Raw genomic sequence first — 57,324 nt, forward strand, 5'->3', positions numbered from 1 at the left:
TCAACGCTTTTGGCAGAGCACTTCTGATTGACGATCTGGATGGGGCGACCCATTTGGGACTGACGCGGGTTTATATCCAGACAGGTCGTCGGGATCTGGGGCTTGAACATCTTGAAATCGCGATCAGTTTGCGACCCGATGCCAGGGAACTGCGCATTCTTGCTGCTGATCTTTTGGGATGTCGTGACAAGATGCGTGCTCTTGATCAGCTTGGCAGTGTATTGGCTGCTGAACCCGATCATGCCGGTGCGCGTAAGGGGCTTGCCAACCTTGTTCGCACAGTCATTGCCAACCGGATACATGCCTCGTCAGACAATGCTGCGTCTGATCATTTAAAGATGCGTGAAAAGGATGATCACCAAACTCAGGTCGTTTGGGGCGATTGTGAGCCGTTCGGTGAGTTGGTGCAGTCCAGCATCGCGCAGGCGCGATACGTGTCGTAGGGTGTATTGACCGTCAGCCCTTTGACAGCAGGCCCGGTATCATGGCCGATTGCAGCGAAACAATCGTAAAATCATCATCAAGTTTTGCCGGCGCACGGTCCATGAATTGATCGGCAATCTGTGCGGCAAGGTCAATGTCTGCTGCGCTATCACGAACAGTATCCTTGCAGACCGAAAGCAATTCTTGCTCGCTTAGGAACTTGCCGTGATCAAGGGTGGTTTCAATCAATGCGTCACTGTAAAGCAGCAGGAAGCTGTCCTTGTCAAAGGGGACTTCGCGGGTTTCATACTTTGCCTCGCGGATCACGCCAAGCGGGACCCCTGATCCATCAAGGAACTGTGCTTCGCCCGTTACGCTGTTGCCCAGTACAGGGGATGTGCAGGCGGCGCTTGCATATGAAAATATGCCTTTTGACCGGTCAACAATGCCATACAGCATCGTTGCATACTGCCCGATCGGCAGAAGTCTTTTAAGGTGCCGGTTGAGAACCTGCAAATACACGTCCGGGGACTGATCGTGCGATTGTTCCGACCAGATCAGGGAATGCAGCCGGAACGTGTTTAAGGCAGCACCCAGTCCATGACCGGCAAAATCAACGATATAGACGCCCAGTCGATGGGCATCGATTGGCACCAGTCCCCACATGTCGCCCCCAAGTTCCGAGGACATCTGGAATGTTGCACTGATACGCAAGCCATAATCGGCACCAATACCGCGATAGCTTTCAGGTGCAGGGTTGAGGTTTTCCTGCATGTCGCGTGCAAGTTCAAGCTCGGACTGGGTACGTTCCTGATAGGCTTGCAACTTCTGCACAAGAAGCCGGTTTTCGATGTGGATCGTGGTGCGCGCGATTAACTCCGCCTTGTTAAGCGGTTTGAGAATAAGGTCGGTTGCACCGTCTTCAAAAATCCGCGTGCGGCCTTCATGTTCTTCTAGAGCTGTTTGGGCGATGATGGGGGTTTCTGCATATGCCGGGTCGGCGCGAACGGCCTTGCAGACCCCATAGCCATCGATTTTGGGCATGATGATGTCAAGAATGATCAAGTCCGGATTGTGGGCCTTGATCTGGGCGATGGCATCTTCGCCGTCTTTGGCAAAAACAAGGTTTGTAAAGCCGTCAGCACGCAAATAGGACGCGATGATTTCACGTGACAACATCGTATCATCGGCGATCAGAATGGTTGCGTTTCGTGCAGTACGCAACTCGTCCTCTGCGGTCGTCGTCAAAGGATGGCCAAGGTCGCCAAAAAGTCCTGTATTTGCGTTGTCGCCGCTGGTGTCATTGGTAAACGTCAGCTCAATTGTACGGCCATCCCGGGTAAAGTTCACCGTTTGGCAAAGACTTTTGATCAGGGGCAGCCCCCGGCCAAACGTTGTGTCTTTTCGACTGATTTCCGCCGTTGCATTTTCTTCGGGTGGCGTAAAACCGTCGCCTTGATCATTGATCGCGATGACCAGCTGGCCATTCTTTCTGCGCCGTGCGGTCAGAATAATTGCCCGTCCGCCATGGTGAGATGAGGCAAGACGTCGTTCGGTTTCGTCCCCGAGCTCCATAAAGCTGTCCATCGAAAGATGGCCGCTGGTATCAAGTTCGAGGTTGCCGTGCACCAGTGAGTTTGCAAACGCTTCCTGAACAGCCATTTCAACTGCAGGCGCGATGCTGTCACCGATCAGGCAACGATGGCGCAGGCTGGTCACAAATTTTCGCGCAACGGGCAGGTGATAAGCGCTGCGTGTCGAAAGACAGACCAAAAGGTCATATCTCGGATGCGATTTTTTGCCCGCCAGAGGTGCGAGATCGTCAAGATCAAGTTCGGGAAAATACTCGATAAAATGCGTGCAGTTCAGGCGGGTCAGGCTGCCCAGCCAGTCGCGCCCGATCTGCGGAGGCAAAATGCAAAATGAATACTGTCGCTGATTTGGGAAATCTTCAGGCGTTTGACCTGTCGTAATTTTGACCGAAATGTTCTCGGGCTGCTCCCAAAGGGCGGAGCTGCTGACAATCTTTGTGATGTCCTCTTGCGCAAGGGATTGCGCAACGGCAATCGTTTGCTCAATGTGGGGTTTCTTGCCAGCAGGCATAGGGCTAGTCTTCCAGCTTGAACAGGGTGTCAAACCGGGCAACTTCAAGCATACGCTTTACTTGCCCTTGTGCGCCACGCAGGACCACTGTCGTACTGCTTTTTTCACCTTCATCCCGGGCGAGCAACAACATGCCAAGTCCGGCAGAGTCGATGAATTCGACCCCTGCAATATCAAGAACCATTGTTGTCGAGTCATGGTCGCGAACTTCTTCGATCAGTTTGCGGAAACTCGAGTGATCCCCAAATGTGAAGCGACCCGTCATTTCAACTGTGGTTATATTGTCTGAAAGCTTTGTTTTGTAGTTCAAGTAGAGGCACTCCTGAAAAAGCGTGTATCCAACGGTGAAGCCCCGACTAAGGCCATGTTTTTTAATTTTGACCTGATTGTGTATTGTTTGGGCAATGACTTCAACAATCTTAATCATTGTGAGATGAGCAATACTGTCGGTATGCTTATCTTCAAAGATATATCGGGACACGAACAAGAAAATGCCAGATCAGGCACGCATCGTCATTGTCGAAGATACACTTTCGCTCGCGCGTGTGTATCAGGACTACCTGCGCGCCGATAGCCACCTTGTTGACCATGTCGTAAGCGGCACCGATGCGATTGATCGTTTGCGCCAGGACCCGCCGGATGTGCTGGTTCTTGATCTGGTCTTGCCTGACATGGATGGCCGCGAAGTTCTCAGAACCGCTTCTCACATCGCACCGGATTGCAAGATCGTTGTTATTACTGCTCATGGGTCGGTCAATATCGCGGTGGAGGCAATGCGAGAAGGTGCGTGGGACTTTTTGCTGAAGCCCTTTACTGCTGAAAAGTTGCGCGAGACTGTCGCCACGGCGGTCGCCGGTGCCGCGCCCACGCTGGCATCTGCATCGGCACCCGCACCCAAAACCACACTCATATCCGATGGGGATGATGTTGCCGCGGAAGGTGGCGAAACCGACGAGGTGTATTTTGACATCATCGGCGGTTCGGAAAATATGCGCGATATATATCGCATTATTGAAAACGCAGCCCCCAGTCGTGCGACCGTCTTTATCACCGGTGAGTCAGGGACAGGCAAGGAACTTGCGGCAGAGGCCATCCATCGCCGGTCTGAACGGACCAAGGAACCGTTCATTCCGCTAAACTGCGGCGCCATTCCCAAGGACCTGATGGAAAGCGAGATCTTCGGTCACGTCAAAGGGGCCTTTACAGGTGCAGTATCTGATCGCGAAGGGGCAGCACACCGTGCCGAGGGTGGCACATTATTCCTTGATGAAATCTGCGAGATGGACCTTGATCTGCAGACCAAGCTGCTGCGTTTCATTCAGACCGGAACGTTTCAGAAGGTTGGTGGCAGTTCAATTGAAACGGTGAATGTGCGTTTTGTCTGCGCGACCAATCGTGACCCGCTTGAAGAAGTTCGATCGGGGCGGTTCCGGGAAGATTTGTATTACCGCCTGCATGTTATCCCGCTTCATATGCCGCCCTTGCGTGAACGTGATAACGATATCCTTCAGATTGCCAATTTCTATCTTGACCGCTTTACCCGTGAAGAGGGCCGTGATTTTGAACGGTTCAGTCCGGAAGTTTCGGCGCTGTTTGCACGTTATTCCTGGCCGGGCAATATTCGCCAGTTACAAAACATCATCCGCAATATCGTGGTCCTCAACAATGGGCCGGAAGTGACGCTGTCGATGGTGCCGCGCCCGGTTAACAGCGGCAGTGATGGCGATCATTTCGGGTCAAGCACGATTGAAGCGCCGCCGCCCCATCCGGTTGTCTCAAACGGGCCGGGAATCCCGGGGCGACTATGGGAAGGGGACCCCGAAGCACTTGCCTTTTTGGCCGGTGCGCGTCAGATGCGCAAAGTGGTTGAAAACCATCAGTCGGAACGCAGCAATCAACTGATTGGTGCCGGTGTGGCGGGAAACGACAGTAGTGCGGTTTCAAGCCAGACCTTGGGAAGATCTTCCCTTGGGTTTGGCGAGATTAAGCCGCTTTGGCTTGTTGAAAAGCAGGCCATTGAAGAGGCCATTGAACGGTGCGGAGGATCAATACCGCGTGCGGCTGACGCGCTTGGGGTCAGTCCGTCGACGATTTATCGAAAAAAGCAGTCGTGGGAAGACAACGATCTTTAAAGAAACTGCATTTAACTGATCGTACCAGTCATCAAGTCACTATTCCTGCCATGGCCTTTTCCAGACGATCCCATTGCGATGCAGTTCCGGGAAAACCAAACCGTGCCTTGTTCTGGTCATGGTCAAATAGTCTGATCAATATACCCTGTTGCGCCAGGTGGTCGGCCACCCGCACACAGTCCGTACCATCGTAATAGCGAAACAAATCTGTGCCACCGGCTGGCTCAAGCTTGCTGTGGCGCGCGATCAGATGGTCAAGACGCAAACCATCAGATGTCAGCCGGGCACGGGTTTCCTGCTGCCAATGGGTATCTTGCAGGGCTTGTGTTCCAACGGCGATGGTGGGGCCGGGAACTGCCCAAGGACCGATGCGACGGCCAAGGTCGCCGGCCAATTCCGAGGCCATCACGGCAAAGCCAAGCCGCACACCGGCCAGACCAAAGAACTTGCCAACGGATCGCAGGATAATGGTGTTGGGCATCTGATCGATCCGCGAACATACCGAATGATCTGGTCGGCAATCCATAAAGGCCTCGTCGATCAGAAGCCAACATCCTCGCGAAAGGGCAAGCTGCGCAAGGTTTGCGACATCATCTGGCGCAAGCAGTCCACCATCCGGGTTATTCGGATTTACCAGAACGATCACGCTGCCCGGCTTTGATGTGCTGAGAATGTCCTGAAGCTGTGTATAACGCCGTTTGGGGGCGGTTTCATGAACATGACAGTGATGTCCGGCACGCGTCCAGCATCGTTCATGTTCGCCATAGGTCGGTCCGGTGATATGGACATCGGCAATTGCATGATCATCTGTCTGGTCCCTGAACCAAAAGGGAATGTTTTGGATCAGTGCCTGAGTACCCGGTGCGCAAACCAGTTGCGTTACGCTCGGTACATCGTAATAGGTTTTTGCCGCGACCTTTAGCTGTTCAAGTTCAGTCGCAAGCGGAAGCCGCTGCCAATAAACGTCATCAATGGGACTGACCGGATAGGCGACGGGATTTATCCCGGTGGAAAGGTCGAGCCATTCATTTGCAGGAATTCCGTATCGTTGGGCGGCAGCGTCTATCGCGCCACCATGATTGATCGGTTCTTCCTGCGTGCGATGAATGTCTTTGGTCGCCATTACATGCCAGTTGCTGTTGATCGGTTTGAAGGTGCCCGTTCAAGGGACGTTTCCAGACTTGCCATCAATCGAGGGGCTGCGTATCGTCCGGCTACATTCAATACCGGACATTTTCCAATGATCACACCCCAAAATACCACTGACGTTAAGGTTTGGCAGGACCTCAACCCCGAGCTTTCGATTACAGATGGATTGACCGCAGCGCTTCGCGATGACTGGGGTGATGGTGGGAAAGCCGAGTTTGACGGGACAAGTCTGTCAGACAGGTTCTGGACTGAGGGCTACTTTCTGATCGAAGATATATTGCCGGTCAACGAACTCATAAAACTGCGCAGTGGCATTGAAAACCTGATTGGTCGTGGTCTCTCGCCAGCGCTGATTTACCTGTATGACGAGGCATGGGATATCTTTCGACGCCTGCGCCCGCTGCTTAGTCATTTTTTGGGGGATCGCATTGGGCTTCTGCCGCACTTTTGGGCGTGGCATGTTAACCCGGCCGATGACGGGCGTGGTTGGCCACCGCATCGTGACTATCAAGGTGACAGTGTCATTGGAGATGACATGCTGATTAGCTTGTCACTTTGGGTGCCGCTGAGCAACGCCACGCCTGAAAATGGCTGTATGCATGTTTTGCCACGGAACTTTGAAAAGCAATACCCTGCACCGGTTGCCAAACCGCAAGATGTTCGTTTGCAAGATGTCCGCGCGCTTCCAGCCGCACCCGGGGCTGTGATGGGGTGGCGACAGGATCTGTATCATTGGGGTGGACGCAGCAGTCCTTACTGTCGTGTGCCGCGGGTCAGTCTGTCTCTTGAATTCCAGAATGCCGCATTTGATCCGCTTGCCGAGCAGCTGCTTTGTCTTGAGCGTCCACCAGAATTTTTGCGCCGATTGAAATTGATAGCTGCACAATTCGCAAAGTATCGCCATATGCAGTCTATGGACGATCAGACTTTGCGTTGGGCGGAAGATGTTCTGCACGCCTGTGACAGGTTGAAAGATATGCAAGGTTCCTGATTATGGGAACAAAGTATTAGAGGGAATTGAAAAGCTTGAGGGCTATTATAGTAAAATTGATAATGATCACTCATTGCGGAGATAAGGGTAGCCGATGGACTTGATTGATCACGCCCGGTTTGACGAGCTTCATCAGGCGCTTGGCAAGGACCAGACGAAAATGTTGGTGGAACTTCTGCCTGCGTCTTATGAAGAAGAACGTGCGCGGTTGCTTGAAGCAATCTCCGCCAAGGATATTGAAGCGTTGCGACGAGCTGCACATGCGATCAAGGGTATGGCAGGGAATATGGCGGCGCAAAAACTTGCCGAGGATGCGCGTACATTGGAAATTTTTGACGGGGCGTTTGATGATGCACTTGATGATCAGATCAATCGCCTTGATCAGCTGGTATCGGAAACTGTTTCTGCAATGCAGGCGGCTCTGACCTAAAGCATTTTCAATCTGAACAAAACTGCTCCAAAGGCGGTAATCAACGAAAAATGGCAAGCTCGGGTGGCTTGCCATTTTTGTATTTGGGCCTGCCTAGCGGGTCACAAGATCAAGGCCATGGCGTGATACGGCCTCGTTACCATTGTCGGTGACAATCACGGAATGACCCGGACACATGGCAGTTCCGGTTTCGCTGTCCATCAGGATCATATGCAGGAAGAACACCATGCCCGGTTCGGCGATGACCGGATTGTCATGATAGAACATCGGCCAATCCATCCAGTTCGGGGCAAAGGTTGTGCCCATGGAATAACCGCAGGCATTTAGCCGGTGCGCGCGCATCCCGCCTTTGTCGCAGGTACTGGCATAGGCATCAAACACCTTGCCAATCGGTTCACCGGGGCGCAGCGTTTCGCGACAGGCAGCCATGGCATCTGTCGCGACCTTATGCATTTCAATATGACGGGGCAGGGCGTCTCCAACCGGGATCGTGCGCATCATTGCCGCATGGTAGTGGCGATAGGCACCGGCCCATTCAAGCGTGATCTGATCTTTTGGCGCGATATGTTTGCGTCCGGTAAAATATCGGCACAACAGGGCATCGCGACCAGCCCCGATAATGAACTCATTGCCCGGATAGTCCCCGCCGCCAGCAAAGATCGCACTTTGCATGGCGGCGAGAATGTCTCCTTCGAACGCGTCTGCCTTGACCGTATCAAGGGCCGCATCCCAAGCATCATCTGCAAGTTCTGCAGCCTTGCGGATATAATTCAGTTCGGCAGCACTTTTGACAACACGCAGTTCGGATACAAGGTTGGATGCATCTTCAAGTGTGCAGAAACCATCCAGCGCGGCTTCAAGTTTTTTGCCATTGGCGGCTGTCAGGCCATAGGCCTCATATTCGACCCCAAGTTTCTTGCCGTTACATCCGAATTCAGCCAGCATGTCACGCAGTTGAAATGCCGGGTTTACATCCGGGCCGTCGACCCAGATGCGAATGTCATCAATGTCGGAGGTGTGTTGTGCCTGACGTAAATCAGGTGCACGGGTAATCAGCGCAACACGGCCGTCTGCGCCAAGATACAAACACTGGAAAAACACATAGCCAAAGGTGTCATAGCCGGTCAGGTAAAACATGCTTTCCTGACGGAACATCAGGATGCCATCCAAGCCGGACTTTTCGAGTTTATCGATTGTGCGTGCGCGGCGGGTTGCCAATTCCTGACGGTCAAAATGCAGTGCCATGTGACACTCCTCTTTGTTGATTTTTTCCAAGCTATCAGAGATGCCGTACCGCCAATAGCTCAAACAGTCATTTCAAAAGCAAAATGTTGGCAAATTGTAATTGATGCATTTTTTAAGTGGAAATTTTCTGTTTCCAGTCAATTCGTTACCTCTTCTTGCGGGCGAAACGTCACACAGGGGAATAGAAAAAGCGTCAGCAGCGCCTACATGCAGTAATAGGGCACTTAAACCCGAAAGGTATGAATGTTGCCAAAGTTGCTTGTGACCGTCCCAAAAGGAGGCAAGAGTGGCGAGTTTTAATAAATTCCCGAGGGATTCGAAAAAGACCCTCTCTGGGCGTCGTATGCACGGTGCGCCCGCTTATGACAAATGGCGTCGAGATGACCTGTATCATCTGGCTGCGCAAAAGGGCATTGAGGATCGCGCCAAGATGACCAACGAGGAACTGGCCCATGCGCTCCGTCAGGCGCAGTCCGGTGGGGAATAACGAAACTGGCCTGTTTACCCGGAAATTCCAGAAGTCATGGTTTTCTTCTGGTAGGGCAATCTGTATACAATTGCGTGTCGACGGCTAATCATAGCTGTCTGCCTGATCGCTTAATCTGGCCTTGTTGGCCTGCTTTCGACGGCCAAACGTCCAAGCGTGTCGCGTATCCGATCATCTTGGTTGATGAAATAAATGACAGGAAGTTGTTTTGAAATCCCGCGTAATTTTTTGGTTGGTCAGCATACTGCTGTGGTCTGGGGGGGCGGCTCATGCGCAAAGCCCTTTGGCCGAAGCGGGAAATGATTCCGTTCGTGTTGCGTTTATCAATCCGGGTTACGGTGACCGGGGCTTTTGGAAAGATGTCCGTAATACCATGCAGGCCGCGGCTGATCAGTTTGGTTACGAGCTGATTGTCTTTGATAGCGACCGCGACAGCAAAAAGATGGCGGAGAGTGCCCAAAAGGCCTTCGCGCTTGAACCGGCCCCCGATTACATCATTGCCGTGAATGAGTATCAGCAAGGCACCCGCATTGTTCTGGAGGCAGAAGAACGCGGAATTCCGGTGATCATGCTGCTTAATGATCTTACCGAAGAGCAGAAGAATACGTATGGAAGGCCGGGCAAGGAGCTGAAAAGCTGGAAGTTTTCGCTGACACCCGACAACGAGCGTGCCGGTTACGACATTGCCAAGTCGTTGATAAATGCCGCGCGCCTTCGGTTTGAAAAACATCAACCCACGTCGCTTTGTCTTGTTTCGATCGCCGGTGACCGCAGCACACCGGCGTCATTGCAACGTCTTGACGGGCTTGATCACGCCCTGAGCCGTTTTCCAATCCTGCGCGAACAACGCAGACTTGTTGCCAATTGGTCCCATGATAAAGCGTATCGCCAGATGGAAAACTGGTTGGGGCGTAACGGCTGCGTAGATGCGGTGTGGGCGGCCAACGACGATATTGCTCTTGGCGCGATCAAGGCACTTAGGGAAGCAGACCGTACACCTGGAAGAGACGTTTTTGTTGGCGGTTTGAACTGGTCCGAAAAAGGTCTGGAAAAAGTTCAAAACGGACAAATGACCATGACCCACGGTGGGCACTTCTTTGCGGGCGCGTGGGTTATGGTTTTGCTTCATGATTACATTGCAGGTGTTGAGCTGTTTGCCACGCATCCCGAAATCACTTTCAGGATGGAAGCGATTACACCGGGAAATGTTGCGTACTTTTCCCAAATTCTCGGCGAAAGGGATTGGGGGGCAATCGACTTTTCCCGGTTTAGTCTTGCGAATACCCCGGTTGCCACGGAGTATGACTTTACGCTGCAACGGGCAGACGACCAATAAGCCGTGTTTGATCCGACAGCCCCATCGCAGTTCGTTAACGGAAATAGTCGCTTGTCCTTGCCGTTTCGTCTGGGCGGATCATTGGTGCCATGCGTGGGACAGGATTGCTTTGAGTTTGGTCTGTGTGCGGAAAAAGCTTTAAGTTCGTCCGTCGTCATTTCCCTGACGGGAAATGCGGATGTCGCGGTGGATTGAAACGCTCATCAAAAGGCCAAAGCTGACCAAAATGGTCATCATGACGGTGCCGCCATAAGACACCAGTGGCAAGGGCACGCCCACAACCGGAATCAGGCCCATCACCATCGCGATATTGATAAAGACATACAGGAAAAAGGTCGAGGTTACACCAATGGCCACCAAGCGCCCGAACTGGTTCTGACACCGCAGGGCAATGACATAGCCATAGGCGATGACCAATACATAAAGTGCAAGCAGCGCCATCCCGCCAACAAGTCCGAACTCCTCCCCCAGCATTGTGAAGATGAAGTCGGTTTGTTTTTCCGGCAGAAAGTTCAAATGGCTTTGTGAACCCAGCATGAAGCCCTTGCCAAACAATCCACCAGAACCAAGCGCGATCTTTGATTGCGTAATGTGGTAGCCAGCGCCAAGCGGATCGTTTTCCGGGTTCAGGAAGGTCAGAACACGGTTCTTCTGATATTCACGCAGGAACTGCCAGCCAATCGGGATTGCCGCCAAGGCGCCGCCCAGAACAAGCGCAAATTTCCAAACGCGCACCCCCGCCAACCAGAAGATCACACCGCCCCCGGCAATCAACAATAGCGTTGTGCCTAGGTCCGGTTGGCGCAGCACAAGTGCGGATGGCGCGGCAACCATCAGGATCGGCGGGATCAGTAATGTAATGCGCCCGGTATCTTCAACCGTCAAACCATGGAAATACCGTGCAAGTGCCAACACCAACGAGATTTTCATCAGTTCTGAAGGTTGTAGCTGGAAGAAACCCAGATTAATCCAGCGCTGTGCCCCCATACCGATGTCGCCTTTGATCTCGACCGCGATTAGAAGGATCAGGGCCACAAAATACGAAAAATAGGCCAGTTTCAGCCATATGCGTATGTCGGTTACGGCGATGACGATCATCAATGCTGCCCCAACCGCAAAACGCATCATCTGGCGTTCCGCCCAAGGTTGGAGCGATCCGTTGGCTGCGGAATACAACATGGCAAAGCCAATGCCTGAAAGCGCTGCGATCAGGAGTACCAGCGTCCAGTTCAACAACAACAAACGCCGCCCGATGGGCACGTAATCCGGATCTTCACCAATGCGATATTTGCTAGCTGCCATTGATCAGCCCTCGTCCTGATTGTTTGAGGCCGGGGTAGAGTGCAGGTTTGCACTGTTGGGCTGGTTGGCGGCCGAAATCCCCTGACGCGCGGATTGAAGTTCCTGCGCTTTTAAAAGCAGGTCGCGGACAATTGGTCCGGCAACACTGGAACCGCCACCACCGTGTTCGACGACCACCGCACAGGCGTAGCGCGGGTTGTCAACCGGTGCAAATGCAACGAACAATGCATGATCGCGGTACTTCCACGGCAAGGCATCGTTTTCAAGCACGCCGGTTGTCTGGCGTTCACGCATCGTAATACGCCGGACCTGACTGGTGCCGCTTTTGCCAGCCATTTCCATGCCTTTGGCCGAAATTCGGGCGCGATAGCCGGTGCCGCGCAATTCGTTGGTAACCCCGTTCATGGAATCTCGTATCCGCGCAAGGTTGGCGCGGCTGACCTGCAGTTCGGGGAATTCTTCTGCCTGTCGGCTGGTCACACCTTCGGGGGTGACTTTGTCACGTGTCAGATGCGGGCGGACGGCCTTGCCCGATGCAAGGCGTGCGGTCATGGTGCAAAGTTGCAGCGGGGTGGTCAGTACATACCCTTGCCCAATGGATGCAATCAGCGTTTCACCACCTTGCCAGCGTTTGCCAAGCTGGATTTCCTTCCAGTCTTTGGTCGGAATCAGGCCACTGCGTTCGTTGGGAAGGTCAATGCCGGTATCTTCACCAAGGCCGAGCTTTCTGGCCATCGCAGCAATGCGGTCAATGCCGATCTTTTGCGAAATTTCATAGTAATAGACGTCACAGGAATGCTTGATCGAATCATGCAGGTTCATCCAGCCATGCCCGCCACGTTTCCAGCAATGGAACCGCGAGTTGCCAAGATCAAGATGCCCGTTGCAGAAGAACTTCTGGTTCGGTGTGATGATCCCGGCTTCAAGCCCGGCAAGGGCAACACACATCTTGAATGTCGATCCCGGTGCATAGGTGCCGTTAACCGCCTTGTTTGAAAGCGGTGCGTAGGGATTGTTGACCAGACTGTTCCAAAGCTTGTGCGAAATGCCGTTGGTAAAGGCGTTCGGGTCATAGGTCGGATGTGATGCCAGTGCGAGAACCTCGCCGTTATGTATGTCCATAACGACGGCTGATGCGCTTTCCTTGTCTGACAAACGCTGATTGGCATAGCGCTGAAGATCAAGATCAAGCGTCATGACAACGGTGTTGCCGCTGTCGCCTTCTTCGCGTTCCAGTTCGCGAATGACCCGGCCCAGCGCGTTGACTTCGACCTGACTGGTGCCTGCTGTTCCGCGCAACGCAAGGTCATAGACCTTTTCAACACCGCTTTTGCCGATTGTAAAACCGGGCAATTCCAAAAGCGGATCACCGTTGAGCTCTTTTTCTGACACTGCCGCGACATAGCCCAGCGAGTGCGCAAGGTGCGGACCTTCGGGATAATCACGGGATCGACCGGCATCAATGATCAGGCCCGGAAGGTCCGGGGCGTTGATGCCGACACGTGCAACTTCGTCCCATGTCAGATTGTCACGCACTGTTACCGGTACGAAGGATCTGCGGCGCAGGACATCGCGTTCAACCCGCTCGATCGTATCAGGGCCGAGGTCGATGATCTGATCAAGGATTTCAAGTGTGCGGCGAACATCGGGTGTCTGTTCTCGCACGATCATGATGTGATAGTTCTGGCGGTTAACCGCGAGCGGCGCGCCGAACCGGTCTGTGACCAATCCGCGTGGTGGCGGCAACAAGCGGTGTGAAATGCGGTTTTCATCCGCCAGTGTTTGATATCGGTCGCTTTCAAGGACCTGCAGATAGTACATCCGGGCGGCCAAACCGGTCAGCAAGATGCCCTTGCCCGCACCCAGCATCAGGGCGCGTCGGGTAAATAATCTGAACCGGTCTGAGTCACGATGCCACATGGGCGAAGAATACCTGCTTTTCGTCAGTAGCCGTTGAGATGGGGCGTCACGATTTCGCCCGTTCTACTGGGGATGAACGGGGATGAAAACCATCTTGTTACAGCATATGTGATAGCCGTTGCCAAAACATCAATATTGCCGGGTTTCTTGCCAATGCAAGTCCCCCTAAACATAGCGCAGAAGACCGTTTTGCGCACGCGCGAGAACCCAGGCAACAATCGGGAACAACAAGGCGGTTAAAACATAGCTGATCATGGTTGCCTTAATCGGCAGCAAGGCCCCAATCAAGGCTGAGCTCAGCAACCATTGCACCAGAAGGGCCGGGATCGCAACAAGCGCAAAACCCCACCACATGACGCTAAAGGGTTTGTTGTGGAAAAAACGCCCCTGGCTTGCCGATCCGGTTTGCACCAGCAGCAAAACCAGTGAGCTTACCCCAAGAGGCAAACCCATCAACAGATCCTGTATCAATCCCAAAAGGAAGGCAGCAACCGCCGTTAGCAGATCAGGCCGGTTTACCGACCAATAAAACACCGCCATCAATGCCAGCGCCGGGGAAGCGGTTGAAAGCAGCGGAACACTGATCGGCAGAAGGTTGACCAGCAGAAGGACAAATACACTAAAGGCGGGCAATAGGCCACGCGCGACAAGATCCAGTCGTTGCCAGACGCCGGGTTTCACTGGGCGTTCCCTGCCGGTTCAACCGGCACAATGCCAACGCCAACAGGAATCTCAGGAGACAGCCCGGTGCTGTTCGCATTGTCGGCAGGGCGGCTTTGGCGGATGCGTGTTTCGCTAAGAATGCCGTGAAGGCCATAATTGGCAACACGCAGATATTCCAGTTGATGGCGACGGAACATCGGCGATACCCGCACAGCGTTTTCTGAAACCGATGACACGATGCCAATCGGAATACCTGATGGGAATGCCCCACCGTCACCAGATGTCAGGACACGGTCACCGGGGGCTACTGACGCATCAGCGGTCAGGAACGTCAAAAGCGGGCGGTTGGTGTTGTCACCGGAAAGGAATGCACGGTCGCGCGAGGATTCAATAACGACGGGTACGCGTGAGTTGATGTCGGTAATCAACAAAACCCGTGATGCCTGATAGCCGGCCTCAGCCACGCGTCCAACCAGACCTTCATCCGATAACACCGCCTGACCTTTGGAAACGCCATCTCGTGACCCGGCAGAGATCATCACATTGTGGGCATAAGCCCCGCCCATATCTGCAATGACACGTGATGTCACCAGATTAAGCGCCGGGGGGGAGGTGTAGCTTGCAAGGTCGCGCAGACGTTCATTTTCGTATGACAAATTGCGTGCAGCCTGCTGCCAGGCCAGCAGTTGCTGATTTTCGCGGCGTAGGCGCTCATTTTCCTCGTACAGATTTGCGAGGTTGTAAATCTTGTCGGTTATTTCGTTGATGCTGGCGGCGGGCCGCGAGACGATGTTCATCACCGGGGATACAAGATCAGCCGATGCGGCGCGGATACGTTCGATCAAAACGGTATCGGCCTTGCCCAAAAGCATCAGGCCAAAGGCTGATAAAATCAGTAATATAAAAGCGAAGCGGTGAAGGGCCGTGCGTAACGGCGAAAAGATACGCTGCTGCGGACCACCATGCTGTGCCAATGTATTCCCCGCCAATTCCCAAAAGGTTGATCTTCATCCCGCACAGGATATTCAACCATAACGAAATCACCGAGTCGCGTCCAGTACGGATACGACCCGGTGATGATAATTCAAGTCGATCCTGATTAGTATGCTGTGTGCAGAACGTTGCGCAGCATCTTCTTTTCTTCCAGCGCGCGACCGGTACCCAGTGCAACGCAGGAAAGTGGATCGTCTGCAATCGAAACCGGAAGGCCGGTTGCGTGACGCAGAACAAAATCAAGGTTGCCAAGCATTGCGCCGCCACCGGTCAGGACAATGCCTTTGTCCACGATGTCAGCAGCCAGTTCCGGCGGGGTCTGCTCAAGAGCAACTTTTACCGCTTCGATAATGGCTGAAACAGGCTCTGCAAGGCTTTCGGCGATCTGACGTTCAGAGATCAGCAGTTCTTTCGGAACGCCGTTCATCAGATCACGGCCACGGATCTCAACCGTTGCGCCATCCCCGTCATCAGGTGCGCAAGCCGAACCGATTTCCTTTTTGATGCGTTCGGCAGTGCTTTCACCGACCAGAAGGTTATGGGTACGGCGAATGTAAGCAATGATTGCTTCATCCATTTTATCGCCACCAACGCGGACTGATCGTGCATAGACAATGCCGCCCAGTGACAGAACGGCGACTTCGGTCGTGCCGCCACCAATGTCAACAACCATGGAACCGGTCGGCTCGGTCACCGGAAGGCCGGCACCGATTGCCGCAGCCATCGGTTCGTCGATCAGCCAGACCTTGCGGGCGCCGGCACTTTCTGCACTTTCCTGAATGGCGCGGCGCTCAACAGCGGTCGAACCGGACGGAACGCAAATGATGACTTCCGGGCTCGCAAAGTTGCGGCGGTTGTGGACCTTGCGGATGAAGTGCTTGATCATTTCTTCAGCGATGTGGAATTCCGCAATAACGCCGTCACGCAGCGGGCGGATCGCCTGAATGTACCCCGGGGTACGACCGAGCATCTGTTTGGCTTCTTCACCAACTGCAAGGACCTGTTTTTTGCCTTTTTCGTCGGTAATGGCCACCACGGACGGTTCGTTCAGGACGATGCCACGTCCCTTAACGTAAACCAGTGTGTTGGCGGTGCCCAAATCCACCGCCATGTCGGAGGATAAAACCCCAAGAAGCTTGGAAAACATTCCTGCCCTATGCCCCGGTTAATAGTAAAATCTTGAATGCGAAACTAACGGCTTTGATAGCGCAAGGATTAAGCCGATGCACGAATAATCTGCGCAGGGGATTGAGGAATAATTAAGGCGCGTCATTTTCCTGAAATAAGGTAGCGAAAACATGATCAGGATTATGGTCTTGGCGGTTTAATTCAGTTTTTCACATTTTTTTCTGCGAGCCCGTTATCAATCATGAAATCAGATACTATCGAGACGATGGCAGGGGTTGTTTCGATGGAAAGCACTTTGCGAGTCGCTTGTTTTTCAATTGTTTCACCGCTTTCAACGACAACAAAGCGGACAGGTTTTCGCCCCGGCCCAAGGTCACGATCCATACGCCAATGGCACCATGCAGGTGGATTGAACGGGTCGTCCTTTACCCCGACCAAAAGGCTGGGGGCAAAATTATCCATTTCCGACATACATTGTGGCCGCAGCCCGATCAGGGCTTTAAACCGTTGATCAAAATGTTTGGCGTGCCCTTTGCGATAGATCGCGAGTTGCGCGGCACCTGCACCATAGCCATACCCAAACACGCCAATCCGGTTCGGGTCAATGCCGTCACGCTTTGCCAGATAATTTAGCGCGCTTAGCGCATCGAATGCCCAATAGGTCAGGCCATGTTTGGGATTATCAAGTGACCCTTCGCTGCAATAGATCTGGGACGGATGTGCCTGAACGGGCGAAATCAGCAAGACCCCGATGCCATGTGATCGCAGAATTCTGATCCAGTCGGCTGGAAAGCTGTCGTCACAATCGGGCAGGGCAACGATGGCAGGGTGGTGTGACGGCGTCGCGGTGTCTGTTTGCATCGGGGGATAATATTGCCCCGGGATATCGGCCTGCTGGCTGGCATCAACCGGTGGCAAGGATTTGCCCTGTGCCGATAGACGTTTGCGCAGACCGCTTTGCGGATAGGGAAGGGCTGTAATGCTTACAGTTTGGACCTCGGTGACGGTTTGCGCCAATGCGTGGACAGGCAGCAACTGCAGCGCCACGCAGAAAACCAACCCGGCAAGGAAGCATCCAGAGTTTGGTCGGTTGGTTGATTTGTAACTTTGCATGACGGTTACCTTTCGCAGGGCCGCCTTAGCATATCAAAAAAGGGTGGCGAAATCGCCACCCCTTGGATCGTCTTGGTATTTCAGCCTGATCAGGACGCCATGGCATCCGGTGCGGTTTTCTTGCTTTTTTCGATCAGTTTGTTCACCGCCGTCACATAAGCAACGCAGGATGCTACCACCGTGTCGGTGTCCGATGCGTTCCCGACCACAGTGCGGTCTTCTCCATCAAGTTTGACTGTCACGGTGCCTTGGGCGTCAGTGCCCTCGGTCACGGCGTGCACCTGATAGAGCTTCAGACGCCAGTTGTGCGGATAGATTTCCTTGATGGCGTTAAACGTCGCATCAATCGGGCCATCACCGGTGGTTTTGGCCGTGCGTGTTTCACCATCCACGGTCAATTCCAGTTCTGCGGTCTGCGGACCCTTGGAACCACAGGTCACGGTCAGGTCGACAAACTTGATGTGTTCGTTGTCGCGCATACCGTCATCGACCAGTGCGACGATATCGTCGTCATAGACTTCTTTTTTCTTGTCAGCCAGATCCTTGAAGCGTGCAAATGCATCTTCAATGGCATTGTCGCCCAATTCAGCAAAGCCCAGTTCTTTCAGCTTTTCCTTAAAGGCATGGCGACCGGAATGCTTACCCATGACCAGGCTCGATTTGTTCAGGCCGATGGATTCCGGTTTCATGATTTCATAGGTCTCGGAATTCTTCAGGAAGCCGTCCTGATGAATGCCGCTTTCATGGGCAAAGGCGTTCGCACCGACAATGGCTTTGTTTGGTTGAACGACAAAGCCCGAAACGGCCGAAACCAGACGCGATGCATTCATGATCTTGGTGCTGTCGATGCCGGTTGTGAACGGGAAGGCATCGTTACGGGTGTTGATCGCCATGACGATTTCTTCGAGGGCTGCATTGCCCGCACGTTCGCCCAGACCATTGATGGTGCATTCGATCTGACGGGCACCAGCATTCACCGCCGAGATCGAGTTGGCAACAGCCATGCCCAGATCGTTATGGCAGTGAACCGACAGAATTGCCTTGTCGATGTTTGGCACGCGGTTAAACAGCATGGTCATCAGTTCGGCATATTCAGTTGGCGTGGTGTAACCGACCGTATCGGGGATGTTAATCGTGGTCGCACCGCAATCAATCGCGGCTTCGACACAGCGGCAGAGGAAATCATGTTCGGTGCGCGAACCGTCTTCTGCCGACCATTCGACATCATCGGTGAATTTACGCGCCAGCGTGACACTTTCCTTGACCTTTTCCAGAACCCGTTCCGGCTCCATCTGCAATTTGTATTTCATGTGCAGCGGGCTTGTGGAAATAAAGGTGTGAATACGTTTGTTCTCGGCCGGTTCCAATGCCTCGGCCGCGCGTTCAATATCACCCTTGGCTGCACGCGCGAGCGAACAGATGGTCGGGCCTGAGATCTGTTTTGCGATTTCATTGACGGACTGGAAGTCACCGTTTGAAGCGATGGCGAAGCCTGCTTCGATTACATCAACCTTCAGTTCCGCCAGTGCATGCGCCACGCGCAGCTTTTCATCAAGCGTCATCGAGGCACCCGGGGACTGTTCCCCATCACGCAAGGTGGTGTCGAAAATGATGACGCGATTGTCGTTTGCACTAGCCATTATCTTGTTTCCTGATCAAACGGGTCATTGCCCGGTATGTAAATTCTGTCTGGAAGGAGTGCGGGCCGTCTGGCGCGACTTGTTCCCCTGAGCTGCGGTACGTGGATCGACATTTCATCATGGAGATCCGGACCGGCATGGTTTGCTCAGGGGCGCGTAAGTCGTAGCGCGCCTAGCTCGGCTAGACCAAGGAGACCGGAAATTAGGGTGAGGGCAGACAGCACAAAGGCACCAGAAGCGTTAGCTTCGGTACGTTCGGCATATGCATCAATGTTGCAAATGTCTGCGGTCATCGGTCTTCATCAATTGGCTTTGGATGCCAGACATCGCTGGCGATGTCCCCAATTTCGTCGGCAGGCTGTCTGAGGTCAAGTAATTTTTGTACCTTTTGGTGTGTTTTTAGGGTGGAATTTAGCGAGATGGGGATTGGTGTGGCATCTTCTTGCATTGTTCTTGGTCAAATAACCGGGTTTTTCAGCGTTAACCGGCAGGCGAAAGACTTTTGTATTTCCGCTATTCCAAAAAGATGCTGGTGGGAATAATCCGGATCGGTTAGTCATTTTCGATCTTGGAGGGATATGCGCCCCAAACGTTCTCTTCAGGAATGATACGCCATCCAAGCCACAGGAACCATGATGATCAGTTTGTCATTGATCGGCGCCTTTATACCGACCGCTTTTTTTGTCTCGATCACGCCTGGCATGTGCATGACGCTTGCGCTCACACTTGGCATGACCATTGGTCTTAAGCGGACGCTTTGGATGATGGCGGGCGAATTGGTTGGTGTGGGGATTGTGGTTGTTGCCTCGGCGCTTGGGGTTGCGGCTGTGATGTTGCAATATCCGGCGGTGTTTGCCGTGTTCAAATATATTGGTGGGGCCTATCTGGCGTGGCTTGGCATTCAGCTGTGGCGTTCCCGCGGGCGGATGGCAATTTCGTCTGAGGTGGACGCTGCCAAAACCTCAACCGCGGCTGGTTTGGCAACACAGGGATTTGTAACAGCAATTGCCAACCCTAAAGGATGGGCCTTTATGATTTCGCTGTTGCCGCCCTTTATCAGCCTGCAACACGCGATCGCCCCGCAGCTTTCGGTATTGGTCGGGATCATTCTTGTCACCGAGCTTATCTGCATGACGCTTTATGCTACGGGGGGGCGGTCCTTGCGCAAGTTTCTGGAAAAAAGCGGAAATGTCCGCCTGTTGAACCGCATTGCCGGAACCTTGATGATTGGGGTTGGCGTTTGGCTGGCAAGCAGTTGATCAGCCTGCGACTGCACAGCCTTTTGAAGGTTCGTGCCTAATTAATGTTTGTTTTGTCAGTTGCGCGTCGCAATATGTAATCAAACAACTGTTTGAGGGTACTTGGGCATGCGCGAGATACGTTGCATCGTTTTCGAAGACGGCGAACTGATCAAGGCAATCCTGGCGCATGGCCGTCGGACCGGCAAGGCATTACCTGCCGGGCAGATCAGCAGTTTTGAAATTGAACGTTCTCCTGAAGTGATCGCACGTATGACGATCACGCCCGATGCTGGCCAAAAGACAATCGTTCCCACCACCGGTGCAGAGCTTGCGGCGGCGATGATTGCATATTGTATTGATCGAAAGGTGCCGGTGCCTGCACATGCGGCGAAGTCAATCACAATTATCGATGATCAAGTCGCGCTCAAGATCAGGATGTCGGGCGACTGACTGCAAACGTTGGTCGCAGATATGATTTCACAGATTGCATGAAATCAAAGGGCGCGATCCATGATCACGCCCATCGCTGATAATTCATCACAGAAATAAGCAGGGCATTACCACTGCATCATTTTGCCCTTGAGCTTGCCCATGCGTTCGTCTTCATTCTTGAAGCTGTGCTGTTCTGAGACACCGTCCTGAACTTTTGTCATCAGCAGCCATTCCTTGACCTTCATAAAGCGCGGAGCAAGGAACTGATAGGTCTCCTTGACCAACCGAACGGCCAGGGGGCCACGTTCAAGTTCAAGTTCTTCCCATTGCTCAATCAGCGGCTGCCACGCACGCAGGCGTTTGTACAGATCGTCTCGTTTGCTGCGGATGTATTGGCGCTGGGAGGTAAAGTTCCGCAGAACCGACATGATTTCGCCGGTGTTTGCGTCGAGTTCATCGAACGTGGTTTCGAACTTTTTCTTGGCGTCATCCAGCAAGCGGATCGCTTGTGTCACGGTTTCCAGGACGCCTTTTTCGTGGGCATATATGCGTCGTAATTCCTGAAGTTTGCTGTCAACCATCAGGATGTTGCGATATCGCACACGCAATGTTTCGATATAGGATAATTCGTCGGCGACCTGATGCACCAGGCTAACGACTTCTTCGCGGTTGTCCTTGCCCAACCCAAGCTTTTCGGCAACTTCGTCAAAGGCCTGATTGATCTTTTTCTTTGTGTTGGGGTCCTCGGCAATCTGCATGAGTTCGTCCGGGTCGGTGATAAGCTCTTCGCTTCCCGACATCCAGGTTACCAACTGCATGGTAATACGGTTATAGGCAATCGCCTGATGCTCTTCCTTGACTTCCCAGGATGCTTCGCCGGTCAGAACTTCGAGCGGGAGATCATCGCCCGGGCGCAGCACGTTGATGAAATGAAGTGCCTTGTCGATCAGGCTGATCAGATCGCCATCTTTGGATTCCGGATCAATGTCAAATTCACGGCAAATTGCAAGCAGTGGTAAAGACACGACGGAACCTTCTGCCATTTTCAGGACAAAAAGTGCTTCGTCTGAAATGTCAGACTTCTGAAAGTGGCATTCTTCGAACGTTTTGAAAATCTTGTGTTCAAGCTCGATCTTACGTTCGGATTTTGGAGTCTTCATCTGGTTCTCCGCCCTGCAAAGCCCGTGCACCACATATGTTGTACATAACAGGTCAGATTTTTAGATCTTACGCCTGTTCTTTTCGGCTTATTCGGACACGTTGTTTGCTCTGTGTCTCGGTTTGATGTTTTTTGTTTTGATCTCTTTGTTCTCAGAGACGCGTTGTTTCATGTTCTTTTTGGGGTGCCGCAATACCGTGCCTGCCTATTGCGTAACACAGGTATTCCGGCCATCCTGCTTTGCTAGGTATAGCGCTTTGTCCGCACGGTCTACGAACTCGAGTATATTCTCTCCAAGTTGGTACGCCGTCAAGCCAATTGAAACGGTTAACTTACCGAAATCCTTGCCAGTTTTCTTGTTTACAATATGCTGATTTGAGACGTTTTCACGCAATTTGGTCGCAAGTTTTGCTGCATTTTCCGGTTCCGTGTCCGGCAAAATGATCGCAAACTCTTCGCCGCCATATCGCGCCACTGTATCAGCCCCTTTGGTCGAACTGACCAGAACGCGTGCAACGGCCTTTAAAACGCCATCCCCAGCACGGTGCCCGAAATTATCATTGAAGGCCTTGAAGTGATCAATATCGATCATCAGCAGGGACAGGGGCGCGCCTGACTCCATTGTTGCTGTCACGGCGTCGCGCAGTGAGGCGTCAAAATTCTTGCGGTTGGCAATCCCCGTCAATGTATCCGTCAGCGCATCACGACGCACAAGTTCCAGTTCGGAACGTACCCGCAGCACTTCCTGATGATATTCATCAAGGCTGCCGTTGAACGATGCATACCGATTACGCGCCTGGTCTGATTTTTCTGACAAGGTACGGCTGACAGTGCGGGCCTCTTGCAAGGTAATGTCGTCGGAAACCAGTTGTCGGGCGGCGACGTCGATATCACTGCAGAAAGCATCCGTGTCGCGCATCACCAAGGTTACAGCCTGTTCAACACGTTCGACTGCGGATTGCAGACCCTCGACCCCTTGTTTGAGATGCTGCTGCATTGCATGGGTGCCAAGATACTTGTGATAAATCCGGAAAACGGTTTCCTCATCAAGGTCCTGCGTATTGCGAATCAACACCTTGATCAATTGGCTGAGTTCCGGAACCTCATCTGCAAGATAGCTGTAAAATACGTGATAAACCTGCGGTGTTGGTTGCAGATTCAGTTCAGTAATAAGCGCCATCACATTCTGTGCGATGTCGCGGGGGTTCGCGATCTTCGTTGTCGCCGTCACTGCTTGTTATCCGATCCGAATTTCATACCCATTCAAGTTACGTTGTCCCATCCACGATATACAACACCCTTATGGTGGATGTTTGGAGTGCTCATTCACATATTGGTTTGTGACTATTTTATATTTTTAACATCTTTGGTCGAAGCGTGCGCCTTTGTCACGTGAAACCGGTGATAAAAAAATGACAAAATCAGACATTTTTTGCAGTTGGAGAATTAACTGTCTGAGGACAAGAGCTTCTTGAACTCATCTTCTGCGGGGCCACATAACCCTATCTAGGGAAGTGAGAGGCGAGAAACGTGAGAGTTTCACATTTGCGGCAGTTGTGGCGAAGCGACGTGCATATCATTTTGGCAGTGGCTTTCTTTTCTTTGCCAATCAAAAATCTTATGGCCGATGATACTGCGATTGGAACTGAAACCTACCAACTCGTTCGGGTGGGTAATGTCGCGCGTATCACGCCAGAGTGGCGCAAAGACCTCTCACAATCTCAGCTCAGATTCTACGACACGCTTGTCTCAATGAAAAATGTTGAACTCAACGACGGCCTGCCTTTCGGCCGCTTGAGCGGGCTTTATAAACGTCGCGAACTTGACTGTGTTGTTGATCGGTCTTTCAAGCTGTCGGAAGGATATATCGCGTCGTCCCATGATATCCGTTTCGAAATGGTGATCTTTGGTCGGCAAGGCGAAAACCTGTTTGATCGTAATGTTGTTACCGTCGGATATCTTGCAACCTTACCGCAATTTCCGTTGCCGTTCGTGCAGCCGGTTGAATGGTACGGTCTCAAGACAATTCAACAGGGGGCCGATTTGGTGCGCATTGGGCGGATTGATGTGTTGATCGCACATAGAGAAATGTTCGCAGATGACTCTGTTCTTGAAGTCATGCCATTTCCTCCTGTGCGTGTGGTTGAACTTACCGTGCAATGCCATGACACACCAAAGAACCGAAACTTCCTTTCGGCCTTTGATCGACGCATGAACAGTTTGAGCAAACAGCGCGAACAATCGACGATCATTGGTGGTCGGTCTTCGGTATTGTTCTGAGTAAACCACATTTCAGGGATTTGTAGGTTCAATGAGGTTGCCGTCTTTACTCGTGGTTTTTTTGATGTGTGGATATTTGCCGGCACTCGCACAGGAGCCTGTAAGGATTTCCGCAACCATCGAGTTCGGCAACGCATGGATGGAGTATGCGTTGCCCGAACAGCGTCATTACATCACTCAACTTTCGGGCCTTACACGTCCAGTGAAGTTTGATGTCGCACCGCATCACCGCTTTGACGAGTTACTCGACGAAGGTCAGACAGATTGTGTGATGACGGCTTCGCTCGATGGGGTTGAAAACAAAATCGTCGCGAACAGCAGAATCCGGTTTGAGTTACGGGTGTTCCGTTTATCCGGTGTTGACCTGAACAGGCTGCCAAAGATCGATATCGGTTTTTTGGTCAATTTGCCTCGGCCGTCTGTCGCGCTGACGCCGGATCTTGTGTGGTATGACCTTAGAACGATCGAGCAGGGCGTGGAAATGTTGCTGGCCGGGCGGCTTGACGCGATCATTGGTGACAGCACGCAGGTCATGAAAACATCAGGTGCCTCGGGCACCGTTCAGGCGGCGTTACCCCCTGTAAAAACTGTTCAACTGGCGTTGGTGTGTCGGAACACGGATGAACTTCGTGATTTCGTAAACAGGTTTGATGACGCGATGGGCGTATCTGATTCGGGTTCTGTTAAAGATCCGTTCGAACAAGGAAATTCGCGGCTTATTGTTCGGAACGCTTGGTCAAACTGAAAGACAGCAAATGCGCAATCGTTGTCAGCTGTGACTGGTTGGGCAGGGACTCGTTCCTGACTGCTGATCAGGTTCTCTATCAGGCATCTCTGATCAGGTATCAATGACCTGTCGTCTCCCGCTTGTGTCTGACGGGGTATAACCCATGCGGGAATTTCATCGTTCATTTAGTTTATCTATGGGTGAGTTCGGTTCATGGCGTCCGTCGCCTGGCATTATGAACTACACGGCGAGAAATGCCTGATCGTGAAAAAAGAACTTAATGCATGAATCCATTGCACTACGCCAAAAATTCGGTAATTATTAAATCGATGCAGTGCATCTTGCAAATGCGTGGTTGCCCTCTGGTTGATAGCAATTGTGTCTTTGTCCGGTGTAATGCAGGGACTGTTTTCAAGCATTTCTGACTTTGGAAATGCGCATACTAAACTAAGGACGACTACGGATATGGCTACCGGAACGGTTAAGTGGTTCAATGCGACCAAGGGTTATGGCTTCATCACCCCGGACGAGGGCGGCAAAGATGCATTCGTGCACATCACCGCTGTTCAGCGCGCTGGTTTGCAGGGACTTGATGAGGGTCAAAAGGTTCAATTCGAGCTGATTGAAGGTCGTAACGGCCGCATGTCGGCAGAAGAACTCTCCATCATGTAATTGATTTTGGATTGCAGCTTTTTTGCTGACAACCGTTAACGCGCCGGGCTTCCGGCGCGTTATGCGTTTATAGGGTTTTGGTGTAGGCTTTCTGTCTAGCCTGTCTCACCAGCGTGAAAAACACATGTTGCATTCATGAGCCTTGATCTTCCAGCGCCGCCAGAATCTGACGATGAGAAAAGCCAGTCGGAATGGCGGCGGGCAGTTCGACGTGCCTTGCTCGGATGGCGATCAGCACTTGATGCGCATAGCCACAAATATTTTTCCGATCAGATATGCGCGCATTTTTCAACATTCCTTGCCAGGCGCACCGGGGCGACGATCGGGTTCTATTGGCCGATCCAGAACGAGATTGATTTGCGCCCTGTTATCGAACGCCATATTTCGGCGGGCGGACGGGCAGCTTTACCCGTTGTCCCGGGCAAGGACATGCCGATGGAGTTCCACAACTGGACGCCCAATACCGAAATGGTTTCCGGATTTGCCCGGATACCCGAACCCCGCAACAGTACAGAAGTCCCCGTACATGTGATGGTCGCACCATTGGTTGGCTTTGATCGCGCAGGATATCGTTTGGGGTATGGCGGTGGTTTCTTTGACCGTACCCTTGGTGCCATGAAACGCAAGCCACTTGTGGTTGGCGTTGGTTTCGAAGCGACACTGCTTGAAGATATCAAACCCCATCGCTACGACGTGCCGGTTGATGTTTTGATTACGGACCAAGGTGTTCGTTTTATCGGTGACGGTATCGAACCCACCGAAGACAAACCTGATCAGTCGTCATCCCCCTGTCATCTTTGTACCTGACACTATGCCTCGGTCCGCTCGGAAGGTGATGGTCGGTCTTTTTCATAGCTATGCTTGATGGGGAACGTCGGAAGCCATTTTTCTCGCCGGATATTCCAGAGTTCGTAACTTGGTGTGAATTGGTCGGGGGCATCAAAGGCGCCAAGGTTGATCTCGATTTCATCCCCGGTCTGGCCATACACCGATGATCCGCAAGTCGGGCAAAAATGCCGTCCTTTATACGCGTTTGTATTCCCCGAAATGATGACAGACGTTTGTGGGAAAATGGCGGACGCATGAAATAGCGTTCCGTGATGTTTTCGGCAGTCAATGCAATGACAAAGTCCGACCCGATAGGGTTCACCTTCGGTCGTAAATCGGATCTTGCCGCACAAGCAGCCACCCGCAGACTCTCTAATCAGGTCCTCGCAAATCTGCACTGTGCTTCTTCCCATCCTGTTGAAATTCAGCAAATAGCTAAGATTCTCAATTAAGTAGCCGGAGCATTTTGTACTACAAAAACGGAAACTTGGATGCAAAAGTACAGAGTTTTCTGCTTTCTACTATTCTTGGTAGGGTCTTCTTAGAGTTGAGTTTGTGTGTGAGGATAGAAACCTATAAGGTTTTTTCGCCAATGCTGATGATGGATAAAGTTGGCGGCTTATGAAGGGGAGATAAAATGTCACACTCACCTCTTAGTCCCTCGGAGAAGCTTCTTGGCGAAGAGGTCGAGGGTGTTAAGAAACCCGGAAAATGGCGTATTACAAAGAAAATTGAACGCACGCCCAGTGATACGGGAGGTAATTTTTCTGTCGGTTATCTGGCAGTCCATCAAGACGGAACCAAGGCCTTTTTAAAGGCTACGGATGTTGGTTTGCTCAAAAAAGCATCGGGTGCATCAACCGTGTTGGCACATATGGCTCGAGCGTTCAAAGAGCAGGAATTTGAACGCAGCATATTAGATATATGCCAGGGCAATAATATGGATAGGATTGTTCATGCTATTGACTATGGGGAACATGAAACAACTACAGACGGTGTTCGAGATTACGTCTTCTACATAATGTTCGAGCCAGCCAGCGGGGATGTACGGCAGCAAGTTGATAGGGAAATGAGAGGAGCACTTGCTTGGTCGGTACTTGCGCTGCACAACCTTGCGGTTGCAGTGCAGCAGCTGCATAGTGCATTGATTGCCCATAACGACATAAAACCATCCAATTTTCTCGTTTTCGATGAAGCTGTTCAAAAGTTGGCGGATTTGGGGAGGGCGACAGCAGACAATCAATCCGGGCCTTGGGATTCCCTAAATTATACTGGTGACCGAACTTATGCTGCGCCAGAGTTTTGGTATGCAAACGTAACGTTTCAGGTTTCGGCAGGGAGAATTGACTTTGATGTTCGACGCGCTTCGGATCTTTATATGCTTGGGAGTATGGGATTTTTCCTGATTACTGGACAATCGATAACGCCTCTTATCAGAAGATATTTGCGCCCGGAGTATGCGCCAGAAAATTGGTCGGGAACTTTCGAAGAGGTCGTGCCTTATGTGCGTGATTGTTTGGGGTTGGCGGCTCAAGCCCTCGATGAAGCGCTTCCCAAGGATAGTCAAAATTGCTTGTTGCCAGAAGCAGAGGAGTTGAAGTCTCTAATTTTAATGCTTTGTGAGCCAGACCCGAAGTTGCGTGGCGCACCTAAACTACCAGGAAGTGTTCGTAATCAGTATAGCCCTGAAATCTTCATTTCGAAATTTGATAGAATATCGAAAAGTCTAGCTGGTATGGAGCGCTTCGCAACCAATGGATAGTCCGAATAGTTTGGAGAGAAATGTATTTCCTCGTTGGCGAACTCTTAGCAAGACGCCTTCGGTAGAGATTCAAAGCTCAAAAAAACAAGACTTGCCAAAAAGACCCGAAGAGCGGGACCCGCTGTTTATAGCGTACTATGAGCGATGGCGTGATGACCCTTCTTTGCAAAATGCAGCAGAGGTTCTTGATCTGGCAATGTCGATTGATCGACCATACTTGGCGATAGGACCCGCAAGCACGATTGCTAAAAGTGATCGTGCTATGCCAGCCGTAAAGTTGCTTGCGGAAAAGCTGCTCAGCGTCTCAAGCACAACCAGTGATCCTGATGAAGCAGTTCTACCCAGACGAGATGAGGTCGGGATGGAAATTCGTAAGTGCAAGCGTCGACTGGTTGAGGAGCCGCGAAACGGCCTGTTGTGGCTTGAGAAGGGCAGATTGCACACTTTAATTGGCGATTTTGAAAGTGCCGATTTAGCCCTAAGAAGAGCGCACGGGTGTGCTCCTGATAACAGATTCATCATTCGAGCAAATGCACGTTATTTAACTCATAGGGGGAGAGCGGACGAAGCGCTTGCTCTGCTTAGGAGATCAGAGCGGTTAAAGTTTGATCCTTGGGTGCAATCGGTAGAGATTGCTGTCTCAGAAGCAATGGAAATGAGCCCCCGATCAATACGTTGGGCGAGAGCAAACCTGAGTTCAGGAAAATTAGCTCCAGAGCATTTGAGTGAACTCGCGTCTGCTGTTGGAACATTGGAGCTCCATGGTGGGGCTAGTAAAAAGGCAAAGCGATTGTTTGTGCAGAGCTTGCTTGTTCCCACCGATAATGCTTTGTCACAGGCCCTTTGGGCTCGCTCTGAAATGCACCTAAAGGTGGAGGTGCAGCAGAGCATGTTGACTATGAATGGCGCATTTGAAGCACGGGCACAGTCTGCAATTGAGAACAAAAACTGGAATGAAGCTGTTCTCAATTGCGAAAAGTGGGCGTGTGATGAGCCATATTCGATAAGAGCAGCAGTGGAAGGAAGTTGGATTTCGTCGAGTTTTCTATGGGATCAAGAAAAGGCGATTGCCTTCTGCGATCAGGGTTTGATCTCGAACCCTAGAAGTTTGATTCTCTTAAACAACAAAGCACTATCCTTAGCGCGTTCAGGGCAGTTGCCAGAAGCGACTAGGGTTCTGGCAAGAGCCATGTCGCTATATTCGAGTGCTCACGAAGATCCGTTTCTTCACGCTACCCAAGGCTTAATCGCATTTAGATCTGGGGACATTGAAGAAGGACGGAAACTCTATACTTCTTCGATTGAGAAGGCGGCAGAACAGAAAATGTTTGATGCTCAGTTCAGAGCTTATTGTCACTGGTTCTACGAAGAAGCTAGGTCGGATACCCTCCGTGCAGAGACCCTACAAAAAATTGTTTCTGAGATCGATGGTGAGGTTAAACGACCGTACGTTCGCGACCTGTCAAAAGAAATTTGGTCGAACCTTAAAACCAGAATGTTGGCGAAGGAGTTTGGTCAGCAAGTTGTGAGTGACTCTGCAACATTCCCACTGTTACAAATCAACGACAATTTCTGAAAAATTCAGTCTCTTCGTGTGATTCTCCTGGCAAAGTGGCTGGGGAACCTGGATTCGAACCAGGACTGACGGAGTCAGAGTCCGTAGGTCTACCGTTAACCTATTCCCCAGCAGGACTTGGCATACGTAATTTGTAACCCGGAACGTATCAACTGCGCTGCTGGAAGCTTTGCGCTATCCGGAAAGGGTGGCTGGGGAACCTGGATTCGAACCAGGACTGACGGAGTCAGAGTCCGTAGGTCTACCGTTAACCTATTCCCCAACAAAACTTGGTCCACCAGACACTCGGTGTGTCAAGGTGTGGGGCGCTATGTATTAAAACCACCCGGTTTTGGCAACCCCTTTTTTGTTTCGTTCTGTTCAACCATTCGATTACTGCATAGGGGATTTGCCTTGCGGGGGATTGTCGCTACACTCATATGGTTGATTCGCAAGATCGTCACATAAATGTCTTGATGATTTGTAAGACATGACAGCATGAACGCATAAAAAGGCAGGTTTTCAGAACGTGAAGCAGGTTTCCCCCCATAGCAACTCGCACAGGGCCAACAGCCCGGCAGGCGGCGCTGCAATGGGCGGCCATGCCGTTCTTGATGGTCCGGACAAACCCGGAATGCCAAAGCCTGGTACAGCGGTTCATATCCCCGAAGGTGGCAACCCGTCATCGCGTATCGTCGATTGCATCACTGCGCCGCTTTATGCTGCGATTGATCTTGGCAGTTCAAATTGCCGACTTCTTGTCGCGCGCCCGTGCAATGATGGCTTTAAGGTTATTGATGCGTTTTCGCGCGTTGTGCGCCTGGGCGAGGGGGTTCGTGAAAAAGGGCATCTTTGCGATGCCGCCATGGATCGGGCGATAGATGCGCTTCGGGTTTGTGCCAAAAAACTGCGTCGCCATCCCGGTGCAAAGCTGCGTGCGGTCGCGACCGAAGCCTGCCGAACTGCTGACAACCGGGATGAATTCGTCCGTCGGGTCCATGATGAAACCGGCATTTCGCTTGACATCATCAACCCGGATGAAGAAAGCCGCCTTGCCCTTCAGGCCTGTTCGGCCCTGCTTGATGAGCGGCCCTATGCGGTGGTGTTTGATATCGGGGGTGGCAGTACGGAAATCTGTTGGATCAAGGTCGACAGTTCCGGCAAAACCCAATGCATTGAAACACTTTCCATGCCGTGTGGTGTTTTGTGCCTGACCGAACGTTATGCAAGCGTTGAAGAACGCCGCGAACGGTTTGATGCCATGCGTACCGAAATTCGCCAGCGCCTTGAAGAATTTGCCCAACGCAATTGCTGCACGGATATGCTCGATGACGACAAGGTCCAGATGGTCGGAACATCGGGCACCGTCACCACGTTTTGCGGGATTGCACTTGGTCTTGAACGTTATGAACGTCACAAGGTCGATGGATCTGACCTGCGGTTTGATGATGCAGAACGTGTGACCGAGCTTTTGTTGCGTATGGGCGCTGACAAGCGCAAGGGACATCCATGCATCGGCAATCAGCGAGCCGAACTGATGGATGCGGGTGCAGCGATCTTTGCCGCGATTCGTGATATCTGGCCCTTGGCAACGCTGAAAGTCGCCGACCGGGGCCTGCGCGAAGGTATTCTGGTCGATTTGATGCGCGCGGATGGTCATGCTATTGACCCGTGCGACGCGCGCCGTCATACAGTGTCGCATATTCCGGCTTCCTCTTGATCGGTTGACGTTCGCGTCCCGTCAGGTTTGCCAACATAAAATTCAGTTCAGGATAGATCATGAGCGAAAATCGCAGCGGAAAAGGCGGACAGCGTCGCCGCAAAGGGTCGGCCATTGCAGCCATTGATACCGGCGCACGGCGTGGCCTGCGAACGCGTGTCAAAAGTGCCAAGGGGCGCAAGATTTCTTCGACACGTTGGCTCGATCGGCAGCTCAATGACCCGTATGTTCAGGAAGCCAAACGTCTTGGCTATCGATCCCGTGCGGCTTTTAAGCTGATTGAAATCAACAACCAGTTTGATCTTCTCAAACCGGGCATGCGTATTGTTGACCTTGGCGCGGCCCCAGGGGGCTGGACGCAGGTGGCTGTTGACATGGTTGGTTCCAAGCATGGCAAGGGGCAGGTTGTTGGTCTTGATATTCTCGAATGGGAAGGTCTGTCCGGGGCGACTTGTCTACAGGCGGATTTTCTTGATCCCCGTGCGCCTGACATGATCAAGCATGAATTGCAGGGGCCGGTGGATGCGGTGATTTCCGATATGTCGCCTGAAACCACCGGGCATCGGTCAACCGATCACATCCGCATTATTGATCTGGTTGAGCATGCGTTGCTCTTTGCCGAAGAAGTTCTTGCGCCAGGTGGTATATTTATCGCCAAGGTTTTCAAGGGCGGTACGGAAAATGAGCTCCTTGACCGTGTGAAGAAAAACTTCCGGGTAACCAAGCACGCCAAGCCGCCGGCATCGCGTCCGGAAAGTCCCGAAGCTTATCTGATCGCGACCGGATTCCGTGGGCAGAACAACGCAGAAGACGACATCAAGAATGCCGAACTTCGCGAAGATGATAGCTGGTCGCCCATCGAATAGGGCGGCCAGGCTTGCTTCTGCATCGGGCTTTTGCCGGGCTGAATTAAACGTTCCCTGTCTTGCGCTACATCAAACATTATCTCCCAACTTGCCGGTTATATTCGCAGGCAACGCAACGACTATGTCTGTTGGGATGTAGTTAACTGCCTGATTTTGGCCGATTTGGGGGGGGTATTTGATGAAGCGGGACAGTGTTTTTCTAACCGGTGTCGAACGGCATTTCGATGAGGATGACATCATCGTGTCGAAAACCGATCTCAAGGGTCGGATTATATATGCAAATGACACGTTTCTGAATGTCGCCGGATATCGTGAACGCGACATCCTTGGTCAGCCGCACAGCATCATCCGCCATCCTGACATGCCCAGATGTGTCTTTGCACTGCTTTGGCAAACGATCGAAGCAGGGCGCGAAATCTTTGCTTATGTCATCAACCGCAGTGCCAATGGTGACCACTATTGGGTGTTGGCCAATGTCACGCCGACCTTTGGTCCGGATGGCAAGATTATCGGATATCATTCCAATCGCCGGGTGCCGCGCCGCGATGCCCTTGAAAAGGTCATTCCGCTTTATAAAACACTGTGCGCGGAAGAAGCAAAAGAAGCCAACCGCAAGCAGGGGATGGCGCGCGGGATCAAAATGGTCGGGGAGTTGCTTGCCGATGCCGGGATGGATTACGACGAATTCGTCTTTAGCTTGTAATGGCCTGTGGAAAGATACGCATAAAAAAAAGGGGCTCGCCTGACGGCAGCCCCATCGACCAGTTTCTAACGGAATGCGCAAAAGAAAGCATCAATAAAAACACAGGGCAGTTATGGGCGCAGAAAACTTGGCATTTGGGGCGTAACGTGTATAAATTCCGCGCCAACTCAGATTAACGAGGTGGCCAGATGACCCGCATTGCCGAAGCCCTGACGTTTGACGACGTATTGATCAAACCCGCAGCCTCCGAAGTGCTGCCTGCTCAGGTGCAGACCAACACCCGCATTACCAAGAAAATTGACCTCAGAATCCCGCTGCTTTCCTCGGCTATGGATACCGTAACCGAAAGCGCAATGGCGATTGTCATGGCACAGCACGGGGGTATGGGGGTTATTCACAAGAACCTTGATATCGCCCAGCAGGCCGAAGAAGTTCGCCGCGTGAAAAAGTTCGAATCGGGTATGGTTGTTAATCCGATCACCATTCATCCGGATCAAACACTGGCTGATGCACTGGATCTGATGGATGCAAATCGCATTTCCGGCATTCCGGTCGTTGAGCGCAGTTCAAACAAGCTGGTTGGTGTTCTGACCAACCGTGATGTGCGTTTCGCGTCCAACCGCGCGCAACCGGTTTCCGAACTGATGACCCACGAAGGTCTGGTGACGGTGACTGAAAACGTTGATACGGCCGAGGCCAAAAAACTGCTTCACCAACACCGTATCGAAAAGCTTCTGGTTGTTGATGAAGCCTATCGTTGTACCGGCCTGATTACGGTCAAGGACATCGAAAAAGCCAAACTCCATCCCAATGCCTGTAAGGACGAAAGCGGTCGCCTACGCGTTGCTGCGGCAACCGGCGTGGGTGAGGCGGGCTTTGAGCGTGCCGCAGCCCTGGTTGAAGCGGGCGTTGACGTTCTTGTTATTGATACTGCGCATGGCCACTCCGCAGGCGTGATCAAGGCAGTTGAACAGATCAAGTCACAGGTTGGCGATACCCAGATCATTGCCGGTAACGTTGCAACTGCAGATGCCATCAAGGCGCTTGCTGAAGCGGGCGCCGATGCGGTCAAGGTTGGTATCGGACCGGGGTCGATCTGTACGACCCGTATCGTTGCCGGTGTCGGTGTGCCGCAGCTTACTGCTGTTCTGGAATGTGGTGAAATGGCCCACAAGCTTGATATTCCGATCATTGCCGATGGTGGTATCAAGTTCTCGGGCGATATCGCCAAGGCAATGGCGGCAGGTGCCAGCACCTGCATGGTGGGATCCCTTCTGGCGGGTACAGACGAAGCACCGGGCGAGGTTATTCTTTATCAGGGTCGTTCGTATAAATCCTATCGCGGGATGGGCTCTGTCGGTGCGATGGCACGCGGCTCGGCAGACCGTTATTTCCAGCAGGATGTTCAGGACAACCTGAAACTGGTTCCCGAAGGCATCGAAGGCCGCGTACCTTACAAAGGCCCGGCTGGTCAGATCATTCATCAGCTGGTCGGTGGTCTTAAGGCATCGATGGGCTATACCGGTTCGGCGACCTTGGCCGATTTCCGCGAGCGTGCCGAATTTGTTCGTATCACCAATGCGGGCCTGCGCGAAAGCCACGCCCATGATGTGACCATCACGCGTGAAGCCCCGAACTATCGTCCGGGCGGCTGATGCGGTTGCGCGCTTTGTAATTGGCTGAGCTGCCTTGCGTTTGACGCTGTTGGCGAATGGTTCTTGCCATGATATGAGGCGCGTTCAATTTTCGATGGCGGCAGGCCTCCCTGCCGTCATCAGCTTTTTTATCGTAAGGTGTTGGTGTGCTTCCCATATGCGAAGCAGCCCGTCACCCGCAAACAGGTTGGATTTTTCGCTTTGAAACCCGGTGCCCGCATAGCAGCCGTTATCGAACTTTATGATGGTTGGACCCATAACCGAGATGACGCCGACCGCGTTGTGTCAGGCTATTTCGGATCACGCCGTTACATCGGTGGTGGCGATCGTCGTGAGATCAGCGAACGTTTCTATAACCTGATCCGTCATCAGGCCCGTCTGGGCTGGTGGTTGGCGGAATGCGATTATCAGTTCCAGGACGGTCGTGCGCGCATGATCGCCGATCTGGTTCTCCATGATGGTCTGGACAAAGCCGATATCGAAGACCGCTTTAACGGCGAACAATTCTGCCCCGAAGCACTTCATCCCAATGAGAAACATCTGATCAACAAGCTGTCTGGCAATACGCTTGATCATGATGGTCAGCCTGGCGCGGTGAAAACCGAGTTGCCGAAATGGCTCTATACCGAGTTGATGAAGCTTCATCACGAGAATCTTGCTGACGAGATGGCGGCCTACAACAAGCCAGCCAAGCTTGATCTGCGTGTAAACCGCCTGCGCGGTTCGGTCGAAGATGCCATCAAGTCGCTCAAGGCTGACGGTATCAAGGACATCAAACGGACCCCGTTTGGGCCCAATGGTCTGCGTTTGCCACTTGGTTTGAACATGCTGGTGACGGCGGCCTATAAAGACGGTCTGATCGAAATTCAGGACGAAGCATCCCAGATTTGCGTTAATCTGGTTGATGCCAAGCCGGGTATGACTGTTCTTGATATGTGCGCGGGTGGCGGTGGCAAGACGCTTGGTCTGGCCGCTGACATGCGTGGCAAGGGACGTATTCTTGCCTGTGATACCCATGGTGGCCGTCTGGATAATGCGCGTAAACGTGCACGTCGCGCTGGCGCAGGTGATTGCATTCAACAGCGCATCATCGCCGATGAACGCGATAGCTGGCTGCGTAACAAGTCGGGATTCTTTGACCGGGTGTTGCTTGATGTGCCGTGTTCGGGGCTTGGAACCTTGCGCCGCAACCCTGCACTGCGCTGGCGGATCGGGCAGCGCGATCTGCGCGCCCTGATGGCTGAACAAAGCAAGATCCTTAAGGCGGGTGCGGCCAAGGTGACCAAAGGCGGGCGTCTGATTTATGCGACCTGTTCGATCATGCCGGAAGAAAACGAGCGCCTGATTGAAACCTTTATGCGCGATCGCAAGGATTTCAAACCGGTGCCGGTCAATGAAATCTGGCCCGATGCACCGAAATCCGTTCCAGTGCCCGGTGGCAAGGACAAGCCTTGGCTTCGCCTGTCACCGAATGTCCATGGCACGGATGGCTTCTTTGTTGCCGTGTTCGAACGCACGGCAAAAGGCAAGGTAAAGTAATGGCAATGGCGGCTTCGGCATATCGAACCAAACTTATGCCGACGACCGCCCCAAATCTGCCTGCACAAAAAAAGGCCCTGCGAGGATCGCTCGCAGGGCCAGTTTTATTTTACCGTGCACGCGTGATTGCGTTAAGTCGCTCTTCTGCAGATCGCCAGTGCCGCAAAACCTCGACCGTTACCGGGGAGGTTACCCGGAAACGTTTATTCGGTTTTCTGTGCGGGCTCGTCAAAGATGGTCGGGTTTTTCTGTCCATCTTTGCTGTCTTCAAGGTTGTTCATGCCCGGAACGATTTCTTCCACGCTATCGGGAATAAGGTTTTCGCTTTTGCCTGCAGGCGCGGATTCTTCGCTGCCGATAACCGGAAGCGTGTCGGTTCCGCCTTTCTGGGTCATTGCGATGGCAGTTGCCGTGCCAGCAATCAAAATGAAGCCAGCAACGGCCATTGCGATTTTACTACCTTTGGAAGTGCTCATAATCCTGTGTCCCTTGCGGTGATCAATCTTGGTTTGCTCATGGGCGGGCGCGGTGTTCCCCGCGCTCCGTTGTTCAGAATACTGCCTGTGCATTGCGCAGGAAAAAGGGACCAAATGTGTGTTTTTCGGGGAAAGCTGCGCGCAAAAACGCCGCAATTTTTTCCACAGCCCCGGTTCGGGGCAAAAGTTTTTTTTGAATGCATCGTTGGGCGACCATCTGCGCCGGGTTGCCCATAACGATGGTTTGGCGTATGAACGGCGCAACCCCATCTTCGACGGAGATACGGCCCGATGACTGATCGCGTGCTGATTATTGATTTCGGATCCCAGGTCACCCAGCTGATTGCGCGTCGCGTGCGCGAAAGCGGTGTCTATAGCGAGATCCACCCTTTTAATAACATCTCGGATGCGTTCCTTGATGAATACGCCCCCAAGGCCGTGATTCTTTCTGGCGGTCCGGCTTCTGTCCATTGGGATAAGGCGCCGTCTGCACCGGAAAAGGTGTTTGAACTTGGCGTGCCGGTCCTTGGCATTTGCTATGGTCAGCAAACCATGGTCAATCAGCTGGGCGGCAAGGTTGCAACCTCTGATCATCGTGAATTTGGCCGCGCCTTTGTCGATGTGATCGAAGATTGCGCACTGTTTACCGGCATCTGGGCCGAAGGTGCCCGCGAACAGGTCTGGATGAGCCACGGCGACCGTGTTGATGCGCTGCCTGACGGTTTCCGTGTCGTTGGCAAATCCGATGGCGCACCGTTTGCGGCTATCGCCAATGACGACAAGAAATTCTATGCGGTCCAGTTCCACCCGGAAGTGGTGCATACCCCGCATGGTGCGCAGTTGCTGAAAAACTTCACTCATGGCGTTGCCGGATGTTCCGGCGACTGGACCATGAACGCTTATAAAGACGATGCGATTGACAAAATCCGCAAGCAGGTCGGTGATGGCAAAGTCATTTGTGGTTTGTCGGGTGGTGTTGACAGCTCGGTTACGGCCGTTCTGATCCATGAAGCGATTGGTGATCAATTGACCTGTGTGTTTGTGGATCATGGCTTCATGCGCGCAGGCGAAGCCGACCAGGTCGTCTCGCTGTTTCGTGATCACTACAATATCCCGCTTGTACATGTCGATGCTGCCGACACATTTGTTGGCGCGATCGAAGGTGAAACTGACCCGGAAACCAAACGCAAAACCATTGGCCGTCTGTTCATCGAAACGTTTGAACAAGAAGCCAAAAAAATCGGCGGTGCCGACTTCCTGGCACAGGGAACACTTTATCCTGATGTGATTGAAAGTGTGTCCTTCACCGGCGGCCCGTCGGTTACCATCAAGTCGCATCACAATGTTGGCGGCCTTCCTGAACGCATGAACATGAAGCTGGTCGAACCGCTTCGTGAGTTGTTCAAGGACGAGGTCCGTGATCTTGGTCGTGAACTTGGCCTGCCTGACAGCTTTGTTGGTCGCCATCCGTTCCCGGGGCCGGGCCTTGCGATCCGCATTCCCGGTCAGCCGATTACGCATGAAAACCTTGAAGTTCTGCGCAAGGCCGATGCCATCTATCTCGAAGAAATCGGCAATGCGGGGCTTTATGACGCCATCTGGCAGGCATTCGCTGTGCTGCTGCCGGTTCGCACCGTTGGCGTGATGGGCGATGGTCGCACATATGATTATGCCTGTGCACTCCGCGCCGTCACCTCAACCGATGGCATGACTGCGGACTTCTTCCCGTTCCCGCCGGAACTTCTTGGCCGCATCGCCAACCGGATCATCAATGAAGTTAATGGCATTAACCGTGTCACCTATGACTTCACGTCCAAACCACCCGGGACGATTGAGTGGGAATAAGTTTTCCGAGACCGGAAACGATAAACGGCGCGTCCATTGGGCGCGCCGTTTTGTTTTGCGTTCGTGTGCAAGTGTACCTTGTTACTTAGGCTGTGAAGCCGCCGTTAACGTCCAGGACTGTGCCGGTTATGAAACCAGCACTTGGACCGGCCAGATAAAGGATGGCAGAGGCGACCTCGTCCAAGGTTGCGAAGCGCTGAATGGCGTGACTTTCCATGATGATGGGCGGCAGGTTATCTTTTGACCCTGCTGCCATCTCGGTATCCATGATGCCTGCCTGAACAACATTCACTGTGATGTTCCGGGGACCAAGGTCGCGCGCGGCACCTTTGGAATAAGCAACAACCGCAGCCTTTGTTGCGGCATAATCAGTAGTACCCGGAAATGCGATACGGGTCCCAAGACCCGACCCGATTGATATGATGCGACCGCCATCCGTCATCACCTTGCAAGCAGAACGGATATTGGCAATGACACCAAGTGTGTTGATCGACCATTGGCGATCCATAGCCGCGTTGTCAATTTCCGGGTCGTCAATGGACTTGCCTTGCCAGGCGACAGCGGCGTTATTGACCAAGATATCCAGCTTGCCAAAATGTTCTAACAGATCGCGAATCACGTGTTCTGCTGTGGTCGGATCGCCCTGATCTGCTTGGATCGCCAGCGCGCGTACACCCTTTGCCTTGAGGGTTTCGACAACGGCTGCTGCCTTGCCTTCAGACGCAACGTAGCTGATTGCGACATCTGCACCGGCCTCTGCCAACGCCGCCGCCGCAACGGCACCAAGGCCGCGTGAGCCGCCGGTAACAAGGGCAACTTTACCTGAAAGTGTCTTGGTCATGATGGGGTCCTCAATCTGTTTTGGGGCCATAAAGTGCTCGTGAATGCAGGTGGGGCGATGCCTGCAGTTGATATTTTTCACCCGGTAGAAGTGTCTCTGCCTTGGGTGGAGGATGGTTTGGGTCAATTTGCAGGGGCCAGCAATTCAAGAGTGCTCAATGCGCCACCGAGCTCCATCATGCGACCGGCGGACGCCAGAGAACCAAGGGCCACAGGATGAAGACCAATTTCTGTAATCAGTGATGTAACAGTCGAGATTGCGGGTTCGTCATCCCCGGCGACAAAAAGAACGCGCTTCATATCAGGGGGAACCGGGGCAAACATCGTTTCGAATGGAAGTGTGTTGAACGCTTTTACAACGCGTGCCATTGGCGCCATCCGCGCAACAATCTCGCTTCCGGAATCACCTTTGAGATCATCGATGGTGGCATGGGGTGGGTAAGTCAGAAATATGTTGGTTGTGTCGACCAGGATTTGTCCGTTCTGCGGGCTTTCTGATTCAAGGACGCCTCGGACGGCTGTCCAGGGCGTGGCAAGAAACACAATGTCGCAGGCGAATGCATCCGACGATGTTGAAGGTATGACCGGTGCAGAAGATCCCGTGAAAACCGACGCAACTGCGTCTCGTCCACGGCTGTTTGCGACGTGCACCTGATGGCCAAGAGCGGCAAACTTTGTTGCAAGTGTCTTCCCGACGGAGCCAGTCCCGATAACGCCGATTTGCATCGTTAGCCTCCTTGATGAAATTAAATACCAATCGGTATAGTATTGATCGGTATCTTATGTGGACATCAGGAGTCAAGTTTTTTATACTGATCAGTATTGAAACTAGGAGGGATGATGGGACGACATCGGGAATTTGACGTCGACAAGGTGCTAGATGCTGCACTGAATGTATTTTGGCGAAATGGATATGAAGGTACTTCGCTTGAAGACCTGACGACTGCGACCGGTGTTGCGCGTCCGGGGCTCTATGCCGCGTTTGGGAACAAGGAGGCGATGTTTTTCAAGGCCTTGGAAAAATATCAAACGCAATACATGACATATATGCAAGACGCGTTGGACATGCCGACGTCATATCTGGTTGTGGAGACTATCTTGAGAGGTTCGTTAGAGCTCCAGACCAGAGAAGATGGCGCACGCGGATGTCTGGGCATTAACGGCGCGCTTGCCTGTTCTGAAAGCGGCGAGCCGGTTCGCCTGGAACTTGTTCGACGACGTAAGGCTAGTGAATCTACTTTGCGCAACCGTTTGGAGCGCGCACGTCAAGAAGGTGATCTTCCCCAGTCAGCAGATTGTGCCGCTTTGGCAATTTACATCATGACTGTAAGCCAGGGTATGGCTGTTCAGGCGAAGGCGGGTGCTTCCAAAGAAGAGCTGAATGCTATTGTACGGCATACTCTGTCAACCTGGCCTACTGCGTGATCAGGCGGAGGGAGCGATCATAGCCAGCTCCCTCCCAGGAATGCTGTTGATTTACGGCCCATCAGACCCACAATCACCTGTCGAATTACATGCGTTTGACAATGCCTGCTGAACACTGCGTTGCCAATTGAAGGTCAGGCAGGACGACAGGGCCAATATGGCGGTTAATGCTATGATCACACGAAGTGGGCGCATTCTTCCTTATTTCCTTAAGGCAGGCAGGCCAACGCCGGTGCTTTCAAATCCGCCATCGGCAGCAATGGTTTGGCCGGTCACAAAGCCTGCCTTGTCTGAGCAGAGGAACGTGATCACTTCGGCAATTTCGTTTTCCGTGCCGTAGCGGTTTAGGGGCATAGCATTCAGATATGCCGAAATGATGTCAGTTGAATGTACGGCCATCGCAAGTTTGGTTTTGACGGGGCCGGGGCAAACGCAATTGGCACGGATGCCATATTCGCCAAGTTCGGCCGCTTGTTGTTTGGTCATGTGAATGACGGCGGCCTTTGACGTGCCATAGGCCACACGGAGCGTCGAGGCCCGAAGGCCCGAGATCGAACCAATATTGACAATCGCACCCTTGGTTTCCTTCAAGGCCGGAATGGCGGCCTGCGAAACAAGGAACACGCCGTCAAGGTTGGTATCCATGATCCAGCGCCAGGTGGCAAAGCTTGTGTCTTCGATTGGCAGAAAGTCGGCGACCCCGGCATTGTTGACCACGGCATCAATCCGCCCGAAAGCCGACAGGACAGCATTGATCATTATGTCAACCTGTTCGGGGACAGAGACGTCGCATTCAACTGCCTTTGCGTTTGAAAGCTGCGCAGTGGCGCTACTGAGTTCCGGGCCATCACGGTCAATCATCGCAACCTGCCAGCCGTTTTGGAGGAACAATTTGGCGGTGGCAAGTCCGATGCCGCGGGCGGCACCCGTGACCAAGGCAACTTTCTGTGTCATGTGGGGCGTCCTTTCTTGAAGCGTTCCCTGTTTTCCTGTGTGCCTGACAATTTGTCAGGTGTCCTTTTGGCTAATTTATTTGCCGGTGGTTCTTGCCGTCATTAAGGCAAATCCATTGCAAACCGGCAAGTCACGGTTTGCATCCAAGATGCCGTGATGTGAAAAACAGGGTGTTACCCAAGGAAAAGCTGGCTGGTATAAACCAGCATTGAAAACAGGCTAACGAAATAGGCGATCGAACGCACCCCGTTTACGCCGGGAATACGTGTGATGCCGGCAAGATAAAAACTGGCATGAGCAATACGGGCAATCAAAAAGAGTGTTGCGCAGGCCATGGTTACCATGTTGCTGATGTTAACTTGATGCGCAATCAGGACAATGATGGCAAAAGGCAGCAGGTTTTCCTGTTGATTTTGATGGGCGCGCAGGCCACGTGCCGCAACGCCGGTTCGTTCGGGCAAATCGTCGCGATTGCCCATAAGGCGTTTGCCGCCAACACCGGGTTGCTTGGCATAGCCATAGTTGTAAACCCACGGAAGACCAAGGCACAGCAGGGCATTGATCAAAAGAACGGTAAGCTCGTAAGTCATTGGGGATCCTGACGTTTTAAGATGATAATTGCCTTACGTATCTGCCTTGGACTTGGATCGACTTGGTATTCTGATGTTGGGGCTAGGCGGGCTGAGGCGGATTTCGTTGGCCGCCTCGGCCGGGTTTTAACTCTCGTCTTCAAATTCCAGAAGGTCACCGGGCTGACAATCAAGTTCCTTGCATATGGCGGCCAGTGTTTCAAACCGAACGCCGCGCACCTTGCCTGACTTCAACAGGGAGAGGTTTTGCTCGCTAAGTCCGATGCGGGCGGCGAGGTCCTTGGACTTCATCTTTCGGGTGGCAAGCATTACGTCCAGTCGTACAATGATTGGCATCAGACGAAGCTCCGGTTCTCGTCATCAATACGAACAGCTTCGCCCAAAACCCATGCAATGACGATGATCAAGCCGCTTAAAAACAGGGTATGTGCGTCGGCATTGCTTAGTCCTATGGAAATGAATCGTTCGCCTTCGGGGCGGTTGAATGTCGCCAGCACAGAAGACGCGGCACCGGTAAGCGGTGAGACCAAAGTCTGGATCAACAGTGCAATCCCGAATGCCTTTAAATGACCAATTGCCTCAATATTGAAAATACTATTGGCAGCAAAGGCACCAAACATTTTGCGCAGTCGATAAATGCCATAGGCAATGATGAGGGACGGAACCATCATCACGCCGATGGTGGCGGCTTTTTGCCAGCCGCTCAATGCCTGAACGTCGGCAACGCTGATTGTCATCTGGCTTGTGCTGACCTCTACCCAGCCCGGTGCATATAACACCAACGGAACAACGCTTATTTCAAACACGATTGCCAATGCACAAACCCAATATAGAAGGGTGCTTATCGTGTGAACTCGTTTTAAGGGGGCATGGTTGCGTGTCGTGGACATGTGGGGCTCCATTTACTTTGGTGTTTGCCATATAAATTCATAAATTAACGTAAAACATTAATTATTTAATAAATAAGGTCAATAGAGAAAATGGGTGTTCGTCTAAGTAGCGTTTGTGAAGCGCGTGTTTTGTCGGTGTTGCAATACCTGGGCGAGGGTCGGAAACGCATATAAAGCCCGTTGTCGCGGGGAATATTCGATGCTGCCCCTTGTCATTGGTGGGCGGTCATGGAAAATAGAGCCATGTCAGAAAGCAAAGCCAAATCCCGTAAACCCGTACCCCCGATCGAGGCAGATGATGCTGCGTGCGTGGAATGCGATACTGCCGCCAGACTGGGCTTAAGTTCCGAGCAGGGCGAAGCCGTCACCCGCGATGCATCGCGGGCCATGGGGCATGATCTTTCGCTTCCCGATATCGAAGCCGCGGCAAAGATATTTTCTCTGCTTGGGGATGCCGGACGCCTGCAACTGGTGTTGCGCTGTATGGAAAAGCCCCAAACCGTTTCCGAGCTGGCAGAAGCCGCAAACATGTCCCAGTCGCTGTGCAGTCATCATCTGCGCCATCTCAGGGATCAGCGCATCCTGACCTCGGAACGTCGGGGGCGGCATATCTTCTATCAGATTGATGATGATCATATTTCACATGTGGTGCGCGATACCTTTGCCCACGTGACGCACGACTGACCGAACCCTTCACCGATTTTTGTCAAAGCCACTGCTGTCTCAGCAGAACGGTTCGGCATGTTTGCAGTAAACATTCAAACAGCGATTTGAATGTCCTTGACAGAACGATATCTGACTCATAGTTTGAGTATAACATATGAACAGATATTTGATTGATGAGAGGTGGCCGATGTCCTTTATCGCCAAATGGGACGACTTTCCGGCAATTGGAAACTGTATGCATTGCAGGGATTCAATGCTGGTGGCGTTGAAAAAGGCTGTGCCCAATCAAGATTTTGCCAACACCGCGCAGGGCATTTCCGCATCCGACCCCCTAAGTGACGAACAGAACGCGCAGTTACACCAAGTGCTGCGTGAGTATGAAAACGGTGTTGCCCATTACCATTGGCAGGTGTCGGGCATGGATTGCGGATCTTGCGTTGCCAAGATCGAAACCGCCCTTGGCAAGATGGATGGTGTTTCGTGCGTCGACGTTTCCATGATGCGTGAAACCGTGACGCTCGGACTGGATGCCGATCACGTAAATCATCGCGATATGGTCACCAACACGCTCAATAAACTGGGGTACCCGGCCGAGGAAAAGGCCGGACAGGGTTCTGCCAAACCGGGGAGTGGGGCGGCATGCTGCGGGGGTGAAAGCAGCGCTTCTGCGACCAACGAGGATACCAACGCATCAAGCACGCCTATCAAAACCGCCCTGCGTAAAATCATCCCCTGGGGGCGTGAAAATGATGAAATTGCCTTTGCTGCCATTTGTTTGGCACTGGGCGGCATGATTGCCGCAGTCATTCCGGCAACAGGCCCCTATGCCATTTCTGTGGCCTCAATTCTTGCCGCAATCCCGGTGATGAAAAAGGCCTTTCGTCTGGCGCAAAGCGGGGCAATTTTTTCCATCGAGCTTCTGATGTCAGTCGCGGTGATTGGTGCGGTTGCGATCGGCGAAAGCCTGGAAGCCGGGGTGGTCGTATTGCTGTTTGCTGTAGGCGAACGTCTTGAAGGCGTTGCCGCAGGTCGTGCGCGAAGCGGGGTCAAGGCCCTGATGAAGCTGGCGCCCGAAACAGCCCGTCGCATGACTGACAATGGTTTTGACAGCATCTCACCGCATGAACTTGTGCGCGGTGACATTGTCGAAGTCCGACCGGGGGAACGGGTGCCATCAGATGGCACAATCCAAACCGGCACGGCCGATATCGACAACAGCCATCTGACCGGGGAATCTGTCCCGGTATATAGCGCGATCGGCGCAGAAGTCTTTGCGGGGGCGATCGTCACGGACAGTCCGGTACGCATTTCGGTGACCCGTGCGGCGGGGAACACCATGCTTGATCGTGTGATCGAACTGGTTGAGCAAAGCGAAAAGCACAAGGCACCCGTTGAACGCTTTATTGCCAAATTTGCCCGCATCTATACGCCAATCATTATGGCGCTTGCAGCGCTGACCGTTGTTGTGCCCCCGGTTTTGTTCGGGCAGGCATGGGACGAATGGGTGTATCGGGGGCTTGCACTTCTGTTGATCGGTTGTCCGTGTGCACTGGTGATCTCGACACCGGCAGCGGTTACATCGGCACTGGCCCGCGCAACCAAGATCGGTCTTTTGGTCAAAGGTGGTGCTGGGCTTGAGATGATCGGTTCCGTGCGGACCATGGCGTTTGACAAAACCGGCACCCTGACCGAAGGCAAACCGAGACTGGTCGCCATCCGTGCCGCAGAAGGCTATGGCGAGAATGCCGTTCTTACGACTGCAGCCGCACTTGAATCCGTGACATCTCATCCGCTGGCCCGTGCGGTGGTGACAGCGGCCAGGGATCGTCATCTTGAACTGCCCGTGGTGGAAAATGCCAAAACCATCGCCGGTGCTGGTGTTGAAGGCACAATCGATGGGGCACGTTATCAAGTCGGGGCGGCAAGGCGTCTTGACGCCGATCTTGAAGACGCGATGTCAAACTGGCTTTCTGCACAGGAGGATGATGGCAGTACTGCAGTGGTTGTGCTCAAAGACCGTCAGGTAATTGGTGCGCTGGCCCTGCGTGATGTTGCACGCGGTGATGCGAAACAGGCCCTTGGTGAATTGGCCAAACTCAACATTGCGCCGGTGATGTTGACCGGGGATGCCGCCCGCGTTGCCAAACGCATGGCTGCAGAGCTCGGCATGGAATATCGCGCTGAACTGATGCCTGAAGACAAGCTGAACGCCCTGACGCGCCTGCGGGATGAACCAAACCGTACTGGTCCGGTGGCGATGGTTGGGGATGGCATTAATGATGCCCCGGCCCTGAAGGCCGCAGATGTGGGGATTGCCATTGGCGGTGGTACGGATATCGCGCTTGAGGCGGCTGATGCCGTTGCGGTCAAGGACCGGTTGGGCGATGTGGTCAACCTCGTCAAACTTTCACGCGCGGCGCGACGGGTTATTCGTGAAAACATCACGATCGCACTGGGGCTGAAGGCGGTATTCCTTGTCACGTCAATCACCGGGGTGACGGGGCTTTGGCTTGCAGTTCTCGCCGATACCGGTGCCACCGTTCTGGTGACGATCAACAGCTTGCGTCTGCTGGTCGCATTACGCGATGCGAAGTGATTTTCAGGGCTGAAAAGAGAAAGCGGCGGTTATCGTTTCCCGCATCGATAACCACCGCTTTTCCACCTTGAGAGACCTACGGGGAGAGAGGACCCGTAGGTGAGAGACAAGCCATTTTGGGGACAAAATGCGAATGGGTTGCATTCGCGGGCTGTGTCGAGACCTGTTATAGGCGAGGAAAAAATGTCACGCAAGTGAAAATCGTTCTCATTTGCGAAAAAGTTTTGGTTGATGATTGTCTGATATAAATATCCCGACAAAAACAGTCGGATAATGGCATGGTTTTCCTTGGGATTCAGCCATCAGACGACAGAAAGACCACACCAGAAGTGCTGGTTTTCTGCGTGTTTTTCATCACAGGTCTAAGTGTTCATACGCCGCAAATGGTTGTCCCATTGAAGCGATTTATGCGAATCGTCGGGCAGTTCAACCCGTTTTCGACGAATCGCATCCATGCGCCAGCTGTTGCCAAGGCCACTGGTGCCAACAAATTCACCCGTACGATTTGTTGCCGCAAGTCCACAGCCATCCGGTGCCGCAATGTGGGTCAGAAAATCATTCGATTGGGCATCCCAGAAAGTCACCAGTCCACCACGCGGGCAGGAAATGGCAAAGACCTGTCCGGATGTATCAAAGCGCACCGATCCGCAATATTGACGCATCCTGACCTGAACCGTGTCGGGGGCTTCAATCGGGCGAATGTCCCCGCCGGGATGCCAAATGCCCACAAGTGGCACCTGATCGGTAATATCCCCCTGATACTGAAAGCCTGCTGCAATCATGCCATTGGCCGTCACATCAAGATGGCGGATGGAAAGTTTGTGCCAGTCATGTTTAAGGGCTGCCTGATAGATCAGCTTGCCGGTGCGTCGGTCAATGATCGACAGGTTCGGTTCCATTGAACTGATGTTAAGCGGTGTGCGCCCGTCCTGATCGGGGTGGGTATGCAGGCCGCCATTGGCAATCACCAGATGTTCGCCATCGGGCATGAGGTGAAGTTCATGCGGGCCGGTGCCGTAACTGTTGAATTCCGCAACCCGGCGATAACCATCTTGGGCATCCCAAACCGATACAACCCCGCGTGCCTGATCAAAGTCATTCTCGGTGATATACAGATATCGACCATCATGGGAATAAACTGCGTGCCCATAGAAACGTCGATTTTCCGGGCAGTGCAGTTTGGCCCGGACGTTGCCTGTATGACGATCAAGGATCAGACCATACAGCCCCGGACGGCGTTCAACGGCGGCCACATCGACATGGTTGGGGCGAAGCCCGATGTCATGACCGCGACCGGGCAGGGGTTGTTCATACAGGATACCGCCCGATGCGTTAAACGCACTGACATAGTAGTCCCCGTTGTTGCCGGCGCTGGCTGCGATATATACCGCACGGTCTTCAATCGCCGGGGGGCTTGCTGCGCGTGTAATACTTGTTGGCAACAGGGTTAAGGCCCCGCCAACACCGATCAGTTTGAGAAACCCGCGACGTTGATGTTTCATTTCTCCGACTTCCAATTTCCAATCAACAGGGTGTTAATCACCGTCAAGCGCGTTAAACCCGCCGCCAAGCTGGGTGTTGCCGCCGACGTCGTTTTCAACAAGCGTTGTCAGAAAGTCGATCTGTTCCTTGATGCCAGCAAGCGCCGCATAGCCATCAGGCTGCGCATATAATTCCGAAACCGAAGGTGGCAGATCGGCAACTGCATCGGAAACAGTTTTCCAGTTCAGGCGAAATGATCGGTCAAGCAAGCTGCTGTCAATCAAGGCCGCCAAGCCTGTTCCTTCTTGTCCGACGTCGCCCCATTTGCCGTCATAAATCGCAAACAGCCCAATAAGGTTATGCTCGATATTGCGAAGCGAGCGTTCAGACAGTTCGCTTTCCGCCCGGCTTGCGCGTGCGCCCTGGGCATTATCCCCCAGTGGACGGGCCAGTTTCTGGCTTGAGATGATCAAAAGCCCTTCATGCAGGGCGCGATACAGGTCCGTTGCGGCAAATTTCGCAGTGGGATAATCCATGCTTTCCGGCCCGGCATTGCGCATGGCCTTGGCAAATTCCGGCCAGTCGGCCTGAAGTTCGCCCGAAAGGGTGCCCAGATTGATCGCAATAGCGGCGCCGTACTGGCACAAGAAGATACCGTCTTCGTTGGCTGCAACCATCTGTTCGGCGTGTTTGTCATCAAACAGGACTTCTTCAAGTGCCGGAAACCCTTGCAGGGCAGCACTGGCACCAGCCAGCTTTTCCGGATCGGTATAGGCTGCGGGTTTATCAAACATCAGCTTGCGGAACTGGCGTGCTGCGGTGCCATGTTTATCTGGCCAGTATTCGATGTGCTGATCGCGGCCATTGGCAACCATCGGTCCCATGCGCCAAGGCTGAAGTTCCTGCCAGATGTCCATGGCTTCGTGGAATGCTGTTTGGGCGTCTTTCAGTTCACTCTGGTCCGGATCGCTACAGAAATCATCCATGGTTTCTGCCAGATCGTTGGTCGCCGTGTGAAAGGCATCAAGTTTCGGCGGCACAACGGACGTCAAAAGGTGGGAAAGAATGGTCTGATAATTCTCATCAGGGATATCGGCGTGCGCACTTTGGCTGGTGATGCCAAGCGTAAGAAGTGCTGCAGTCGAAAGCAGGATACTGCGCCAAGAGGATTTTGAGAACATGTGGCTTTCCCCGGTTTCAAAGTAGTTCTGGCAGGTTATATCGCGTCACAAAGACTTTAGGAACGCAAGCAATTGACTGCGCTTTGATGGTGGCAGCTTTGTGACGGCGTCGCGTGCCGCGTGGGCTTCGCCACCGTGCCACAGGATAGCTTCAAGGATGGTGCGCGCCCGACCATCGTGCAGGAACCGGGCACGCGGGTCGATTTCCTGTGCGCGGCCCAACCCCCAAAGTGGTGGTGTACGCCATTCGCTGCCCGATGCCTGTGCTTCTGGTCGGTGATCAGCCAGTCCATCGCCCATGTCATGGAGCAACAGGTCACTATAAGGCCAGATCACTTGACCAGACTGTTCGGCCAGATTGGGTTGTTCTGGCAATTGATAGCGCGGGGTATGGCAGGATGCGCAACCGATATCGGCAAAGATCGCTTCACCGGCCAGAATATTGGCATCATTGATATTCCGGCGCGCAGGCGGGGCGATGTTGCGGGTATAATACAACACCAGATCCGTCATCACGGAATGAGCTTCCAGGTCGTCAAATTCCGGATCATTGCCATCAGGTGCGGTCAGGCAGTTGGTCTGTGCGGTGCTGCAATCGCCGCTGGCATGGGGATATAGCGGGGTTGAAAGCCCGATATCAAATTGAAACGCATTCTGGTTTTGCTGATCAAGAGACGGCATTCCAGCTTTCCAGCCAAATCGACCAATCGCCAAGTCATTCTTGGCGATGTCCCAAACGTGGTTGATCCGCCCGGAAATGCCATCACCATCTGCATCCTGCGGATCACTTGCCGCGACAAGTGTGGTGTCCGGAATGGCTTCAAGCAATCCAAGCCCGATCATGGGCGGCGCGACGCGTGGGGATATCATGACATCAGGATGCAACGGACCATAGGCAAGATCAGACATTTGATATGTTGGATTGCGCAGGGTGATGGTTTCGCCATTGGCAAGAGCCACATTGATATCGCTATAGCTGACGTTTACCCGCCCTTCGGCCTTGATGCCCGGAACAGAGAAATCCTGAAACTGCCCGCCATAAACCGGATCGGGGATGCTTGCCAATTTACCATCAAGGTGATCGCGCAACTGATCAATGGTCTGCGGTGGAATGGACAACCGCAGCAGCATCGATGTTGCCCCGGCCTGATCATCATCTTCATCGACGGGATGACCGCGGCCATTGCGGATATGGCAGCCATTGCACGCACGTGAATTAAACAGTGGGCCAAGCCCGTCTGCGGCCTTTGTACGTGTCGGAGCTGAAATCCAAAGCCTTTGAAAAAGGGCCTCGCCAAGCTTGAAATCAAGCCGCTTTTCAAAGGTCATGTTCGCAGAATAATGCGTAAAGGCGTTGCGGCCATCCGGTTTGGGCCATGTGGTTGTTCCGCCGGGCAGTGCGGGGTTACCGATATCCTCTGCGTTCGCAGGTGTTGGGCTAAGGGGGGCACCAACCGCAGCAAACCAAAGTGTTGCCGCAAAGATTTTGTGGGAAAGGGGGGCGGAGCGTTTCATCAGGTGCTTCTTGATCTGATAACAAAGTAAAACGGCGGGAGACACCATCCCCCGCCGTTCAAAATCCCGTCAGGCAGGTGCCTGCCTTTGGATTAGTTCACTGCAGCCGGATTGTCGAGGCTGTCGGAGCCTTCAAATTCGATGCCGTCAATGCCAACAGCGGCAATGATCTGTTCGATTGATTTGGTCTGATCGACAAGCGCATCAACAAAGGCCTGAACGACGGCATTGCCATCTTCGTTGCCCATGGCGATCAGCTGGTCAAACGCTTCGCCGCCCTCTGCGCGGGTAACCATGACTTTGCCGGCAACAACTGATGCCGCAAGCTTGGCGCGCAGTTCATTGTCGAGTGCCTTGTCATTGGCAGCAACCAAATCAGAAAGCGACGGGCCTTCTACAACCGAACCGTCAACACGGGTATAGCGGCCAAGGTATACGTTCTGGATGCCCAGCGCGTCATAGTAGTGGCTGTTATGGGTGTTGTCCGAGAAGCAATCATGTTCTTCTTCCGGATCATGCAGCAGCAGGCCAAGTTTGGTACGCTCGCCGCCCAGTTCGCCATAAGACAGCGAACCCATGCCGGTCACAATCGCGGTCAGGCCCGGAACGCCGTCACCTTCAAAAACGGTTTCGCGTGCGTCACCACCTTCGGCCCACTGTTGGGTGATCCATTCAAGGTCAGACACCATCAGATCAGCCGCAGCCTGAAGATATTCACCACGACGGTCACAGTTGCCATTGGTGCAGTCGTCACCAGCGGCATAGTCGGTCCATGCGCGCTCACCAGCACCGGCGTCGGTCCCGTTCAGGTCCTGACCCCACAGCAGGAATTCAATCGCATGATAGCCGGTCGCAACATTTGACTCGACATCATCGATTTCATGCAGGCTTTTCAGCAAATCTGCATCGATGGTCGATGCGTCAATGGTTTCGCCCGAAATGGTCAGGGTCGGGTTGGCGATCACGTTGGCGGTATAGGCCGGGTTTTCTTCGCTTTCTTCACCATAAAGGCCGGTTTCGACATAGTCGATCAGGCCTTCATCAAGCGGCCATGCGTTTACCTTGCCTTCCCAGTCATCAACGATGGCATTGCCAAAGCGATAAACTTCGGTCTGCTGATACGGTGCGCGTGCCGCCAGCCAGGCGGATTTGGCTGCATCAAAGGTTTCGGCTGACGGGTTGGTGACCAGCGCGCCAATTGCACTTTGCAATTCTTTGGCGGTGATCAGCGAATCTTCGTAACCGGCATGCGCGATATCGGCATATGTCGTAAGTACGTCTTTGGCGCCCGGCGCGGCATATGCGTGCGCACCAAGGGTAGAGACCAATACAGCCGTACCCAGAATTTTTGCGATCTTCATAGGAGTTCCCATCTATCCCTGAAAAGTGAGCCAAGGGCGTAGCCCCATGGATCAGAGCAAAAAAGACCAAGTGTAAATGCCTGCATTGACACCTGAAATGTGACCCTGATCACTTTGCATCTGGTTAAGTGATACTGCTTGTGAGAATGATTTTCAAATAGAGAATGTCTGTTTGGGGAAAATTTTCACGTTTTTTGAATGTTATAACTGCAAATTGATGGGTGCGCGCCTTGAACCGGCAGGCGACTGCCATGACGTTTTAAAGGCATGATCATGACCGGACACCGCAAGAGAGATTGTGATGAGCACACAAACGCCTGACGAGAAAAAAGTAAAACTTTGGGATTTCCCTGTCCGTCTGTTTCATTGGGCACTTGTGGCCGCGATTGCGACGTCCTGGTGGACCAACCGACAGGTGATGATCGATATCCACGCGATTGCCGGATACACAGTCCTGGCCCTTGTTCTGTTTCGCATCGTTTGGGGTTTTGTCGGCAGTTCAAATGCCCGCTTCACATCCTTTTTGACGGGGCCGGGCAAGGTGGTCGATTATGCCCTTAAAATACCCAAAGGATCGATGTCTGATTTGACCTATGCTGGGCATAATCCGGCCGGGGGATGGATGGTTGCAGTGCTGATCCTGTTGGTGGGGGTGCAGGCAGTAAGTGGGCTTTTTGCAAGCGAAGATACGTTTTTGTTCTTTGATGGGCCGCTGGTTGCCTATGCCAGCGCGGATGTCGCCCGTGTTATGAACTGGATCCATCACACCAACATCAACCTGATATACGCCGCTGTCGGATTGCACGTGTTTGCTGCATTGTTTTATCTGGTGGTCAAACGCGAAAACCTGATTGGTGCGATGGTTACCGGTGTGCGCAAGGTGCCTGTTGATCTTGCTGATCGTTTCATGCGGATCAATTTTGCATCCCCTGTACTGGGCATCATCATATTGGGCGTTTGTGGATTGCTGGTCTGGGGTGGAGTCACACTTGCGCGGGGCTAGAACCCGAAGGAAAATGGCTGTGATACCAAAGAGCCCGCTGTGAACCGATTTTGATCACGGCGGGCTCTTTGGTTTGAAGTAAGTTCCCCGGTCGGTATTTTCAAATAAGCTGAGGGGGCAGCTATGGGGAGAAAACCGGGCCGGGGGGGCTCGCCATCATTGGGGGCGGCGAGAAAAACTCAGGTGGATTTACTTGGTGCGGTACTCGTCGTGGCACCCTTTGCAGGATTTACCAAGATTGCCCATGGCGGCACCCATTGCTGATTTGTCCCCGGCAGCAGCCGCCATTGCAAGGGCCGCGTCCTTAAGCACCGGGAAGCGGGCGGAAAAATCATCCCAGTTCGCCCAAATGTTTTCATTTGCAGTGGTTTTTACCGTGGCATCCATGGTTTTGGGCTCAAACGCGTCCGGTGCTGCGGTTGCAGCAAAGGCGATGCCATTGGCAAGGTTGCGAACAACCGGATCGGGCAAATCGCACTGCCCTTTCAGATAGCAACCAAGTGTTCCCATCGCACCACCGATGCCATCCATCAGCATCTTGCGGTTTTCGACAGTTGTGTTGTCCATCATCTCGTCAGCATTGGCAGTCATCGGGGCCGATGATCCGGCGGCGATGATTGCGCCCAGCAGGCCTGCAGTAACAAGGTGCTTCATGGGTTCTCTCTATTGTCGTTTTGCTCTCACACTGATCGCGAAACAGGCCCTGATTTCTTGTATGTATGCGAAGCATCTTGTTGCTTCGTGCCTGCCGCTCGGCTTAGTGTCCCAGTTGCGCCCCCGAAACTGGAATCACAAGCGCGTGAACGGAATTAATTTTTCAATACATGCGCCAAAGGAAATGTCTGAAAATGTCGTCCGTCGCCCCAAATGATATTGCCGATTCGAATGAAGCCACCATCCGTGAAGGACGTGCGCGTGCGCGAAACGTGATCCGCGATTGGGATCTTAAGCGTGCCTTTATCAATGGCGTTTGGCGTGATGCTGATAGCCGCGAGGTTCTTGACGTTATTGATCCGGCAAAGGGCGATGTGATTGGCGCCGTGCCGTTCATGCGGACCTCAGAAGCGCGTCAGGCAATTGATGCTGCCCATGCGGCGTTTCCCGGATGGTCGCGGATGCTGGCAAAGGAACGTGCAGCGATCCTGCGGCGGTGGCGTGACCTTCTTGAAACCCATCAGGAAGAATTGGCATCCCTGATTACCCTTGAACAGGGCAAGCCCTATGATCAGGCGCTTCGTGAAGTGGTTGGTGCAATCGCCTATGCCGAATGGTATGGCGAGGAAGCCAAACGTGCCTATGGTCAAACCATGCCTGCGACCCAGCGTGACCGACGTGTTGTCGTGCAAAAACATCCTGTCGGAGTGGTGGCGGCGATTACGCCATGGAACTTCCCGTTGACCATGGTGGTGCGCAAATGCGCCCCGGCCCTTGCAGCTGGGTGCACGGTGATTGTCAAACCGGCAGAAGACACACCGCTTTCAGCATTGGCTGCTGCCAAACTGGCAGAGCAGGCGGGGTTCCCCGCTGGCGTGTTTAATGTGGTGACAGGCCAACCCCACCCGATTGGCGAAGCGCTGACCGGGGACCCACGTGTGCGAATGTTGTCGTTTACCGGGTCAACCGCAGTGGGAAAACGCCTGATGGAGCAATGTGCAGCGACGATGAAAAAGCTGTCGCTGGAGCTAGGCGGCAATGCGCCATTTATTGTCATGGATGATGCCGATATTGATGCCGCTGTTGCCGGGGCAATGATTTCGAAATTCCGTAACAGCGGTCAAACCTGTGTATGTGCCAACCGCATCTTTCTGCAGGATGGGGTGTATGATGCGTTTGTTGAAAAGTTTGTCGCTGCAAGTACTGCACAAACGATGGGTAACGGGTTTTTGCCGGGTATGGAAATCGGCCCGCTGATCAATCGTCAGGCGGTGGCCAAGGTTGAACGACTTGTTGAAAACGCCAAAAAAGCCGGTGCGACGTTGATTTATGGTGCAGACCTGCCTGGCGAGGGCCACTTCACCCGGCCGTTGATAATGACCGATGTGCCCCATGTAGCGGATTGCTTTAACGAGGAGCTGTTTGCGCCGGTCGCCCCGATATATCGCTTCACCACCGAGAATGACGTCATTGAACTGGCCAACCGGGTTCGCACAGGGTTGTCATCCTATCTTTACAGTCGGGATATTGGCCGGATTCAGCGCATAGCCGATCAGCTCGAAACAGGTGTTGTCGGAATTAACGACGGCACCACCAGCCACGAAGGTGCGCCATTTGGCGGTGTGAAGGAAAGCGGGCAGGGACGTGAAGGCGGACATTGGGGGTTTGAGGAATATCTTGAACCGAAATATCTGAATTACGCATTGTGATCTGGCGTCAAAGCCCAAAGTGACCCGCCGCGAAGCGGTGATGAAAATCGCCCGATAACCATGTTTTCGCTGGATCGGAAAACGACAATATCTATTGAGGATATTGTCGTTTTTTGTTTTTGGTCGAGCTATGCGAAATTGTGGGTTCGGAGTCCGGCGAAAATATTCAAAGTTTCAACCGTATTTGGCGAAAAATTCACCTGTACCAAATATTTTTCAGTGTTTTTTCTTCTGCCGTCCGGGTGTTTTCGCGCGAAGAGGGCAACGGTTTAGCCCCTAAAGGTCAAGGTCTGCCCCGGACGTTCATCAAGATGACTTACAAAAAACGAGGCAAATGAACGCTTTATTTGTCATGATACAAGCATGTGAAATATGCATGATGAAAATGTGACAAGCAGTCGAATAGGTATGCGTCAAATGCATATTTGGGGTGAGAAAACTCTGCTCGTAGAAGCGATGGAACAGGCGTACATGGGGTTTAGCAAATAACACAGCGAAACCCCGGCGGGAACAATGCCGGATGTTTTTAAAAGGAAGCGGACATGAAAATGTATCGTGATTATGATCTGGTAGCCCTGCAGCGTGAAGCTGAATATCTCCGTGCACAAGCGATTCGCAGCATGTTTGTTGCGTTGGTCCGCAAAGTCGGCGCTTTGTTTGGTGCGAACCGCAAGCCACATGGCGGCGTTCCGGCTGGCGCATAATTCTGCAGCCAAGCAATACCAGCGGCCGGTCAACCGGTACGCAGACAATGACACCCCCTGTATCACAATGATGCAGGGGTGTTTTTGTTTGTGCTCTTCACCTTGATGCCCCGCACCGTTATTAAAGGGGGACAAGCCCCACCCAATTGCGCAGAAGTTGGTCTTTATGAAACTTGCCCATTACGCCTTTGGCGACGAAAACCGCGATAACGGTACCATCGTGATCATCCATGGCCTGTTTGGTCAGGCGCGGAACTGGACGGCCATTGCCCGACGCCTTGCCGAGAAATACCACGTGGTTACGGCTGATTTGCGCAATCACGGCAGATCAGACTGGGACATGGAAATGACCTATCCCGCGATGGCAGGGGATCTGGCCGAACTGATCCGGGACGTTTCGGACAAACCGGTTCATCTGGTCGGGCATTCCATGGGGGGCAAGGCATCCATGATGTTGACCCTTTCGGCTGATGCAGATCTTGTGGCGGACCTTGTGGTGGTTGATATTGCCCCGGTACAATATGACCATGACTATAGCGGTTATATTGAAGCGATGCGGTCGGTTGATTTCGAAAAAATTTCCCGCCGCGCCGAGGTCGAAGACGCCCTGTCATCAGGGGTATCGGAAAAAGGTGTTCGCCAATTCCTGGCCCAGAATGTTGCGACCGACAAGGAAACGGGTGCCATGTCCTGGCAAGTCAATATTGATGCCATGGCAGAACATCTTGGCGATATTACCGGCTGGCCCGAGGGCGGGCTTGCTGATCAGTATGATGGTGATGTGCTGTTTATTTCGGGTGCCAATTCACATTATGTCGATCCCAAGGACCGCGACCACATCAAGTCACTGTTTCCCAAGGCCGCCTTTACCAGCATCAAGGGGGCAGGTCATTGGGTGCATGCCGAAAAACCCGATGCGGTATTGCTCACCCTGTCTGCTTTCCTGAACCGTTAATGCGAAGGCCAAAGGAAAACCATTGTGTCAGAACTTCCCAAAGGTTGGTCAATTCCCAAAGCGGAACATGTGCGGGTCGGTGATATCGATTGCCTGTCCGACGATTGGTATCGGCTTTATCGGGTCAGTTTCGATCTGAAACGGTCTGATGGATCATGGCAGCATCAAACCCGTGAAACCTATGAACGGGGCAATGGGGCAGGCATTTTGCTTTATAACCCGACCGATCGGACTGTCATTCTGACCCGTCAGTTCCGGTTGCCTTCCTTTGTGAATGGCAATGA

Annotated in this window: 54 protein-coding genes and 2 tRNA genes (2 of these 56 running past the window's edge); 28 read left to right on the forward strand and 28 right to left on the reverse strand. The window is 52.9% G+C overall.

Going from position 1 to position 57,324, the window contains the following annotated elements; all coding sequences use genetic code 11:
- Window positions 1-443: the 3' portion of a hypothetical protein gene (locus JF44_RS0112715; RefSeq protein ID WP_033069371.1), read on the forward strand. 178 nt of this gene lie to the left of the window's left edge; only the last 443 of its 621 coding nucleotides appear in the window; its start codon lies off the left edge, out of view; its stop codon occupies window positions 441-443.
- 13 nt (window positions 444-456) lie between these two features.
- Here the strand turns inward: JF44_RS0112715 and JF44_RS20020 are convergent, their stop codons facing one another.
- A complete protein-coding gene (locus JF44_RS20020; RefSeq protein ID WP_052065864.1) occupies window positions 457-2,526 on the reverse strand; it encodes a SpoIIE family protein phosphatase in 2,070 nt (689 codons plus the stop codon).
- Between the two features lie 4 nt (window positions 2,527-2,530).
- A complete protein-coding gene (locus JF44_RS0112725) occupies window positions 2,531-2,836 on the reverse strand; it encodes an STAS domain-containing protein (protein ID WP_033069446.1) in 306 nt (101 codons plus the stop codon).
- Window positions 2,837-3,017: 181 nt separating this feature from the next.
- On the opposite strand from JF44_RS0112725, the gene JF44_RS0112730 reads away from it, so the two are divergent.
- Window positions 3,018-4,658, forward strand: a complete 1,641-nt coding sequence (locus tag JF44_RS0112730) for a sigma-54-dependent transcriptional regulator (RefSeq protein ID WP_033069372.1) — start codon at window positions 3,018-3,020, stop codon at window positions 4,656-4,658.
- Window positions 4,659-4,689: 31 nt separating this feature from the next.
- Here JF44_RS0112730 and cobD read toward each other — a convergent pair whose 3' ends face one another.
- Window positions 4,690-5,781, reverse strand: a complete 1,092-nt coding sequence (cobD, locus tag JF44_RS0112735) for a threonine-phosphate decarboxylase CobD (RefSeq protein WP_033069373.1) — start codon at window positions 5,779-5,781, stop codon at window positions 4,690-4,692.
- A gap of 117 nt (window positions 5,782-5,898) precedes the next feature.
- On the opposite strand from cobD, the gene JF44_RS0112740 reads away from it, so the two are divergent.
- Entirely contained in the window at window positions 5,899-6,798 is a 900-nt protein-coding gene (locus JF44_RS0112740) for a phytanoyl-CoA dioxygenase family protein (protein WP_033069447.1), read from the forward strand.
- 94 nt (window positions 6,799-6,892) lie between these two features.
- Window positions 6,893-7,228 (forward strand): Hpt domain-containing protein, encoded by a 336-nt coding sequence (locus JF44_RS0112745; protein ID WP_033069374.1) that lies wholly within the window; start codon window positions 6,893-6,895, stop codon window positions 7,226-7,228.
- A 93-nt stretch (window positions 7,229-7,321) separates the two neighbouring features.
- Here JF44_RS0112745 and JF44_RS0112750 read toward each other — a convergent pair whose 3' ends face one another.
- Complete coding sequence (locus tag JF44_RS0112750; protein ID WP_033069448.1) at window positions 7,322-8,473, reverse strand: M24 family metallopeptidase; 1,152 nt, start codon at window positions 8,471-8,473, stop codon at window positions 7,322-7,324.
- Window positions 8,474-8,816: 343 nt separating this feature from the next.
- Here JF44_RS0112750 and JF44_RS0112755 point away from each other — a divergent pair, with 343 nt between their 5' ends.
- A complete protein-coding gene (locus JF44_RS0112755; protein WP_238318443.1) occupies window positions 8,817-8,960 on the forward strand; it encodes a hypothetical protein in 144 nt (47 codons plus the stop codon).
- Window positions 8,961-9,243: 283 nt separating this feature from the next.
- On the forward strand, window positions 9,244-10,296 hold the full coding sequence (locus JF44_RS0112760; protein WP_238318444.1) for an ABC transporter substrate-binding protein: 1,053 nt from the start codon (window positions 9,244-9,246) through the stop codon (window positions 10,294-10,296).
- A 138-nt stretch (window positions 10,297-10,434) separates the two neighbouring features.
- On the opposite strand, the gene rodA is transcribed toward JF44_RS0112760, so the two are convergent.
- The 7 genes from rodA to JF44_RS0112795 all read right to left on the reverse strand — a co-directional run bounded on the left by rodA (window position 10,435) and on the right by JF44_RS0112795 (window position 19,055).
- A complete protein-coding gene (rodA, locus tag JF44_RS0112765) occupies window positions 10,435-11,598 on the reverse strand; it encodes a rod shape-determining protein RodA (protein ID WP_033069377.1) in 1,164 nt (387 codons plus the stop codon).
- 3 nt (window positions 11,599-11,601) lie between these two features.
- Entirely contained in the window at window positions 11,602-13,518 is a 1,917-nt protein-coding gene (gene mrdA / locus JF44_RS0112770) for a penicillin-binding protein 2 (RefSeq protein ID WP_033069378.1), read from the reverse strand.
- Window positions 13,519-13,683: 165 nt separating this feature from the next.
- Complete coding sequence (mreD, locus tag JF44_RS0112775; RefSeq protein WP_033069379.1) at window positions 13,684-14,199, reverse strand: rod shape-determining protein MreD; 516 nt, start codon at window positions 14,197-14,199, stop codon at window positions 13,684-13,686.
- Window positions 14,196-15,155, reverse strand: coding sequence for a rod shape-determining protein MreC (mreC, locus tag JF44_RS0112780; protein ID WP_052065866.1), 960 nt, complete (start codon window positions 15,153-15,155; stop codon window positions 14,196-14,198). The genes mreD and mreC overlap by 4 nt, the downstream gene beginning before the upstream one ends.
- A 125-nt stretch (window positions 15,156-15,280) precedes the next feature.
- Complete coding sequence (locus JF44_RS0112785) at window positions 15,281-16,321, reverse strand: rod shape-determining protein (protein WP_033069380.1); 1,041 nt, start codon at window positions 16,319-16,321, stop codon at window positions 15,281-15,283.
- A gap of 182 nt (window positions 16,322-16,503) precedes the next feature.
- The gene (locus tag JF44_RS0112790; protein WP_052065868.1) at window positions 16,504-17,415 is read right to left on the reverse strand and encodes an alpha/beta hydrolase family protein; all 912 of its coding nucleotides are present in this window, start codon (window positions 17,413-17,415) and stop codon (window positions 16,504-16,506) included.
- Between the two features lie 89 nt (window positions 17,416-17,504).
- Window positions 17,505-19,055, reverse strand: coding sequence for a 2-isopropylmalate synthase (locus JF44_RS0112795; protein ID WP_033069381.1), 1,551 nt, complete (start codon window positions 19,053-19,055; stop codon window positions 17,505-17,507).
- Window positions 19,056-19,690: 635 nt separating this feature from the next.
- Here JF44_RS0112795 and JF44_RS0112800 point away from each other — a divergent pair.
- Both JF44_RS0112800 and JF44_RS0112805 read left to right on the forward strand, forming a co-directional pair.
- Window positions 19,691-20,314 carry a LysE family translocator gene (locus tag JF44_RS0112800; protein ID WP_033069451.1) on the forward strand — a complete coding sequence of 208 codons (624 nt, stop codon included), beginning with the start codon at window positions 19,691-19,693 and terminating at the stop codon, window positions 20,312-20,314.
- 108 nt (window positions 20,315-20,422) lie between these two features.
- Window positions 20,423-20,746, forward strand: coding sequence for a hypothetical protein (locus tag JF44_RS0112805; RefSeq protein WP_033069382.1), 324 nt, complete (start codon window positions 20,423-20,425; stop codon window positions 20,744-20,746).
- A 107-nt stretch (window positions 20,747-20,853) separates the two neighbouring features.
- On the opposite strand, the gene JF44_RS0112810 is transcribed toward JF44_RS0112805, so the two are convergent.
- Entirely contained in the window at window positions 20,854-21,888 is a 1,035-nt protein-coding gene (locus JF44_RS0112810) for a hypothetical protein (protein WP_033069383.1), read from the reverse strand.
- 204 nt (window positions 21,889-22,092) lie between these two features.
- A complete protein-coding gene (locus tag JF44_RS0112815; RefSeq protein WP_033069384.1) occupies window positions 22,093-23,118 on the reverse strand; it encodes a GGDEF domain-containing protein in 1,026 nt (341 codons plus the stop codon).
- Window positions 23,119-23,507: 389 nt separating this feature from the next.
- Here JF44_RS0112815 and JF44_RS0112820 point away from each other — a divergent pair, with 389 nt between their 5' ends.
- From JF44_RS0112820 to JF44_RS0112835, 4 genes are all read left to right on the forward strand, one after another.
- On the forward strand, window positions 23,508-24,167 hold the full coding sequence (locus JF44_RS0112820; protein ID WP_156111682.1) for a hypothetical protein: 660 nt from the start codon (window positions 23,508-23,510) through the stop codon (window positions 24,165-24,167).
- Between the two features lie 64 nt (window positions 24,168-24,231).
- On the forward strand, window positions 24,232-24,912 hold the full coding sequence (locus JF44_RS0112825) for a type 2 periplasmic-binding domain-containing protein (RefSeq protein WP_156111683.1): 681 nt from the start codon (window positions 24,232-24,234) through the stop codon (window positions 24,910-24,912).
- A gap of 447 nt (window positions 24,913-25,359) precedes the next feature.
- The gene (locus tag JF44_RS0112830; RefSeq protein WP_007090786.1) at window positions 25,360-25,566 is read left to right on the forward strand and encodes a cold-shock protein; all 207 of its coding nucleotides are present in this window, start codon (window positions 25,360-25,362) and stop codon (window positions 25,564-25,566) included.
- A gap of 135 nt (window positions 25,567-25,701) precedes the next feature.
- A complete protein-coding gene (locus JF44_RS0112835; RefSeq protein ID WP_033069387.1) occupies window positions 25,702-26,373 on the forward strand; it encodes a 5-formyltetrahydrofolate cyclo-ligase in 672 nt (223 codons plus the stop codon).
- Between the two features lie 2 nt (window positions 26,374-26,375).
- Here JF44_RS0112835 and JF44_RS0112840 read toward each other — a convergent pair whose 3' ends face one another.
- Window positions 26,376-26,807, reverse strand: coding sequence for a GFA family protein (locus JF44_RS0112840; RefSeq protein WP_052065870.1), 432 nt, complete (start codon window positions 26,805-26,807; stop codon window positions 26,376-26,378).
- A 224-nt stretch (window positions 26,808-27,031) separates the two neighbouring features.
- Between JF44_RS0112840 and JF44_RS0112845 the strand changes: the two genes are divergently transcribed.
- The gene (locus JF44_RS0112845; protein ID WP_033069388.1) at window positions 27,032-28,156 is read left to right on the forward strand and encodes a protein kinase domain-containing protein; all 1,125 of its coding nucleotides are present in this window, start codon (window positions 27,032-27,034) and stop codon (window positions 28,154-28,156) included.
- Entirely contained in the window at window positions 28,149-29,732 is a 1,584-nt protein-coding gene (locus tag JF44_RS0112850; RefSeq protein WP_033069389.1) for a tetratricopeptide repeat protein, read from the forward strand. The genes JF44_RS0112845 and JF44_RS0112850 overlap by 8 nt, the downstream gene beginning before the upstream one ends.
- A gap of 36 nt (window positions 29,733-29,768) precedes the next feature.
- Here the strand turns inward: JF44_RS0112850 and JF44_RS0112855 are convergent.
- A tRNA-Gln gene (locus JF44_RS0112855) sits at window positions 29,769-29,842 on the reverse strand.
- A 78-nt stretch (window positions 29,843-29,920) separates the two neighbouring features.
- A tRNA-Gln gene (locus JF44_RS0112860) sits at window positions 29,921-29,994 on the reverse strand.
- A 246-nt stretch (window positions 29,995-30,240) separates the two neighbouring features.
- Between JF44_RS0112860 and JF44_RS0112865 the strand changes: the two genes are divergently transcribed.
- From JF44_RS0112865 to JF44_RS0112885, 5 genes are all read left to right on the forward strand, one after another.
- The gene (locus JF44_RS0112865; protein WP_238318445.1) at window positions 30,241-31,431 is read left to right on the forward strand and encodes a Ppx/GppA phosphatase family protein; all 1,191 of its coding nucleotides are present in this window, start codon (window positions 30,241-30,243) and stop codon (window positions 31,429-31,431) included.
- A 59-nt stretch (window positions 31,432-31,490) separates the two neighbouring features.
- Window positions 31,491-32,297 carry an RlmE family RNA methyltransferase gene (locus JF44_RS0112870; RefSeq protein ID WP_033069390.1) on the forward strand — a complete coding sequence of 269 codons (807 nt, stop codon included), beginning with the start codon at window positions 31,491-31,493 and terminating at the stop codon, window positions 32,295-32,297.
- Window positions 32,298-32,475: 178 nt separating this feature from the next.
- Complete coding sequence (locus JF44_RS0112875) at window positions 32,476-33,000, forward strand: PAS domain-containing protein (RefSeq protein ID WP_033069391.1); 525 nt, start codon at window positions 32,476-32,478, stop codon at window positions 32,998-33,000.
- Window positions 33,001-33,188: 188 nt separating this feature from the next.
- Window positions 33,189-34,655 (forward strand): IMP dehydrogenase, encoded by a 1,467-nt coding sequence (gene guaB, locus JF44_RS0112880; RefSeq protein ID WP_033069392.1) that lies wholly within the window; start codon window positions 33,189-33,191, stop codon window positions 34,653-34,655.
- Window positions 34,656-34,856: 201 nt separating this feature from the next.
- Window positions 34,857-36,194 carry an RsmB/NOP family class I SAM-dependent RNA methyltransferase gene (locus JF44_RS0112885; protein ID WP_033069454.1) on the forward strand — a complete coding sequence of 446 codons (1,338 nt, stop codon included), beginning with the start codon at window positions 34,857-34,859 and terminating at the stop codon, window positions 36,192-36,194.
- Window positions 36,195-36,397: 203 nt separating this feature from the next.
- Here the strand turns inward: JF44_RS0112885 and JF44_RS0112890 are convergent, their stop codons facing one another.
- Entirely contained in the window at window positions 36,398-36,670 is a 273-nt protein-coding gene (locus tag JF44_RS0112890) for a hypothetical protein (RefSeq protein WP_156111684.1), read from the reverse strand.
- A gap of 291 nt (window positions 36,671-36,961) precedes the next feature.
- Here JF44_RS0112890 and guaA point away from each other — a divergent pair, with 291 nt between their 5' ends.
- Window positions 36,962-38,515, forward strand: a complete 1,554-nt coding sequence (gene guaA / locus JF44_RS0112895; RefSeq protein ID WP_033069394.1) for a glutamine-hydrolyzing GMP synthase — start codon at window positions 36,962-36,964, stop codon at window positions 38,513-38,515.
- 85 nt (window positions 38,516-38,600) lie between these two features.
- Here the strand turns inward: guaA and JF44_RS0112900 are convergent, their stop codons facing one another.
- Entirely contained in the window at window positions 38,601-39,356 is a 756-nt protein-coding gene (locus tag JF44_RS0112900) for an SDR family NAD(P)-dependent oxidoreductase (RefSeq protein WP_033069455.1), read from the reverse strand.
- A 122-nt stretch (window positions 39,357-39,478) separates the two neighbouring features.
- Entirely contained in the window at window positions 39,479-40,081 is a 603-nt protein-coding gene (locus JF44_RS0112905) for an NADPH-dependent F420 reductase (protein WP_033069395.1), read from the reverse strand.
- Between the two features lie 114 nt (window positions 40,082-40,195).
- On the opposite strand from JF44_RS0112905, the gene JF44_RS0112910 reads away from it, so the two are divergent.
- Window positions 40,196-40,780 (forward strand): TetR/AcrR family transcriptional regulator, encoded by a 585-nt coding sequence (locus tag JF44_RS0112910; protein WP_033069456.1) that lies wholly within the window; start codon window positions 40,196-40,198, stop codon window positions 40,778-40,780.
- A gap of 201 nt (window positions 40,781-40,981) precedes the next feature.
- On the opposite strand, the gene JF44_RS0112915 is transcribed toward JF44_RS0112910, so the two are convergent.
- The 4 genes from JF44_RS0112915 to JF44_RS0112930 form a co-directional block, all read right to left on the reverse strand.
- Window positions 40,982-41,734, reverse strand: a complete 753-nt coding sequence (locus JF44_RS0112915; protein ID WP_033069396.1) for an SDR family NAD(P)-dependent oxidoreductase — start codon at window positions 41,732-41,734, stop codon at window positions 40,982-40,984.
- A 173-nt stretch (window positions 41,735-41,907) separates the two neighbouring features.
- Window positions 41,908-42,324, reverse strand: coding sequence for an MAPEG family protein (locus JF44_RS0112920; protein WP_033069397.1), 417 nt, complete (start codon window positions 42,322-42,324; stop codon window positions 41,908-41,910).
- 126 nt (window positions 42,325-42,450) lie between these two features.
- Window positions 42,451-42,660 (reverse strand): helix-turn-helix domain-containing protein, encoded by a 210-nt coding sequence (locus tag JF44_RS0112925; RefSeq protein WP_033069398.1) that lies wholly within the window; start codon window positions 42,658-42,660, stop codon window positions 42,451-42,453.
- Window positions 42,660-43,061 (reverse strand): DUF2975 domain-containing protein, encoded by a 402-nt coding sequence (locus tag JF44_RS0112930; RefSeq protein WP_238318446.1) that lies wholly within the window; start codon window positions 43,059-43,061, stop codon window positions 42,660-42,662. The genes JF44_RS0112925 and JF44_RS0112930 overlap by 1 nt, the downstream gene beginning before the upstream one ends.
- A gap of 396 nt (window positions 43,062-43,457) precedes the next feature.
- Here JF44_RS0112930 and JF44_RS0112935 point away from each other — a divergent pair, with 396 nt between their 5' ends.
- Both JF44_RS0112935 and JF44_RS0112940 read left to right on the forward strand, forming a co-directional pair.
- Entirely contained in the window at window positions 43,458-43,898 is a 441-nt protein-coding gene (locus JF44_RS0112935; RefSeq protein WP_052065872.1) for an ArsR/SmtB family transcription factor, read from the forward strand.
- Between the two features lie 235 nt (window positions 43,899-44,133).
- On the forward strand, window positions 44,134-46,476 hold the full coding sequence (locus JF44_RS0112940) for a heavy metal translocating P-type ATPase (protein WP_238318448.1): 2,343 nt from the start codon (window positions 44,134-44,136) through the stop codon (window positions 46,474-46,476).
- Window positions 46,477-46,838: 362 nt separating this feature from the next.
- Here the strand turns inward: JF44_RS0112940 and JF44_RS0112945 are convergent, their stop codons facing one another.
- From JF44_RS0112945 to JF44_RS0112960, 4 genes are all read right to left on the reverse strand, one after another.
- Window positions 46,839-47,978 carry a DUF1513 domain-containing protein gene (locus JF44_RS0112945; protein WP_033069400.1) on the reverse strand — a complete coding sequence of 380 codons (1,140 nt, stop codon included), beginning with the start codon at window positions 47,976-47,978 and terminating at the stop codon, window positions 46,839-46,841.
- Between the two features lie 33 nt (window positions 47,979-48,011).
- Window positions 48,012-49,139 (reverse strand): imelysin family protein, encoded by a 1,128-nt coding sequence (locus JF44_RS0112950; RefSeq protein WP_033069401.1) that lies wholly within the window; start codon window positions 49,137-49,139, stop codon window positions 48,012-48,014.
- A gap of 45 nt (window positions 49,140-49,184) precedes the next feature.
- Window positions 49,185-50,654, reverse strand: a complete 1,470-nt coding sequence (locus tag JF44_RS0112955) for a di-heme oxidoreductase family protein (protein WP_033069459.1) — start codon at window positions 50,652-50,654, stop codon at window positions 49,185-49,187.
- A gap of 92 nt (window positions 50,655-50,746) precedes the next feature.
- Window positions 50,747-52,015 carry an imelysin family protein gene (locus JF44_RS0112960; RefSeq protein ID WP_033069402.1) on the reverse strand — a complete coding sequence of 423 codons (1,269 nt, stop codon included), beginning with the start codon at window positions 52,013-52,015 and terminating at the stop codon, window positions 50,747-50,749.
- A 301-nt stretch (window positions 52,016-52,316) separates the two neighbouring features.
- Between JF44_RS0112960 and JF44_RS0112965 the strand changes: the two genes are divergently transcribed.
- The gene (locus JF44_RS0112965) at window positions 52,317-53,018 is read left to right on the forward strand and encodes a cytochrome b/b6 domain-containing protein (RefSeq protein WP_033069403.1); all 702 of its coding nucleotides are present in this window, start codon (window positions 52,317-52,319) and stop codon (window positions 53,016-53,018) included.
- Between the two features lie 189 nt (window positions 53,019-53,207).
- On the opposite strand, the gene JF44_RS0112970 is transcribed toward JF44_RS0112965, so the two are convergent.
- On the reverse strand, window positions 53,208-53,672 hold the full coding sequence (locus JF44_RS0112970) for a c-type cytochrome (protein ID WP_033069404.1): 465 nt from the start codon (window positions 53,670-53,672) through the stop codon (window positions 53,208-53,210).
- A 194-nt stretch (window positions 53,673-53,866) separates the two neighbouring features.
- On the opposite strand from JF44_RS0112970, the gene JF44_RS0112975 reads away from it, so the two are divergent.
- The 4 genes from JF44_RS0112975 to JF44_RS0112985 form a co-directional block, all read left to right on the forward strand.
- A complete protein-coding gene (locus JF44_RS0112975; RefSeq protein ID WP_081944444.1) occupies window positions 53,867-55,381 on the forward strand; it encodes an NAD-dependent succinate-semialdehyde dehydrogenase in 1,515 nt (504 codons plus the stop codon).
- A gap of 542 nt (window positions 55,382-55,923) precedes the next feature.
- Complete coding sequence (locus tag JF44_RS20350) at window positions 55,924-56,085, forward strand: RSP_7527 family protein (RefSeq protein ID WP_156111685.1); 162 nt, start codon at window positions 55,924-55,926, stop codon at window positions 56,083-56,085.
- Between the two features lie 166 nt (window positions 56,086-56,251).
- Entirely contained in the window at window positions 56,252-57,040 is a 789-nt protein-coding gene (locus JF44_RS0112980) for an alpha/beta fold hydrolase (protein ID WP_033069405.1), read from the forward strand.
- 24 nt (window positions 57,041-57,064) lie between these two features.
- Window positions 57,065-57,324, forward strand: the start of a protein-coding gene (locus JF44_RS0112985; protein WP_081944445.1) for an NUDIX domain-containing protein. It continues 358 nt past the right edge of the window; the window shows 260 of its 618 coding nt (coding positions 1-260); the start codon lies at window positions 57,065-57,067; the stop codon falls past the right edge of the window.

It is taken from the genome of Thalassospira australica (assembly GCF_000763295.1).
GTDB classification, from domain to species: domain Bacteria; phylum Pseudomonadota; class Alphaproteobacteria; order Rhodospirillales; family Thalassospiraceae; genus Thalassospira; species Thalassospira australica.

Excerpts from the sequence above, each read along its gene's own strand:
- JF44_RS0112975 (WP_081944444.1), top strand. The coding sequence starts at position 53,867 with ATGTCGTCCGTCGCCCCAAATGATATTGCCGATTCGAATGAAGCCACC.
- JF44_RS0112750 (WP_033069448.1), bottom strand. The coding sequence starts at position 8,473 with ATGGCACTGCATTTTGACCGTCAGGAATTGGCAACCCGCCGCGCACGC.
- JF44_RS0112755 (WP_238318443.1), top strand. The coding sequence starts at position 8,817 with ATGCACGGTGCGCCCGCTTATGACAAATGGCGTCGAGATGACCTGTAT.
- JF44_RS0112920 (WP_033069397.1), bottom strand. The coding sequence starts at position 42,324 with ATGACTTACGAGCTTACCGTTCTTTTGATCAATGCCCTGCTGTGCCTT.
- JF44_RS0112740 (WP_033069447.1), top strand. The coding sequence starts at position 5,899 with ATGATCACACCCCAAAATACCACTGACGTTAAGGTTTGGCAGGACCTC.
- JF44_RS0112905 (WP_033069395.1), bottom strand. The coding sequence starts at position 40,081 with ATGCAAATCGGCGTTATCGGGACTGGCTCCGTCGGGAAGACACTTGCA.
- rodA (WP_033069377.1), bottom strand. The coding sequence starts at position 11,598 with ATGGCAGCTAGCAAATATCGCATTGGTGAAGATCCGGATTACGTGCCC.
- JF44_RS0112940 (WP_238318448.1), top strand. The coding sequence starts at position 44,134 with ATGCTGGTGGCGTTGAAAAAGGCTGTGCCCAATCAAGATTTTGCCAAC.
- cobD (WP_033069373.1), bottom strand. The coding sequence starts at position 5,781 with ATGGCGACCAAAGACATTCATCGCACGCAGGAAGAACCGATCAATCAT.
- JF44_RS0112890 (WP_156111684.1), bottom strand. The coding sequence starts at position 36,670 with ATGAGCACTTCCAAAGGTAGTAAAATCGCAATGGCCGTTGCTGGCTTC.
- JF44_RS0112910 (WP_033069456.1), top strand. The coding sequence starts at position 40,196 with ATGGGACGACATCGGGAATTTGACGTCGACAAGGTGCTAGATGCTGCA.
- JF44_RS0112925 (WP_033069398.1), bottom strand. The coding sequence starts at position 42,660 with ATGCCAATCATTGTACGACTGGACGTAATGCTTGCCACCCGAAAGATG.
- JF44_RS0112795 (WP_033069381.1), bottom strand. The coding sequence starts at position 19,055 with ATGGCTAGTGCAAACGACAATCGCGTCATCATTTTCGACACCACCTTG.
- JF44_RS0112960 (WP_033069402.1), bottom strand. The coding sequence starts at position 52,015 with ATGAAGATCGCAAAAATTCTGGGTACGGCTGTATTGGTCTCTACCCTT.
- JF44_RS0112945 (WP_033069400.1), bottom strand. The coding sequence starts at position 47,978 with ATGAAACATCAACGTCGCGGGTTTCTCAAACTGATCGGTGTTGGCGGG.
- guaA (WP_033069394.1), top strand. The coding sequence starts at position 36,962 with ATGACTGATCGCGTGCTGATTATTGATTTCGGATCCCAGGTCACCCAG.
- JF44_RS20020 (WP_052065864.1), bottom strand. The coding sequence starts at position 2,526 with ATGCCTGCTGGCAAGAAACCCCACATTGAGCAAACGATTGCCGTTGCG.
- JF44_RS0112870 (WP_033069390.1), top strand. The coding sequence starts at position 31,491 with ATGAGCGAAAATCGCAGCGGAAAAGGCGGACAGCGTCGCCGCAAAGGG.
- JF44_RS0112980 (WP_033069405.1), top strand. The coding sequence starts at position 56,252 with ATGAAACTTGCCCATTACGCCTTTGGCGACGAAAACCGCGATAACGGT.
- JF44_RS0112820 (WP_156111682.1), top strand. The coding sequence starts at position 23,508 with ATGGCCGATGATACTGCGATTGGAACTGAAACCTACCAACTCGTTCGG.
- mrdA (WP_033069378.1), bottom strand. The coding sequence starts at position 13,518 with ATGTGGCATCGTGACTCAGACCGGTTCAGATTATTTACCCGACGCGCC.
- JF44_RS0112850 (WP_033069389.1), top strand. The coding sequence starts at position 28,149 with ATGGATAGTCCGAATAGTTTGGAGAGAAATGTATTTCCTCGTTGGCGA.
- JF44_RS0112955 (WP_033069459.1), bottom strand. The coding sequence starts at position 50,654 with ATGAAACGCTCCGCCCCCCTTTCCCACAAAATCTTTGCGGCAACACTT.
- JF44_RS0112900 (WP_033069455.1), bottom strand. The coding sequence starts at position 39,356 with ATGACCAAGACACTTTCAGGTAAAGTTGCCCTTGTTACCGGCGGCTCA.
- JF44_RS0112730 (WP_033069372.1), top strand. The coding sequence starts at position 3,018 with ATGCCAGATCAGGCACGCATCGTCATTGTCGAAGATACACTTTCGCTC.
- JF44_RS0112830 (WP_007090786.1), top strand. The coding sequence starts at position 25,360 with ATGGCTACCGGAACGGTTAAGTGGTTCAATGCGACCAAGGGTTATGGC.
- JF44_RS0112950 (WP_033069401.1), bottom strand. The coding sequence starts at position 49,139 with ATGTTCTCAAAATCCTCTTGGCGCAGTATCCTGCTTTCGACTGCAGCA.
- JF44_RS0112930 (WP_238318446.1), bottom strand. The coding sequence starts at position 43,061 with ATGACAATCAGCGTTGCCGACGTTCAGGCATTGAGCGGCTGGCAAAAA.
- JF44_RS0112790 (WP_052065868.1), bottom strand. The coding sequence starts at position 17,415 with ATGCAAAGTTACAAATCAACCAACCGACCAAACTCTGGATGCTTCCTT.
- JF44_RS0112745 (WP_033069374.1), top strand. The coding sequence starts at position 6,893 with ATGGACTTGATTGATCACGCCCGGTTTGACGAGCTTCATCAGGCGCTT.
- JF44_RS0112800 (WP_033069451.1), top strand. The coding sequence starts at position 19,691 with ATGATCAGTTTGTCATTGATCGGCGCCTTTATACCGACCGCTTTTTTT.
- JF44_RS0112935 (WP_052065872.1), top strand. The coding sequence starts at position 43,458 with ATGTCAGAAAGCAAAGCCAAATCCCGTAAACCCGTACCCCCGATCGAG.
- JF44_RS0112785 (WP_033069380.1), bottom strand. The coding sequence starts at position 16,321 with ATGTTTTCCAAGCTTCTTGGGGTTTTATCCTCCGACATGGCGGTGGAT.
- JF44_RS0112810 (WP_033069383.1), bottom strand. The coding sequence starts at position 21,888 with ATGAAGACTCCAAAATCCGAACGTAAGATCGAGCTTGAACACAAGATT.
- JF44_RS0112805 (WP_033069382.1), top strand. The coding sequence starts at position 20,423 with ATGCGCGAGATACGTTGCATCGTTTTCGAAGACGGCGAACTGATCAAG.
- JF44_RS0112840 (WP_052065870.1), bottom strand. The coding sequence starts at position 26,807 with ATGGGAAGAAGCACAGTGCAGATTTGCGAGGACCTGATTAGAGAGTCT.
- JF44_RS0112825 (WP_156111683.1), top strand. The coding sequence starts at position 24,232 with ATGTGTGGATATTTGCCGGCACTCGCACAGGAGCCTGTAAGGATTTCC.
- JF44_RS0112835 (WP_033069387.1), top strand. The coding sequence starts at position 25,702 with ATGAGCCTTGATCTTCCAGCGCCGCCAGAATCTGACGATGAGAAAAGC.
- JF44_RS0112970 (WP_033069404.1), bottom strand. The coding sequence starts at position 53,672 with ATGAAGCACCTTGTTACTGCAGGCCTGCTGGGCGCAATCATCGCCGCC.
- JF44_RS0112915 (WP_033069396.1), bottom strand. The coding sequence starts at position 41,734 with ATGACACAGAAAGTTGCCTTGGTCACGGGTGCCGCCCGCGGCATCGGA.
- JF44_RS0112845 (WP_033069388.1), top strand. The coding sequence starts at position 27,032 with ATGTCACACTCACCTCTTAGTCCCTCGGAGAAGCTTCTTGGCGAAGAG.
- guaB (WP_033069392.1), top strand. The coding sequence starts at position 33,189 with ATGACCCGCATTGCCGAAGCCCTGACGTTTGACGACGTATTGATCAAA.
- JF44_RS0112965 (WP_033069403.1), top strand. The coding sequence starts at position 52,317 with ATGAGCACACAAACGCCTGACGAGAAAAAAGTAAAACTTTGGGATTTC.
- JF44_RS0112875 (WP_033069391.1), top strand. The coding sequence starts at position 32,476 with ATGAAGCGGGACAGTGTTTTTCTAACCGGTGTCGAACGGCATTTCGAT.
- JF44_RS20350 (WP_156111685.1), top strand. The coding sequence starts at position 55,924 with ATGAAAATGTATCGTGATTATGATCTGGTAGCCCTGCAGCGTGAAGCT.